This window comes from Shimia litoralis (assembly GCF_005518135.1).
In the GTDB taxonomy this organism is placed as follows: domain Bacteria; phylum Pseudomonadota; class Alphaproteobacteria; order Rhodobacterales; family Rhodobacteraceae; genus Shimia_E; species Shimia_E litoralis.
This window is the reverse complement of sequence record NZ_SULI01000003.1, coordinates 114271-171542: the sequence shown is the minus strand read 5'-3', so window position 1 is coordinate 171542 and position 57272 is coordinate 114271. Positions and strand designations below refer to the sequence as shown.

General features: G+C 55.9%; 53 protein-coding genes (2 of these 53 only partly in view). 36 read left to right on the top strand and 17 right to left on the bottom strand.

The genetic code is table 11. The annotated features are described in order from the left end of the window. From FAP39_RS04275 to tldD, 5 genes are all read right to left on the bottom strand, one after another. A protein-coding gene (locus FAP39_RS04275; protein WP_138015148.1) for a 3-oxoacid CoA-transferase subunit B crosses the window boundary here: on the bottom strand, positions 1–310 show its 5' portion. 320 nt of this gene lie to the left of the window's left edge; the window shows 310 of its 630 coding nt (coding positions 1–310); it begins with the start codon at positions 308–310; its stop codon lies off the left edge, out of view. A 12-nt stretch (positions 311–322) separates the two neighbouring features. Continuing rightward, on the bottom strand, positions 323–1039 hold the full coding sequence (locus FAP39_RS04270) for a CoA transferase subunit A (RefSeq protein ID WP_138015147.1): 717 nt from the start codon (positions 1037–1039) through the stop codon (positions 323–325). Between the two features lie 221 nt (positions 1040–1260). After that, on the bottom strand, positions 1261–3852 hold the full coding sequence (topA, locus tag FAP39_RS04265) for a type I DNA topoisomerase (protein WP_138015146.1): 2592 nt from the start codon (positions 3850–3852) through the stop codon (positions 1261–1263). A 147-nt stretch (positions 3853–3999) separates the two neighbouring features. Then, entirely contained in the window at positions 4000–5142 is a 1143-nt protein-coding gene (gene dprA, locus FAP39_RS04260) for a DNA-processing protein DprA (RefSeq protein WP_138015145.1), read from the bottom strand. A 121-nt stretch (positions 5143–5263) separates the two neighbouring features. After that, positions 5264–6685, bottom strand: a complete 1422-nt coding sequence (gene tldD, locus FAP39_RS04255) for a metalloprotease TldD (RefSeq protein WP_138015144.1) — start codon at positions 6683–6685, stop codon at positions 5264–5266. A gap of 183 nt (positions 6686–6868) precedes the next feature. Here tldD and coxB point away from each other — a divergent pair, with 183 nt between their 5' ends. The 10 genes from coxB (at position 6869) to FAP39_RS04210 (ending at position 15887) form a co-directional block, all read left to right on the top strand. Then, a complete protein-coding gene (gene coxB / locus FAP39_RS04250) occupies positions 6869–7708 on the top strand; it encodes a cytochrome c oxidase subunit II (protein WP_138015143.1) in 840 nt (279 codons plus the stop codon). A gap of 80 nt (positions 7709–7788) precedes the next feature. Next, the gene (gene cyoE, locus FAP39_RS04245) at positions 7789–8727 is read left to right on the top strand and encodes a heme o synthase (protein ID WP_138015142.1); all 939 of its coding nucleotides are present in this window, start codon (positions 7789–7791) and stop codon (positions 8725–8727) included. 2 nt (positions 8728–8729) lie between these two features. After that, positions 8730–8891 (top strand): hypothetical protein, encoded by a 162-nt coding sequence (locus FAP39_RS17465; RefSeq protein ID WP_171006773.1) that lies wholly within the window; start codon positions 8730–8732, stop codon positions 8889–8891. Continuing rightward, entirely contained in the window at positions 8891–9466 is a 576-nt protein-coding gene (locus tag FAP39_RS04240; protein WP_138015141.1) for a cytochrome c oxidase assembly protein, read from the top strand. Before FAP39_RS17465 ends, FAP39_RS04240 begins: the two co-directional genes overlap by 1 nt. 35 nt (positions 9467–9501) lie before the next feature. Then, on the top strand, positions 9502–10305 hold the full coding sequence (locus FAP39_RS04235; RefSeq protein WP_138015140.1) for a cytochrome c oxidase subunit 3: 804 nt from the start codon (positions 9502–9504) through the stop codon (positions 10303–10305). Between the two features lie 107 nt (positions 10306–10412). Then, positions 10413–11090: an SURF1 family protein gene (locus tag FAP39_RS04230; protein WP_138015139.1), complete on the top strand. Its 678-nt coding sequence runs from the start codon at positions 10413–10415 to the stop codon at positions 11088–11090. Positions 11091–11095: 5 nt separating this feature from the next. Beyond that, entirely contained in the window at positions 11096–12484 is a 1389-nt protein-coding gene (thrC, locus tag FAP39_RS04225) for a threonine synthase (RefSeq protein WP_138015138.1), read from the top strand. Next, positions 12481–13743 carry a M16 family metallopeptidase gene (locus FAP39_RS04220; RefSeq protein WP_138015137.1) on the top strand — a complete coding sequence of 421 codons (1263 nt, stop codon included), beginning with the start codon at positions 12481–12483 and terminating at the stop codon, positions 13741–13743. Before thrC ends, FAP39_RS04220 begins: the two co-directional genes overlap by 4 nt. Continuing rightward, positions 13743–14333, top strand: a complete 591-nt coding sequence (locus FAP39_RS04215) for a GNAT family N-acetyltransferase (RefSeq protein ID WP_138015136.1) — start codon at positions 13743–13745, stop codon at positions 14331–14333. Before FAP39_RS04220 ends, FAP39_RS04215 begins: the two co-directional genes overlap by 1 nt. Positions 14334–14474: 141 nt before the next feature. Then, positions 14475–15887 carry an FAD-binding oxidoreductase gene (locus tag FAP39_RS04210; protein WP_138015135.1) on the top strand — a complete coding sequence of 471 codons (1413 nt, stop codon included), beginning with the start codon at positions 14475–14477 and terminating at the stop codon, positions 15885–15887. A 107-nt stretch (positions 15888–15994) separates the two neighbouring features. On the opposite strand, the gene FAP39_RS04205 is transcribed toward FAP39_RS04210, so the two are convergent. After that, positions 15995–16534: an adenine phosphoribosyltransferase gene (locus tag FAP39_RS04205; protein WP_138015134.1), complete on the bottom strand. Its 540-nt coding sequence runs from the start codon at positions 16532–16534 to the stop codon at positions 15995–15997. 310 nt (positions 16535–16844) lie between these two features. Between FAP39_RS04205 and FAP39_RS04200 the strand changes: the two genes are divergently transcribed. Then, positions 16845–17027 carry a hypothetical protein gene (locus FAP39_RS04200; RefSeq protein WP_138015133.1) on the top strand — a complete coding sequence of 61 codons (183 nt, stop codon included), beginning with the start codon at positions 16845–16847 and terminating at the stop codon, positions 17025–17027. Between the two features lie 22 nt (positions 17028–17049). On the opposite strand, the gene FAP39_RS04195 is transcribed toward FAP39_RS04200, so the two are convergent. Next, positions 17050–17934 (bottom strand): S-methyl-5'-thioadenosine phosphorylase, encoded by an 885-nt coding sequence (locus FAP39_RS04195; RefSeq protein ID WP_138015132.1) that lies wholly within the window; start codon positions 17932–17934, stop codon positions 17050–17052. 215 nt (positions 17935–18149) lie between these two features. On the opposite strand from FAP39_RS04195, the gene FAP39_RS04190 reads away from it, so the two are divergent. After that, positions 18150–19817, top strand: a complete 1668-nt coding sequence (locus tag FAP39_RS04190; protein WP_138015131.1) for a SulP family inorganic anion transporter — start codon at positions 18150–18152, stop codon at positions 19815–19817. Positions 19818–19932: 115 nt separating this feature from the next. On the opposite strand, the gene FAP39_RS04185 is transcribed toward FAP39_RS04190, so the two are convergent. After that, positions 19933–20541 carry a flavin reductase family protein gene (locus FAP39_RS04185; protein WP_138015130.1) on the bottom strand — a complete coding sequence of 203 codons (609 nt, stop codon included), beginning with the start codon at positions 20539–20541 and terminating at the stop codon, positions 19933–19935. Between the two features lie 40 nt (positions 20542–20581). On the opposite strand from FAP39_RS04185, the gene FAP39_RS04180 reads away from it, so the two are divergent. After that, positions 20582–21118, top strand: a complete 537-nt coding sequence (locus FAP39_RS04180; protein ID WP_138015129.1) for a GNAT family N-acetyltransferase — start codon at positions 20582–20584, stop codon at positions 21116–21118. A gap of 31 nt (positions 21119–21149) precedes the next feature. Then, complete coding sequence (locus FAP39_RS04175; RefSeq protein WP_138015281.1) at positions 21150–21926, top strand: EcsC family protein; 777 nt, start codon at positions 21150–21152, stop codon at positions 21924–21926. Between the two features lie 4 nt (positions 21927–21930). Here FAP39_RS04175 and ptsP read toward each other — a convergent pair whose 3' ends face one another. The 5 genes from ptsP to FAP39_RS04150 form a co-directional block, all read right to left on the bottom strand. Further along, positions 21931–24174 carry a phosphoenolpyruvate--protein phosphotransferase gene (gene ptsP, locus FAP39_RS04170; RefSeq protein ID WP_138015128.1) on the bottom strand — a complete coding sequence of 748 codons (2244 nt, stop codon included), beginning with the start codon at positions 24172–24174 and terminating at the stop codon, positions 21931–21933. A 61-nt stretch (positions 24175–24235) separates the two neighbouring features. Next, positions 24236–25474, bottom strand: a complete 1239-nt coding sequence (locus FAP39_RS04165; RefSeq protein ID WP_138015127.1) for an aspartate kinase — start codon at positions 25472–25474, stop codon at positions 24236–24238. A 133-nt stretch (positions 25475–25607) separates the two neighbouring features. After that, positions 25608–26252 (bottom strand): SDR family NAD(P)-dependent oxidoreductase, encoded by a 645-nt coding sequence (locus tag FAP39_RS04160; RefSeq protein WP_138015126.1) that lies wholly within the window; start codon positions 26250–26252, stop codon positions 25608–25610. A gap of 11 nt (positions 26253–26263) precedes the next feature. Beyond that, the gene (locus FAP39_RS04155; protein WP_138015125.1) at positions 26264–26719 is read right to left on the bottom strand and encodes a DUF1178 family protein; all 456 of its coding nucleotides are present in this window, start codon (positions 26717–26719) and stop codon (positions 26264–26266) included. Positions 26720–26801: 82 nt separating this feature from the next. After that, positions 26802–27302 (bottom strand): NUDIX hydrolase, encoded by a 501-nt coding sequence (locus FAP39_RS04150; protein WP_246058925.1) that lies wholly within the window; start codon positions 27300–27302, stop codon positions 26802–26804. A gap of 783 nt (positions 27303–28085) precedes the next feature. Between FAP39_RS04150 and mraZ the strand changes: the two genes are divergently transcribed. The 8 genes from mraZ to murD all read left to right on the top strand — a co-directional run bounded on the left by mraZ (position 28086) and on the right by murD (position 37311). Next, complete coding sequence (gene mraZ, locus FAP39_RS04145) at positions 28086–28589, top strand: division/cell wall cluster transcriptional repressor MraZ (protein ID WP_138015124.1); 504 nt, start codon at positions 28086–28088, stop codon at positions 28587–28589. 3 nt (positions 28590–28592) lie between these two features. Continuing rightward, positions 28593–29585, top strand: a complete 993-nt coding sequence (gene rsmH, locus FAP39_RS04140; protein ID WP_138015123.1) for a 16S rRNA (cytosine(1402)-N(4))-methyltransferase RsmH — start codon at positions 28593–28595, stop codon at positions 29583–29585. After that, positions 29585–29929 carry a cell division protein FtsL gene (gene ftsL / locus FAP39_RS04135; RefSeq protein ID WP_138015122.1) on the top strand — a complete coding sequence of 115 codons (345 nt, stop codon included), beginning with the start codon at positions 29585–29587 and terminating at the stop codon, positions 29927–29929. Before rsmH ends, ftsL begins: the two co-directional genes overlap by 1 nt. After that, positions 29926–31710 (top strand): peptidoglycan D,D-transpeptidase FtsI family protein, encoded by a 1785-nt coding sequence (locus tag FAP39_RS04130; RefSeq protein WP_138015121.1) that lies wholly within the window; start codon positions 29926–29928, stop codon positions 31708–31710. Before ftsL ends, FAP39_RS04130 begins: the two co-directional genes overlap by 4 nt. Positions 31711–31730: 20 nt before the next feature. Further along, positions 31731–33224: a UDP-N-acetylmuramoyl-L-alanyl-D-glutamate--2,6-diaminopimelate ligase gene (locus FAP39_RS04125; RefSeq protein ID WP_138015120.1), complete on the top strand. Its 1494-nt coding sequence runs from the start codon at positions 31731–31733 to the stop codon at positions 33222–33224. Beyond that, on the top strand, positions 33221–34663 hold the full coding sequence (locus FAP39_RS04120; protein WP_138015119.1) for a UDP-N-acetylmuramoyl-tripeptide--D-alanyl-D-alanine ligase: 1443 nt from the start codon (positions 33221–33223) through the stop codon (positions 34661–34663). The genes FAP39_RS04125 and FAP39_RS04120 overlap by 4 nt, the downstream gene beginning before the upstream one ends. Next, positions 34664–35746 (top strand): phospho-N-acetylmuramoyl-pentapeptide-transferase, encoded by a 1083-nt coding sequence (gene mraY / locus FAP39_RS04115; RefSeq protein ID WP_138015118.1) that lies wholly within the window; start codon positions 34664–34666, stop codon positions 35744–35746. It begins immediately after the preceding gene. 158 nt (positions 35747–35904) lie between these two features. After that, a complete protein-coding gene (murD, locus tag FAP39_RS04110; RefSeq protein ID WP_138015117.1) occupies positions 35905–37311 on the top strand; it encodes a UDP-N-acetylmuramoyl-L-alanine--D-glutamate ligase in 1407 nt (468 codons plus the stop codon). Here murD and FAP39_RS04105 read toward each other — a convergent pair. Then, the gene (locus FAP39_RS04105; RefSeq protein WP_138015116.1) at positions 37303–38487 is read right to left on the bottom strand and encodes a BaiN/RdsA family NAD(P)/FAD-dependent oxidoreductase; all 1185 of its coding nucleotides are present in this window, start codon (positions 38485–38487) and stop codon (positions 37303–37305) included. The two genes, murD and FAP39_RS04105, sit on opposite strands and share 9 nt — an antisense overlap. Positions 38488–38683: 196 nt before the next feature. On the opposite strand from FAP39_RS04105, the gene FAP39_RS04100 reads away from it, so the two are divergent. The 14 genes from FAP39_RS04100 to FAP39_RS04035 all read left to right on the top strand — a co-directional run bounded on the left by FAP39_RS04100 (position 38684) and on the right by FAP39_RS04035 (position 54645). Beyond that, complete coding sequence (locus FAP39_RS04100) at positions 38684–39850, top strand: peptidoglycan glycosyltransferase FtsW (RefSeq protein ID WP_138015115.1); 1167 nt, start codon at positions 38684–38686, stop codon at positions 39848–39850. Beyond that, entirely contained in the window at positions 39847–40944 is a 1098-nt protein-coding gene (gene murG / locus FAP39_RS04095) for an undecaprenyldiphospho-muramoylpentapeptide beta-N-acetylglucosaminyltransferase (RefSeq protein WP_138015114.1), read from the top strand. The genes FAP39_RS04100 and murG overlap by 4 nt, the downstream gene beginning before the upstream one ends. 1 nt (position 40945) lies before the next feature. Further along, complete coding sequence (gene murC / locus FAP39_RS04090; RefSeq protein WP_138015113.1) at positions 40946–42340, top strand: UDP-N-acetylmuramate--L-alanine ligase; 1395 nt, start codon at positions 40946–40948, stop codon at positions 42338–42340. Between the two features lie 78 nt (positions 42341–42418). After that, entirely contained in the window at positions 42419–42673 is a 255-nt protein-coding gene (locus FAP39_RS04085) for a DUF2484 family protein (RefSeq protein ID WP_138015112.1), read from the top strand. Beyond that, entirely contained in the window at positions 42670–42927 is a 258-nt protein-coding gene (locus FAP39_RS04080; RefSeq protein ID WP_138015111.1) for a DUF2484 family protein, read from the top strand. Before FAP39_RS04085 ends, FAP39_RS04080 begins: the two co-directional genes overlap by 4 nt. A 70-nt stretch (positions 42928–42997) precedes the next feature. Then, positions 42998–43924: a UDP-N-acetylmuramate dehydrogenase gene (gene murB / locus FAP39_RS04075; RefSeq protein ID WP_138015110.1), complete on the top strand. Its 927-nt coding sequence runs from the start codon at positions 42998–43000 to the stop codon at positions 43922–43924. An 84-nt stretch (positions 43925–44008) separates the two neighbouring features. Beyond that, a complete protein-coding gene (locus FAP39_RS04070) occupies positions 44009–44923 on the top strand; it encodes a D-alanine--D-alanine ligase (RefSeq protein WP_138015109.1) in 915 nt (304 codons plus the stop codon). Next, positions 44911–45786, top strand: a complete 876-nt coding sequence (locus FAP39_RS04065; RefSeq protein WP_138015108.1) for a cell division protein FtsQ/DivIB — start codon at positions 44911–44913, stop codon at positions 45784–45786. The genes FAP39_RS04070 and FAP39_RS04065 overlap by 13 nt, the downstream gene beginning before the upstream one ends. Further along, positions 45783–47117, top strand: a complete 1335-nt coding sequence (ftsA, locus tag FAP39_RS04060) for a cell division protein FtsA (protein ID WP_138015107.1) — start codon at positions 45783–45785, stop codon at positions 47115–47117. Before FAP39_RS04065 ends, ftsA begins: the two co-directional genes overlap by 4 nt. 345 nt (positions 47118–47462) lie before the next feature. After that, positions 47463–49085 carry a cell division protein FtsZ gene (gene ftsZ, locus FAP39_RS04055; RefSeq protein WP_138015106.1) on the top strand — a complete coding sequence of 541 codons (1623 nt, stop codon included), beginning with the start codon at positions 47463–47465 and terminating at the stop codon, positions 49083–49085. Between the two features lie 208 nt (positions 49086–49293). Then, positions 49294–50214: a UDP-3-O-acyl-N-acetylglucosamine deacetylase gene (gene lpxC / locus FAP39_RS04050; RefSeq protein ID WP_138015105.1), complete on the top strand. Its 921-nt coding sequence runs from the start codon at positions 49294–49296 to the stop codon at positions 50212–50214. A gap of 110 nt (positions 50215–50324) precedes the next feature. Then, a complete protein-coding gene (locus tag FAP39_RS04045) occupies positions 50325–51179 on the top strand; it encodes an outer membrane protein assembly factor BamD (RefSeq protein ID WP_138015104.1) in 855 nt (284 codons plus the stop codon). Between the two features lie 34 nt (positions 51180–51213). After that, the gene (gene recN, locus FAP39_RS04040) at positions 51214–52860 is read left to right on the top strand and encodes a DNA repair protein RecN (RefSeq protein WP_138015103.1); all 1647 of its coding nucleotides are present in this window, start codon (positions 51214–51216) and stop codon (positions 52858–52860) included. Between the two features lie 96 nt (positions 52861–52956). Further along, positions 52957–54645 carry a chloride channel protein gene (locus FAP39_RS04035; RefSeq protein ID WP_138015102.1) on the top strand — a complete coding sequence of 563 codons (1689 nt, stop codon included), beginning with the start codon at positions 52957–52959 and terminating at the stop codon, positions 54643–54645. A gap of 57 nt (positions 54646–54702) precedes the next feature. On the opposite strand, the gene FAP39_RS04030 is transcribed toward FAP39_RS04035, so the two are convergent. The 3 genes from FAP39_RS04030 to cobT all read right to left on the bottom strand — a co-directional run. Continuing rightward, the gene (locus FAP39_RS04030; protein ID WP_138015101.1) at positions 54703–55047 is read right to left on the bottom strand and encodes a DUF427 domain-containing protein; all 345 of its coding nucleotides are present in this window, start codon (positions 55045–55047) and stop codon (positions 54703–54705) included. Between the two features lie 78 nt (positions 55048–55125). Continuing rightward, complete coding sequence (locus FAP39_RS04025; protein WP_138015100.1) at positions 55126–56925, bottom strand: aminopeptidase P family protein; 1800 nt, start codon at positions 56923–56925, stop codon at positions 55126–55128. Between the two features lie 117 nt (positions 56926–57042). Then, positions 57043–57272: the 3' end of a cobaltochelatase subunit CobT gene (gene cobT, locus FAP39_RS04020; protein WP_138015099.1), read on the bottom strand. Its footprint extends 1645 nt past the window's final position; 230 of the gene's 1875 nt are visible here — the last part of the coding sequence; the start codon falls outside the window, past its right edge; the stop codon is at positions 57043–57045.

Genomic DNA, 57272 nt, shown 5'->3' with positions numbered 1-57272 from the left:
CGCCCAAAATCGCCATCGCGATCTTGCCGCCACGGATCATGGCAAACGATTGTGCACTATCGAAATAGGCAGTTTGCGGCAGCTCGGTGATGGTTTGCTTGCCTGCATTGATCAGGTCAGCGTCTTCGTCGCCCTCGATCGGAAACGGGCCCATGCCAAGCATGCCGTTTTCAGATTGAAGAGTCACTTCGACACCTTCAGGAATATAGTTGGACACCAGTGTCGGAATACCGATGCCAAGATTCACGTACCAACCGTCCTGCAGTTCCTGCGCGGCGCGTGCGGCCATTTGATTGCGGTCCCATGCCATGATGTGAACTCCTTATGCTGCAGGGCGCGTGGTGCGCTGTTCGATGCGTTTCTCGTGATCACCTTGGATGATGCGATGCACATAGATGCCGGGAAGATGGATTGAATCCGGATCCAGCGACCCTGTTGGAACAATTTCTTCGACTTCGACAACACAGATTTTGCCACATGTTGCAGCGGGCGCATTAAAGTTGCGGGCCGTTTTGCGGAATACGAGGTTTCCGGTTTCGTCCGCTTTCCACGCCTTTACAATGGCTAGGTCGGCAAAGATGCCTTCTTCCATGATATAGTCTTCCATCGCGCCATCTTGGCCTGTGGGAAACTGCTTTTCAAATTTGTTATCGGCAATCACGGTGCCCACGCCAGTTTTCGTAAAGAAACCGGGGATGCCCGCGCCGCCAGCACGCATGCGCTCGGCCAAGGTGCCTTGCGGATTGAATTCCAGTTCCAATTCACCAGACAAATATTGGCGCATGAATTCTGCGTTTTCGCCCACATAGGAAGAAATCATCTTCTTGACCTGTTTGGTCTGAAGCAAGATGCCAATACCAAAATCATCCACGCCCGCATTGTTGGACGCAAACGTCAAATCTTTGGTGCCTGCTTCTTTGATGGCTTGCAGCAACAACTCTGGGATGCCGCAAAGGCCAAAACCGCCTGCCGCGATAAACATGCCATCATGCAGCAGCCCGTCGAGCGCGTCTGCGGCATTCGAATACACTTTTTTCATGGAAGTCTCCCTATGATCCGGAATTGCCTTGGTTTTTGACGTGAGGTCAGCGCGGAGTCAACAAATTGAGAGGTGCTAGGTATTACTACTGCCCGCGACATGGGCGTTATGCGCTGCGCAATGTACTGGGAACACGTCAACGATGCCACTGGCGCGCAGTCTCGCAAAAACGCCCCGCCCAAGTTGAGTTGGACGGGGCGGCGATACAGAAAATTCAATTGTTACTTAGCTGCGGGCTTCTTTGCTGGAGCCTTTTTCGCCGCTGTTTTTTTCGCAGGTGCTTTCTTCGTGGCTGCCTTTTTTGGCGCGGCCTTTTTGCGTGTGGGTTTTTTGGCTGCTTTTTCGGCAATCCATTCGACCGCTTGTTCCATCGTCACGTTCGCTGCATCAATGTCCTTTGGGATCGTCGCATTGACCTTTTCCCATTTGACATAGGGGCCATATCGACCATCCAGAACATTTACCGGCCCGCCGCCATCCGGGTGTTCGCCAAGTTCTTTAAGGGGTTTGGCGGCTGCGCTTCGTCCACGACCTGGATTTGCGCGCTTTTCAGCCAGCAATTCCACGGCGCGGTTCATGCCCACTTCAAAGACATCATTGGGATCCTTGAGATTGGCATATGTCGGTTTTTCTGCGTCGGGCAGTTTATGCATGATGTATGGGCCAAAACGCCCAAAGTTGGTTGTGATCATGCCGCCTTCTGGATGCTCGCCCAACTCGCGCGGCAAACTGAGCAACGTCAGAGCCTTGTCCAGATCCATGTCTTCTTTGTTCCAGCCACGTGGCAACGACGCGCGCGGGGGCTTTTTGTTTTCAGGCGTCGGTTCGCCGCGTTGCACATAAGGGCCGAAACGGCCAGCCTTAAGCCAGATTTCATCGCCTGCGTCTTCGCCCAAGACACGCTCATCGCCGTCGGCACCTTCGCCTGCGATGGGGCGGGTATACGTGCACTCAGGATAGTTTCCGCAGCCGACAAAACCGCCGGTACGAGAGGTTTTCAGGTGCAACTGACCTGCGCCGCATTTTGGACACACGCGCGGGTCAGAGCCATCTTCGCGTGGTGGATACAATTGAGGAGCCAGGGCATCATCCAAAATATCAAGAACTGCCGCAATGCGCAGCTCTGAAGTGTCTGAAATTGCGGCAGAAAAGTCTTTCCAGAACCGCGACAGGACAGTTTTGTAATCTCGGTTTCCCGCGCTGACGTCATCCAGCTCTTCTTCGAGGTTCGCGGTGAACTCATATCCGACGTATTGTCTGAAGAAATTCAGCAAAAAGATCGTAACGATGCGCCCTTTGTCTTCTGGGAACAGGCGATTTTTGTCTTTGCGAACGTATTCGCGATCCTGGATCGTGGTGATGACACTGGCATAGGTCGATGGGCGGCCAATGCCCAGTTCTTCCATGCGTTTGACAAGTGTGGCCTCGGTATAGCGCGGCGGCGGTTGGGTGAAATGCTGTTCCGGGGCGACCGTGCGTTTGTCCGCAGGTTCGCCCTGCATGATTTGGGGCAAGCGCTTGTCATCGTCATCGACCACGGCGTCATCGCGCCCTTCTTCATAGACGCGCATGAATCCGTCAAACAACATGACCTGACCTGTTGCGCGCAACCCGATCTGACCGTCATCGCTGGCGATGTCGACCGTTGTGCGTTCCAGACGCGCGCCTTCCATCTGGCAGGCCAGCGTGCGTTTCCAGATCAAATCATACAGCTTGCGTTGATCGGCATCCGTGACCTTAAGTTCGTCAACAGAGCGGGTCATTTCGGTTGGACGAATACACTCGTGCGCTTCTTGCGCGTTCTTGGCCTTGTTTTTATAGATGCGCGGGCTGGCGGGCACGTATTCCGCGCCATAGCGGTCTGTAATTGCGTCACGGGCTGCAGTGACGGCCTCGGGGGCCATGTCGATCCCGTCGGTACGCATATATGTAATGTAACCGGCTTCGTACAAGCGCTGCGCAGTGCTCATGGTTTGGCGTGCGCCCATGCCAAATTTGCGGCTTGCTTCTTGCTGGAGCGTTGACGTCATAAAGGGGGCAGACGGGTTCCGGCTGGCGGGTTTTGCTTCCACCTTCGCCACCGAAAGGTCGCGCGATTGGATGGCCTGAACGGCCAGCTCCGCCGCAGTAGAGGTCTCAATACCAAACTTATCCAGTTTGTCACCGCCCAGAATCGTCAGACGGGCCTCAAACTCTTGCCCGCGTGGCGTGCCCAGCAGCGCTTTGACCGTCCAGTATTCGCGTGGATTAAAGGCCTCGATCTCCATCTCGCGTTCGACGATCAGACGCAGGCACACAGATTGCACCCGGCCGGCAGATTTTGCGCCTGGCAGTTTGCGCCAAAGCACCGGCGACAAGTTGAACCCCACCAAATAGTCCAGCGCACGCCGTGCCAAATAGGCATCGACCAGAGGCTGGTCGACTTGGCGCGGGTTTTTCATAGCTTCGGTGACGGCCGATTTGGTAATCGCGTTAAATACGACGCGGCTGACGGGGGTGTCTTTCTTGATCACGCGCCGCTTGCGCAGTGCCTCTTCAAGATGCCAGCTGATTGCCTCTCCTTCGCGGTCGGGGTCGGTCGCGAGAATAAGGTTGTTATCTTCTTTCAAAGCATCGGCAATGGCTTTGACATGCTTGCGAGAATCATAGCCGACCTCCCATTTCATGTCGAAATCGTTCTCGGTGTCGACGCTTCCGTCTTTGGGTGGAAGGTCACGCACGTGGCCGTAAGATGCCAGAACAGTATAGTCTGACCCCAAGTATTTGTTGATAGTTTTCGCTTTTGCTGGGGATTCGACAACGACTACAGGCATTTCATTTCCTCTCGACTCTCAAGGCCGCTTATGGCGGCGAAAAATGTGGTGTGAAAGGGGGGAATGTCAATGGAAGGAAAATTTATCTGGCGCGTCCGGCTGTTTTCACCGTTGATTTGGTCGGAGCATGAAGGTGCACGCCATCCGCTAAGTGCGCGAAACAAGGCCACCAGATTGTCGTTGAATGCGTCCGTCGATCTCGAGATCGACCAAGACATTTGAAACTGATTGTGCGGATGTGCCCAGGTCGCGAATAAGCTGATTTTCGGCGACAGGGGACGGGCCTAGGCGATTAAGAATTTCCATGTGCAGGCTCGCGGTGTCGCTTAGGCTACGTTTTGGCGTTGCCGCTTGTGGCATAGGTAGGTCAAGCTGAGCGGTCTTTGCGAATTTGGGGGAAATATTGATGGCTTCCAGAATGTCGTCTGCCGAGCGCACGAGCGTGGCGCCGTCTCTGATCAACATATTGCATCCGGATGCGCGTGCATCAAAAGGATGTCCTGGCACGGCCAAGACGTCTCGGCCCTGATCCAAGGCATTGCGGGCCGTGATCAGGCTGCCCGACTTTGCGGCGGCCTCGACCACAACCACCGCAGTTGCGATGCCTGAAATGATGCGGTTGCGTGCCGGAAAATGACGCGCCTGCGGAACTGTGCCCATGGGCTGTTCCGACAGGCGCAAGCCGTGAGTGGCCATCTGCTTGGACAGATCTGCGTTCTCTGCGGGATAGGTGACGTCAACGCCACCTGCAAAGATCGCGATCGTGCCTGTTTCGAGCGCGGCGTGATGCGCCGCGGTGTCAATGCCGCGTGCCAACCCCGACACGATGGTAAATCCTGCGTCGCCAAGGTTTTTGGCCAGTGATCTGGCCATGCGCGTCCCCAAGGACGATGCATTGCGCGCCCCGACCAAGGCAACAAGGGGACGATTCAGCAGGCCAAGGTCCCCCAAAGCCCATAAGATTGGCGGGGCATCAGGAATGGTTTTCAGATTTGCCGGATACTGACGATCTGCCACGGTCACCATTCGGGCGCCAGCCGCCGCCGCCGCTTTCATTTCCGCAGCAACCACCCCAACCGGACAAAGTGAATAATTCGTTTCTCCGGCATCACGCGCAATGTCCGGAAGTGCCTCCAGCGCAGCCTCTGCACTGCCATATTGCGCCATCAATCGGTAAAATGTGGCAATGCCAACGCGTCGGGATCGCAAGAGACGGAGCCACGCACAACGGTGTTCTTCCGTGGTGGGTGGGAGTTGGGGGTGAGTGGAAGAAATGTGGTCTTCGGTCATCCGTGGTTCCGCCTACTTGCAGAATCATGAATAGCCCGAAGACAGTTAACGACACGTAAACCATGCCTTGAGCATCTCACTTATTGCGAGATGCTCTCGTGTTTATACGGGCCACCGCGCGCTAGGCTGCTGACCCGCCAACGGTCAGCCCGTCCATCAAAACGGTGGGTTGACCGACGCCCACGGGGACCCATTGGCCAGCTTTGCCACAATTCCCCATACCGGGATCCAACATCATGTCATTCCCAAGCCCTTGGATTTGTTTCATTGCTGATGCGCCGTCGCCGATCAGTGTAGCGCCGTTTACAGGGGCACCGATCTTGCCATTTTCCACGCGATAGGCCTCGGTGCAGCTAAAGACAAACTTGCCGTTTGTAATGTCGACCTGTCCACCTCCAAAGCCGACCGCATATATCCCATCCTTGAGCGAGGCGACCAAATCTGCCGGATCGGATTCGCCGCCCTGCATGTATGTATTGGTCATGCGCGGCATGGGCGGATGGGCATAACTCTCGCGGCGTCCGTTGCCAGTGGGCGAGACGCCCATTAGCCGCGCGTTTTGACGATCTTGCATGTAACCGACGAGGATACCGTCTTCGATCAGGACATTTCTCGCAGACGGCGTGCCTTCGTCATCCACGGTAATGGAGCCGCGCCGATCAGGAATTGTGCCGTCATCCACAACAGTCACCCCGCGAGACGCAACCTGCGTGCCGATTTGGCCCGAGAACTTTGAACTCCCTTTGCGGTTGAAGTCTCCTTCAAGCCCGTGCCCGACGGCTTCGTGAAGTAAAATGCCCGGCCAACCGGGCCCAAGGACAACCTGCATCGGACCAGCCGGGGCAGGGACCGCCTCGAGGTTGATCAGAGCCACGCGCAAGGCCTCGCGCACTTTGGCTTGCCAATCTGAGGCCGCCAACAATCCGTCCAGCCCCAAGCGACCGCCTCCACCAGCTGTGCCGGTTTCGCGGCGTCCGTCCTGTTCGACAATCACGGACACATTTACACGTGTCATTGGGCGCGTATCTGTCACCTGTTGACCGTCTGGGCGCAAAATCACCACCTCTTGGTGAGATGCAGCCAGAGTGGCCGAGACCTGAACGACCCGGGGGTCTTGGTCACGCGCAAAGGCGTCTATCTCGCGCAGCGTGTCAATCTTGACCGGAAAGGGTGCGCCCGCGATGGGGTCTTCGTCTGTATATAGTCGATGATTTGTGGGCGTCGGTCCCGCAGCAAGAACGCCTCCGCCATCGCCAACGGCCAAGCGTGTTGTTTCGAGGGCGCGCACGAGGGCAGATTCTGAAATTTCCGAGGAATGTGCATATCCGGACACGTCGCCACGCACGGCACGCAGCCCGAACCCCTCCGAGGCATCGTATGACGCCGTTTTCAAGCGCCCGTCATCAAATACCAAGGCTTCGGCGCGGCGGCGTTCCAGAAACAATTCACCGTCATCGGCCCCTTCAGTCGCGGCCCGTAGATGCAATAATGCCCTGTCTGGGTCTAAAGACGTCTCAAAAGGTGAGAATTTGATCTGGGTCATATGGATTTTCCCCTCGGAATTTGATCTAAATCAAAAAAAGCGTCCGTTTGACGCGGACTGCCTCCTTTATTTGGCTGTGAGAATATGGTTTCTAGCAGCGATACAAAAGCGGCATTCCGTCAAGTTGATGGTTTTTCCGCAAGGAACATAAACGAATAACACTGAAACCGATCAGGGTGAACTATGCGAATTCTAACGACAATCCTGGGCCTTATGGCTTCTTTTACTGCCGTTCCCGCGTTTGCGCAGGCAGTTGAAACCGTGGGCAAGCCCGTGGATGGCAAAACGGGTTTCCAACCCGCGGCGACCGAACTTGCGCGTGATCTGCAATCTTTGGATCACATGATTCTTGTGATTATCACCGCAATTGTGATTCTTGTCTCAGCGTTGCTGCTGTTTGTGATTGTACGGTTTAACCGCCGCGCAAACCCGACTCCTTCGACTCTGACACACCATACACCGATCGAGATTGCTTGGACGCTTGGTCCAATCATCATCTTGGTGTTCATCGGGGCGTTCAGCTTGCCTGTTCTGTTCAAGCAACAGGAAATCCCAGAAGGCGACATCACGATTAAGGTGACTGGATACCAATGGTATTGGGGTTACGAGTATATTGATCACGGCTTCGAGTTCGAAAGCTTCCTGCTTCCACGTGAAGAGCTTGCCGAAAATGGTTATAACGAAGACGAGTATCTTCTGGCGACCGACACGCAAGTCGTGGTCCCCATCGGCAAGGTCGTCGTGATGCAAGTGACAGGCGCGGACGTGATCCACAGCTGGACCATTCCGGCCTTTGGCGTCAAGCAAGATGCCGTGCCGGGCCGCCTTGCAGAGCTTTGGTTCAAAGCTGAGCGTGAGGGCATTTACTTTGGCCAGTGTTCAGAGCTTTGCGGCAAAGATCACGCCTATATGCCAATCACCGTCAAGGTGGTGTCCGAAGAGGCATATGAAGAGTGGCTCAAGGGTGCGAAGGAAGAATACGCTTCGATCCCCTCAGCCGTTCAGGTTGCATCGATTAAGTAAACATCAAGGGTGCGTGACAAGCGCACCCTTATGCTTTTGACATCCGATGCGCTGCGGCGCATTTTTCAACGGAAGACAGAATGACTGACGCCAGCTTTGATACGCAAGCGACCCCACAAGAAGCCAGCTTTGGTGACTATTTCGCGTTGCTAAAGCCCCGCGTGATGTCGCTTGTGGTCTTTACAGCCATGGTTGGGCTGTTGGCAGCACCTGTATCCGTACATCCGATGGTGGCGTTTGCCTCGATCCTGTTTATCGCAGTTGGCGGCGGGGCCTCTGGCGCGTTGAATATGTGGTGGGACTCCGACATTGACGCAGTCATGAAACGGACCCAGTCGCGCCCCATTCCAGCAGGAAAGGTATCGCGCGACGAGGCCTTTGCGATCGGGATCACCCTGTCGGTGTTTTCTTGTATCATGCTTGCGCTGGCTTCGAACATCTTTGCTGGCTTGCTTCTGGCCTTCACGATCTTCTTCTATGTGGTGATTTACACCATGTGGCTCAAACGCTGGACACCGCAGAACATCGTGATTGGTGGCGCCGCGGGCGCGTTCCCTCCGATGATCGGCTGGGCCGTGGCCACCGGTGGTGTCTCAATCGAGAGCGTGTTGATGTTCACCCTGACCTTTATGTGGACGCCGCCGCACTTCTGGGCGCTGTGTCTGTTTATGAAGTCTGACTACAAAGATGCTGGCGTGCCGATGTTGCACGTGACCCACGGTCGCCGCGTCACACGCAACCATATCCTTGTGTACACCCTGTTGTTGGCGGTTGTTGCGATTGGCATGGCCTTTACTGGCGTGGGTGGTCCGATCTATCTGACCACAGCTTTGATTTTGAATGGTCTGTTCATTCTGGGCGCGATTTCGATTTGGCGCCGGAACGAAGAGGTCTCCGAGGCCGACGGGTATAAGCGCGAGAAATCCTTTTTTGGATTGTCGCTATTGTATCTATTCTTGCATTTTGGGGCCATCCTAGCAGAAGCGACGCTGGCACCCTATGGACTGGGGGGCTGGTGAACATGAGCTTTCATGACGATCACGAATTGCACAAACGGAGGTTTGGCCGGAATGTCGGTCTTGCGCTGGTGCTCTTGGCCTTTATCGGCATCGTATTTGGCCTGACTGTTGTCAAGGTCACGCAAGGCGGCCTTGAGCCGTCTGCCTTCAAAGGGCAAGGCTGATGGCGATGGATCCTAAAACGAAAACTGTTGCACAAACAGTGGGCCTGGTGATTACCATGGGTGCGCTGGCGTGGGCGTCAGTACCGTTTTACGATTGGTTCTGCCGTGTCACCGGCTTTGGCGGTGTGACCAATGTAGCCGACGCCGGATCCGACGTGATCTTGGACAAAACCATCAAGATCAAATTCGACGCCAGCAAACAGCGCGGCATGCCGTGGGAGTTCAAACCCCTGCAACGCGAAATGACGCTACGCATTGGTGAAACAGGTCTTGCTTTTTACGAGGCCTATAACCCTACAGATCGCCCCGTAGCAGGTCAGGCAAGTTATAACGTGACACCGTATGATGCAGGGTATTTCTTCTCCAAGATCGACTGTTTCTGTTTCACAGAACAGACGCTGCAACCCGGCGAGCGGGTCACCATGCCCGTGACGTTTTATGTTGATCCTGAAATCGTCAACGACCGTGAGGGACAGTATGTGAAACATATCACACTGTCTTATACGTTCCATGAAATCGACCTGCCCGAGGAAACTGTTTCCTTGACGCAGGAGACCGAAACCGAAGTAAACTAGAGCTAACAAGCCTTCCAACGAGGGAAAAGAAAAATATGGCGCACGCTAAAAACCACGACTATCACATTCTGCCGCCGTCCCTTTGGCCCCTGCTTGGGTCAATTGGTGCGTTCATCATGTTGTTCGGAGCCGTGCTCTGGATGCGTGAAGTGACCCCTTACATGTTCTTCATCGGCTTGGTTCTGGTGTTGTACGTGATGTACGGTTGGTGGGCCGAAGTCGCCGCCGAGGGCAATGGCGGTGTGGATCACACGCCCGTTGTGCAGATCGGCCTGCGATATGGCTTTATCCTGTTCATCATGTCCGAGGTCATGTTCTTTGCCGCTTGGTTCTGGACCTTCTTTAAACACGCGATGTACCCAATGGGTCCGGATAGCCCCGCGATTGACGGTGTCTGGCCCCCCGCAGGGATCGAGACCTTTGATCCATGGCATTTGCCGCTGATCAACACCTTGATCCTGTTGTGCTCCGGAATGGCCGCGACTTGGGCGCACCATGCTCTGGCGCATGAAAACAACCGCAAAGACATGAAATGGGGCTTGATCCTTTCGGTGGCTTTGGGTGTCTTGTTCACCATTTTCCAAGCCTACGAGTATTCCCACGCGGCCTTTGGCTTCTCGGGCAACATCTATGGTGCGACATTCTTCATGGCGACCGGTTTCCACGGCTTCCACGTTGTTGTCGGAACCATCTTCTTGCTGGTGTGTCTGATCCGTCTGGAACGTGGCGCGTTCACCCAACAGAACCACGTCGGTTTTGAAGCCGCGGCTTGGTACTGGCACTTTGTGGATGTTGTATGGCTGTTCCTGTTTGCCGCAGTGTACATCTGGGGCGGCTAAGCCCGCGTCTGCTTAAGGTTTGCGGTTGAAATATCGCAACAATAACGCATAAAGAACGTCGCGGTTGGCAATGCCATCCGCGACGTTACTTTTTGAAAGGTCCTTCTTTGCGCCGTCTGTTTTTACCTTTGTTCTTTGGCATCCTTGGGACCATCGTATTGGTGTCGCTTGGCAACTGGCAGGTCCAGCGTATGCATTGGAAGGCTGATGTGCTGGCCGAGATCGAAAGCCGGATAGCGGATGCGCCCGTGGCACTGCCCCAAAACCCTGATCCGGTGACTGACCGCTTCTTGCCGGTCGAGGTCAGTGGCGTGATGTCCGAGGACGCACTGCATGTTTTGGTGTCCGTCAAACAGGTCGGGGCAGGGTATCGAATTATTTCACCGTTCCAAACCGACAGTGGTCGTCAAATTATGGTGGATCGTGGTTTTGTCAAAGTCGCCCAAAAAGACGCACCGCATGCAGGGGGCGCGATGACGATTGTCGGCAATCTTCACTGGCCCGACGAGATCGACAGTTATACACCAGAAAATGATGTGGCCGGAAATATCTGGTTTTCCCGTGACGTGCCGACAATGGCGGCGGCGTTGAAAACCGAACCGGTTTTGGTGATTGCGCGCGATACCTCTGAAAATGCGCCCTCAATCACGCCTTTGCCGGTGGACAGTGCTGGCATTCCCAATGATCACTTGCAATATGTTGTGACATGGTACGGTCTGGCGATTGTCTGGGCGGCCATGACGCTTTATTACCTGCGCCGGATGCGCAAAACCAAAAAGGCCTGAGTCCCTTGAAATACATTTCGACCCGCGGCGACGCCCCTGTTCTGAGCTTTGAAGAAGCCATGCTGACTGGCTTGGCCCGTGATGGGGGGCTATATGTGCCCGAAACCATCCCGACGATGTCGACAGACGACATCGCAGCGCTGGCTGGTCTGTCATATGAAGACATTGCCTTTCGGGTGATGCGGCCTTTTGTGGGCGATGCGTTTACCGACGATGAATTCAAGGGCATCATCGCGCGCGCCTACGAGGGGTTTCGCCATGATGCACGCGCCCCTCTGGTGCAACTGGGCCCGAACCATTTCCTGATGGAGCTGTTCCACGGGCCAACCTTGGCCTTTAAAGATTTTGCGATGCAGTTGATTGGTCAACTGTTCCAGTTTTCGCTGGCGCGCCGCAATGAACGGGTCACCATTGTGGGTGCTACGTCCGGCGACACAGGGTCGGCAGCCATCGAAGCATTTCGCGGTTTGGACAACGTCGATGTCTTTATCTTGTTCCCGCACGGACGGGTGTCAGACATTCAGCGCAAACAGATGACAACACCCGATGATGCCAATGTGCATGCTTTGGCGATGGATGGCGATTTTGATGATTGCCAAGCGGCACTTAAGGATATGTTCAATGACTTTGACTTCCGCGATGGCGTGCGCTTGGCGGGGGTCAATTCGATCAACTGGGCGCGTGTCTTGGCCCAAGTGGTATATTATTTCTCAACCGCAGTGAGCCTTGGCGCGCCTCATCGCAAGGTGTCCTTTACCGTGCCAACGGGGAACTTTGGCGATATTTTTGCCGGCTATATCGCCAAGAAAATGGGTCTCCCGATCGAGCGTCTGGTGATTGCGACAAACCAGAACGACATCTTGCACCGGACCATGGACACTGCCCGCTATACTAAAGAAGGCGTTGTGCCGTCGATCAGCCCGTCCATGGATATCCAAGTCAGTTCGAATTTCGAGCGGGCGTTGTTTGACGCCTATGGGCGAGACGGCAATGCCGTGGCGCAATTGATGGATGAACTTAAAGGCGGCGCGTTTGCGATCAGTCAGGGCGCCATGGAAACGCTGCGCGATCATTTTGACTCGGGCCGTGCCTCAGAAGACGAAACGATGGCAACGATTGCGTCGGCCTATGTCGGTACTGGTGAAATCCTGTGCCCGCATTCCGCTGTTGGCGTCAAAGTTGGCAATGAAAACCTGTCGTCGACCCCGATGGTCACCTTGGCCACCGCGCATCCTGCCAAATTCCCGGATGCGGTCGAAAAGGCCATGGGTCAACGCCCTGCGTTGCCACCGCATATGGCGGATATGATGGACAAACCCGAGCGCGTGACGCGCGTTCCAAATGACCTTGGGCATCTTCAAGCTCTTATCAAAGATCGGATTGCAGCGCGTTGACTGTAAAACTTCATACTTTGCCGAACGGGTTTCGTGTCATCACAGAACACATGCCCGGGCTGGAATCAGCATCAATCGGAATTTGGGTGAATGCAGGTGGCCGCCACGAGCGGTTTGCCCAAAACGGCATTGCGCATTTTTTGGAACACATGGCCTTCAAAGGCACCAAGAAGCGCACAGCACTTGAGATCGCAGAGTCGATTGAAGATGTCGGCGGATATATCAATGCCTATACCAGCCGTGAAGTGACAGCGTATTATGCGCGTGTTCTGAAGGGGGACGTGCCACTTGCGATGGACGTGATTGGCGATATCGTCATGAACCCCATTTTCGACCCTGATGAAATTGAAACCGAACGCGGCGTGATTTTGCAAGAAATCGGTCAGGCTTTGGATACGCCAGACGACGTCATCTTTGACTGGCTTCAGGAGCGTGCCTATCCGGATCAGCCGCTGGGTCGGACGATTTTGGGTCTCGAAGAACGGGTGCGTGGATTTGACCGCCAAGACCTGTCAGGTTTTGTCGCAGAACATTATCGCCCGGATCGGATGATTTTGTCCGCGGCGGGCGCAGTGGATCATGACCAGATTATCCGCGCCGCCGAAGACATGTTTGGCCATCTTGAGGGTGGCCCGTCGATATTGATTGAACCCGCGCGGTTTCAGGGTGGGGAATACCGCACAGAGAAAACGCTGGAGCAGGCCCATTTTGCGTTCGGTTTGGAAAGCCCGGATTACAGCCATCCGGATATCTATACCGCCCAAGTCTATAGCACGGCGCTTGGCGGCGGCATGTCGAGTCGCCTGTTCCAAGAGATCCGCGAAAAACGCGGGCTGTGCTATACAATCTATGCCCAAACTGGTGCGTATGCCGACACGGGTATGACCACGATCTATGCGGGCACGTCTGGGGATCAAGTTGCAGAACTTGCAGAGATCACAATTGATGAACTCAAGCGTGCGGCGGATGATATGGGGGGGCAAGAAATTGCTCGTGCCAAAATCCAGATGAAGGCCGGCATGCTAATGGGGTTGGAAAGCCCTTCAAGCCGCGCCGAGCGTTTGGCCCGTATGCTGGCGATTTGGGACCGCGTACCAGATCTGAGCGAAACGGTGGCACGCATTGATGCGGTCAGCGAAGCAGATGTGCGCCGGTTTGCCGAACTCATGGCTGTCAAGGCACGGCCCGCGATGGCGCTTTATGGACCTGTGTCACAGGCACCAAGCCTTGAAACCTTGCAAAGACGGCGCGCGGCGTAATGTTGTTGGGCAGGCGTAAGGTCAAGATCGAGACCGACCGGCTGACCCTGCGCCCGCCTGTGCATTCGGATTATCGCACATGGGCGGCGTTGCGCCACGAGAGCAGTGATTTTTTAATTCCCTGGGAACCCGCATGGGCCAAGGATCACCTGACGCGCAAGAGCTTTACCAATCGCGTGTACTGGGCACAGCGATCTATCAACAACGGCCATGCGGTTCCCTTGTTTCTGGTGCGCCGCCAAGATGACGCTCTGTTGGGGGCTATCACGTTGGACAATATCCGGCGCGGCCCATCCTTAGCGGGCACATTGGGGTATTGGATCGGTCAAAACTATACGCGCCAAGGCTATATGCGCGAGGCGATTGAAGCTGTGGTGCATCATGCCTTTGTGCAAATGGGGCTCAGCCGGATTGAAGCGGCGTGCCTGCCGGAAAATCTTGCGTCGCGCGGGGTGCTCGAGAAATCGGGCTTCAAGTATGAAGGTGTTGCACAAAGCTATTTGCAGATTGATGGGCGCTGGCGCACGCATGTGCTGTATGCGGCACTGAGAAACGACCGCCGTGGTCGCACGTTGGCGGGGCAGAGCTAGGCAAAGTTTCGTGAGATAGGTGCTCGCGATCTGGTCATATCTGGAACAGTCATGCGACCTGCGGTATCTGGGCTCCATGCGCTTTGTGACGATATCACTTGGGGCTTTGGACAGATCAATACAGTATGCGAGGATAGTTCCATGAAACTTAACGCAATTTCCAAGTCCTTTTTGACCACCCTTCGCAACGCGCTCTCTGACGACATTATTCGCCCTGCGGACCCACGTTATCTTGAAGAACCTCGTGGCCGATACGTTGGTCAGGACGGTGGCATGGTGGCTTTGCCGCGCACAGTGCAAGACGTGGCGCGTATCGTAAAACTCTGTGCTCAGGCGCCGGTCGGCATTGTGCCATACGGCGGGGGGACTGGTCTTGTTGGTGGCCAAGTGATGCCCGAAGGCCCGATGCCTCTGATCTTGTCTCTCGAAAGGCTGAATGCGGTGCGCGACGTTGATCCGCTCGAGAATGTGCTTGTGGCTGAAGCCGGCACCATATTGGCAGATATCCAAGCCGCGGCGGAAGCAAAAGATCGCATGTTTGCGTTGTCGCTTGCGGCAGAAGGTTCCTGCCAGATCGGCGGAAATTTGGCCACGAACGCGGGGGGGGTGAATGTCTTGCGATACGGCAATACGCGTGATCTCTGCCTTGGTCTCGAGGCCGTTCTGCCAAATGGCGAGATTTGGAATGGTCTGACGCGGTTGCGCAAAGATAACACTGGATATGATCTTCGAAACCTGTTGATCGGCGCTGAAGGGACGTTGGGCATCATCACTGCGGCGGCGCTGAAGCTCGCACCGCGCCCGGCATCTCTTGGCACGGCTCTGATGGTCGTGCCATCGCCGCAAGCCGCGCTGGACCTCTTGTCTTTGGCGCGCACACGTGTCGGGGATGCCATTAGCGCATTTGAACTGATGCATCGGCAAGGCCCTGAATTTGTAGCAGAGACATTGCCAGATATCCGCCAACCTTTCCCAGAAATACCGGAATGGATGGTGCTTATCGAGTTGGGGCTTAATCAAGATGCTGATGCGGCTCTGAGTGACCTGTTCGAATTGGGGATGGAGCAGGGTCTGGTCGAGGATGGTCTTGTAGCGCAAAATACCGGACAGCGGACCGAGTTCTGGTCCCTTCGGGAACATATTCCGGTTGCGAACAAACGCATTGGCTCAGTGTGTAGTCATGATATTTCTGTCCCACTTGGGGCCGTGCCAGACTTTATTGCCCGTGGCGGCGAAAAAATTGCCGAACTGGGCGATTTGCGCGTCAATTGCTTTGGACATCTCGGGGATGGGAATTTGCACTATAACGTCTTTCCCGCGCGGGGGCGGGATCGGTCGGACTATGACCCTCTGCGTGACGACGTGAAGCGAGTTGTTCATGATCTGGTGCAGGAATATAATGGATCGTTCAGTGCCGAGCACGGGGTGGGGCGTATGAAGGTGCCTGATCTTGAAAAATACGGCGATCCCGTCAAATTGGCGGCGATGCGGGCCATCAAGAGCGCGCTCGACCCGGTTGGCATCATGAATCCCGGTGCCGTTTTACGCGCATAAACGCCGCGCAACTGCGCGGCGAGCCTCGGAAAAGTTTGGGCGCGGCGAGCATGTGTTTTGGCACGTCATTTGTTGCCGCGCCCGCCGCCCGCATGAGGCGCTGTGGATTAGAGACCGTCGAACTCGCACAACACAGACACATTCATGCCCATGTCTTCCAATTTTTTGCGCCCGCCCAGTTCCGGCAGGTCGATAATAAAGGAGCAGGCAATGATTTCACCGCCAAGGCGCTCGATCAGTTTGATGCCAGCCTTTGCGGTGCCACCCGTCGCCAATAGATCGTCAACCACAAGGATTTTTTCACCCGGTTGAATGGCGTCGTCATGAATTTCAACGATCGCTTCACCGTATTCCAGCGTATATTCTTCCGAAATGGTTGTTCCGGGGAGCTTGCCTTTTTTGCGCACCGGCACGAAGCCGACGGACAGCTGATGGGCAATTGCGCCGCCCATGATGAACCCGCGTGCCTCAAGGCCAACAACTTTGTCGATACGCTCGCCTGCAAAGGGGTGCAGCATTTGGTCGATTGCCATGCGAAATCCACGTGGGTCAGCAAACAACGTGGTTACATCGCGAAACATGATCCCTTCGTGGGGGAAATCAACAATCGTGCGGATATAATCTTTGACATCTTTGTTCTTGCGCATGACTGGCCCCTTTAGGATTTTGCGGGACCCGTTTGGCCGAACTGTCGCGTCGACGCAAGAGGCGGATTAACGCAGGACCTAAGGTTACTGGCTGCGTTTGTGAAAGAAGCGATACATCTTGGATGACATCCAGTTCAAATGTGGTTTGTGCCAATCCATACGATCTTTGACGAGCATGGTCTTTGCAGCAATCAAGTTCATTTTCCAATTCCTTTCTCGAATGACCTCAGCTATGTTAGTCTAGCATTTGTATATTTATTGTATATACAAATGATTTACAAAAGGCAACACTCATTCCACTCGGGGCAAAATGGCAAAAAAAGATACCAAAAAGGTCGGCAAAAAGGACAGCCAGTTGGTCTTGCGTCTGGACAAAGCCGAACGCGATGCATTTGTGGATTTGTGCAAGGATATGGATACAAGCGCGGCGCGCGAAATTCGCCGCTTTATCCGGGTTTTCATGAAAGAAAACGTATCATCGGACGAGACCTGACGTCCCGTCCGATGGGTTTTGCCTAGAGGATACGTCCGGCGACAGCGTCCAATTTTGCCATCAGGGCCGGGTCACGTGCCTCGGGTGCGGTCAAAACTGCGAATTCCAAGGCACGGTCACATCCGTGGACACAGGGATCACGCTGTCCCCCCAAGAGTGCCGGGAGTGCTGCAACCAATGTGCGCCCCTTTTCGGCGTTGCCCGTCAGGGTTTTGATAATTGCGGTCACATCGACCTCACCATGGTCGGGGTGCCAGCTGTCATAATCGGTGACCATGGCAACAGACGCATAGCAAAGCTCTGCTTCGCGTGCGAGTTTTGCTTCTGGCATGTTCGTCATGCCAATCACATCACATCCCCAGCTTTCGCGATACATTTTGGATTCGGCCAGTGTCGAGAACTGTGGGCCCTCCATGGCAAGATAGGTGCCGCCGCGGTGGACCGTGATGCCAGCCCCGCGCGCTGCGGTTTCACAGGCATCAGACAGGCGTTCGCACGTGGGATGGGCGACACTGACGTGTGCCACACACCCAGTTCCGAAAAATGACTTTTCGCGTGCAATTGTACGATCAATGAACTGATCAACGATCACAAAATCCCCCGGGGCCATGTGCTCGCGAAACGAGCCGACGGCGGACACAGATATGACATCGGTGACGCCAAGGCGCTTGAGTGCGTCAATATTGGCACGATACGGCACTGTGGCCGGCGCGTGGACATGGTCGCGCCCGTGACGTGGTAAAAAGGCCATTTTGACCCCGTCCAATGTCCCCGTCAGGATCTGGTCGGAAGGTGCCCCCCAAGGGGACGCCACATGTTGCCATTGTGCGTCTTCCAGACCTTCGATGTCGTAAATACCTGATCCACCGATGACGGCAATTATGGTGTCGCGTGCGGGTTCGCTCATGAATAGGCTCCTGATAGGTTCGCTTGTGATATTCATGGCGTGGTGTGCGAGGATTGGCAATGCGTGAGGCATGATACTGGAATGGGGTAACGCGATGTGATGGCCACATAGGGGTATGGCAGTAAGGGCACAGGTGACATGACCTATTGTGCGAACGGCACGGTTTCTATAGGCACGCGGGAAGCACACAATCCTTCTATTGCAGGTTATCACTCATGAGACGCGCCGCTCTGGCCCTGTTGGCCAATCGTATTTCCCCGCCCAATCTTTCCATAATGCAGGACGAGGGCTGGTCTGTGGCACGTGTCCGGACTGAAATCCTATCGGGGTTGACTGTGGCGCTCGCGCTGGTTCCCGAGGCAGTGGCATTTGCCTTTGTCGCGGGGGTGCATCCGCTTGTGGGCTTGTATGCGGCCTTTATGGTCGGGTTGATCACGGCGTTGATTGGTGGGCGTCCGGGTATGATTTCCGGCGCAACTGGTGCGTTGGCTGTTGTGATGGTCGCGCTGGTGGCCGAACACGGGGTTGAATATCTGTTTGCAACGGTCGTTCTGATGGGGATTCTTCAGGTTTTTGCTGGGATCATGCACTGGGGCAAGTTCATCAGACTGGTGCCGCATCCCGTGATGCTTGGGTTTGTGAACGGTCTGGCGATTGTGATTTTTCTGGCGCAAATGAGCCAATTCAAGGTCCCGGGATCTGTCGTGAATACGGGCCATGGCATGAGCGGTGGCGAGTGGCTGTCTGGGATGCCTCTGTATTTGATGCTGGGTTTGGTGATTTGCACAATGGCGATCATCTGGGCGACACCTAAGATCACCAAGATCATTCCTGCGCCTTTGGCGGGTATCGGTATTGTCGCCGCCATTGTGATTGGCTTTGGGCTTGATGTGCCGCGGGTTGGCGATCTGGCCTCTATCGAAGGGGGGCTACCGCAATTCCACAACCCGTTTGGGGAAGGTCTGGGCATCTATGGCACGGCTCTTGCGCCGTTCAATTTTGAGACGTTCAAAATCATCTTGCCATATGCCGTGATCCTTGCGGCGATTGGGTTGATCGAAAGCCTGCTCACCTTGAACCTTGTCGGAGAGATGACAGGCAAGCGTGGCGGTGCCTCTCAAGAATGTATCGCACAGGGATCAGCCAACGTGCTCACCGGGTTCTTCGGCGGCATGGGCGGGTGTGCCATGATTGGTCAGTCGATGATCAATGTGAAATCTGGCGGGCGTACGCGTATCGCAGGAATTGTGGCGGCATTGTTCCTGTTATTGTTCATTGTGGCCGCGTCACCTTTGATTGAACAAATTCCTCTGGCGGCCCTTGTGGGCGTGATGTTCATGGTCGTCATTGGCACCTTTGCGTGGAATTCACTTAAGATCATGACCAAAGTTCCGTTGACGGATGCCTTTGTGATTGTCTTGGTGACAGTGGTCACTGTGATGGAAGACCTCGCGGTTGCTGTTGTCGTTGGGGTGATCGTTTCGGCGCTTGCTTATGCGTGGACCAACGCGCGACGCATTCATGCCATTACCCGCGAGTCTACAAGCGAGGAGGGCGCCAAGGTCTATGAAATTCAAGGCCCGCTGTTCTTTGGGTCTTCTGAAGGATTTGTCGAGCTGTTTGATATTGCGCATGACCCAGACCGTGTCATCGTGGATTTCAAGGAAAGCCGTGTCGCTGACCAGTCTGCATTGCAGGCGATCGAGGCAGTGGCCGCAAAATACGAAGCGGCTGGCAAGGCTATCCAATTGCGCCACCTTAGCCGTGACTGTCACGAGTTGTTGAGCCGCGCAGGGCACTTGATTGTGGATAGTGATGATGATCCAGAATACGAGATCGCTGTCGATTACTCGGTGAAAACCGGAATTCTAGGCGGACATTAGGTATAAGGTGCGCCTGCGGCGCGCTGGATATCTCGGGGATGGCGGTCCGCCACCCCTCAGGGCACAGACCCTCTTGTGAAACACATGATCTGAGGCCCCTGTGATAGGGGCCTTTTTATGTGTCGTCAGGGCGTTCAAGCGTGAAGGTGTTGTCCACCACCGAATAGTCCCGATACCCTAAGCGTGCGAGGGGGCGGAACGTTGATACGTCAAACTTTCCATCGACCACGCAATCGTCGCGCAAATGGATGCCGATGACCTCGGCATGAATGACATAATTTGCCTCGCCCTTTAGGGGGATGATTTGCGTCATCTGGCATTCGAGGCTTGCCGGAGCGCTGGCAACGCGCGGACAGTCGATCGTCTTGCATGGTGCCACGTCAAGGCCGGCACGCGCGAATTCGTCGACATCTTTGGGGAATGTTTCGGTGGTCACGTTCATGGCCTCGGTCATAGCCTGTTCTACAACGTTGATACAAAATACACCTGTGGCGCGGATATTGGCGAGCGTATCTTTGGTGTTGTCCTGATCCGCCTTAACACCGGTTGAGGCAAACATCACCTGAGGGGGCACATAAGCGGTGCCGTTAAAGAAACTGTACGGTGCCAAATTCGCATGTCCATCGCTGTCTTGCGTCGACACCCATGCAATAGGGCGCGGCGTGATCAGCGCATTGAAGGGGTTATGCGGCAAGCCATGGCCGTCTTTGGGCAGATAGAACATTCAGAACGCTTTCCTATGGGTTTGCTCATAACGATACGCCATGCTAGGGCGGTTTCCACGTAAAAAGATAACGAAGGCGAGGCTTGTCGTGCAGCTGGCACAGGAAACCAAAGACGATTGGTGGGAGGTCGAGGGCCTGTACGATTTGTGCTTTGCGCCCGGGCGTGAAGCCCTGTCGTCGTACCGCTTGCGTGATGGTGTTCCACCGGTCGAAGGCCTGTCTTTGGTGGCACGTGACCCCGATGGCATTTTGGGGGGCGCGATCCGCTATTGGCCCGTGCGCGTCGGGGGGCAAGATGTGCTGCTCTTGGGGCCTGTCGCCGTTCACCCGACCCGTCAAGGTGAAGGGTTAGGGGGCTTTTTGATCCGCGAAAGTCTTGCGATTGCCGCTGAACTGGGCTGGCAGCGTGTGTTGCTGGTGGGGGATGCGCCATATTATCGCCGGTTCGGGTTTCACCCGCTCAAGGATGTGGTGATGCCGCCGCCGACCAACCCTGATCGTGTCCTGGGCTACGAATTGGTTTCCGGTGCATGGAGATCCGTTCAGGGACAGGTGGTATCGGTCGCTGGGGGTTGATCCCACGGGCCGCGGGCTTACCTTGTCTGGTATGAAGTCACATGTCGTATTGCCCGAAACTGCCGATCTTACCACGGATGCGGATGCTGAATTGTCCCGTTTGGTGGCGCGTTATCAAAATGCTGGGGGTGTTGGGTTCGAAATCTTAAACGCCCTCGGAACGCGCGCCGAGAGTGTATTTGACCAATTGCCGCCTTCTGTACGTGACGGCCTTGATGCGGCGACAGAGGCCGCCTTGCACCAAGCCATGCGTGCTGCACACGGCTCTCGGAAGCTTGTGGGAGACCGCACCCCTTGGATCAATCGTGCGATGGCGAGTGCGCTGGGTGCCGCGGGTGGTGCGGGTGGAGTGCCGTCTGCACTTGTCGAACTTCCTGTGACGACGATGGTCTTACTGCGTGCCATTCAGGCCGAGGCGGTCAGCCTTGGCTTTGACCCGGAGTCTGAGAACGTTCAGTTTGATTGTGTTCAGGTTTTTGGTGCCGCCGGGCCTTTGTCACGCGATGACGGGGCTGACCTTGCCTTTATGGGGACCCGTCTTGCCCTAAGCAGCGGTGCGATGCAGACCTTGATTGCCAAGGTGGTTCCCAAGCTTGCGGTGGTCTTTGGTCAAAAAATTGCCATGCAAGCGGTGCCGGTCATTGGCGCAATGACAGGAGCCGCCACCAACTATGCCTTTATTTCCTATTACCAAAATGTCGCGCATGTGCACTTTGGATTGCGTCGCTTGTCCATCGAAAGCGGCCGCAACCACGAAGACTTGGTCGCGGAGCTTAATCAGCGCATGATGGGACCCTCTACGACGTAGCGCGTTAGGACTGTGTCCTTAGATACTCCATCACCGCAGGTCTTACTGACTGATCGCCGCGTTCACGGGCCTGAACAATAACGGCGCGCACCTCCGATAAATTGGTCCGGCGCAACAGGCTTTTGACCGGGCCAATAGATGCGGGGCGCATGGACAGAGATCGCAATCCCATGGCCGCAAGGCACAGCGCTTCGATCGGACGGCCTGCGTCTTCACCACAAAAGCTTAGCGGAGTTTTTGTGGAATGGCATCGGTTTACGATACCTTCGAGGAACGACAGGAAGCTGATGTTGAGCGTGTCATAGCGTTTACGCACACGCTCATTTTCGCGATCGGCGGCAAAGAAAAATTGCTTGAGGTCGTTGCCCCCAATCGACAGAAACCCAACGTCTTCGAAAAAGGTCTGCGGCGCAAACCCCAAGGATGGGGTTTCAAGCATCGCCCCCAACTCGATGGTTTCCGGCAACGGATGTCCCAAAACGGCTTCGCGCTCTTTGGCTTTTTCCATTTCAGCCACTGCGGCACGATATTCGTCATGCTGTGCCACAAAAGGAAACATGACCGTCAAAGGACGCCCGTTGGCCCCGCGCAACAGCGCCTGAAGCTGCATGCGCATCACGCCGGGTTTGTCCAAGCCTACCCGAATGGCGCGCCAGCCCATGGCGGGGTTCGGTTCGTCTTGCGGAGTCATATACGGCAGCACCTTGTCCGACCCGATATCAAGGGTTCGAAACACCACCCGCTTGCCCTGAGCCGCATCCATCACCCGCGCATACAGCGCCGAAAGTTCGGACCGCTTGGGCATTTTGTTGCGCACAAGAAACTGAAGTTCGGTTCGGAAAAGCCCAACGCCATCAGCGCCTGAATTTTCCAGTGACGGCAGATCCGCCATCAGGCCAGCATTCATGGTCAGGTTGATTGTAATACCGTCCACTGTGGTCGCTGACTTGTCGCGAATAGAGGCATAACGTTCTTGCGCCTGCGCCTGCATGGCAATTTTGTCGCGAAAGGCCGCCACAACGGTTTCGTCCGGCCGCAGGTGCGCGATACCTTGGTCGCCATCCACCATGATGTGGTCCCCGTTCAGGGCCTCGGTGGTGATCTTGTCGGCGTGAATGACCAAGGGGATCGCCAGCGCACGGGCGACAATTGCGGCGTGGCTGCCAACAGAGCCTTCTTCAAGGACGATGCCCTTTAGGCCGCGCCCATACTCCAGTAGCTCAGCAGGGCCGATATTGCGTGCAATCAAGATGGGGTCTGTCGGAAGCTCTGCACCCGTTTCGCTGCCTTGTCCGGTCAGAATGCGCAGCAGGCGATTGGACAGATCATCCAGATCATGCAGGCGTTCGCGCAAATATGAATCGGCGACCTGTTCCATACGGGTGCGTGCGGTGCTTTGCTCTTTTTCGACGGCGGCTTCTGCTGACAGCCCTTGAGCGATGTCTTGTTGCATGCGGCGCATCCAACCCTTGGAGTTCGCAAACATGCGATATGCCTCTAGGACCTGAAGCTGTTCTTTGTCCCCGCCCGCAGCGCCATCCAGCATCTTGTCGACACCAACGCGCAATTGGCTGACGGCTTCGTCCAGTCGTGCCAGCTCGACGTCAGGATCATCCGCAATCGGGTTGGTCACAACGACGCGTGGTTCATGCAGCCAAACATGCCCTTCGGCAGCCCCTTCTTGGGCGCTTGCACCACGCAGCAAAACAGACTGTTGATGGCGCGCGTGCATGGCATCATTGTCACCCACAAAGGCGCCCAACTCTGTCATCTCGGCCAATACCATCGCCACAACTTCCAAGGCGTAGGTCTCGTCTGCTGAAAACTCTCGGACGTCTTTGGATTGCACCACAAGAACGCCAAGGTTGTCGCCCAGTCGTTGAATGGGCACACCACAGAACGAAGAGTAAATCTCTTCGCCGGTTTCTGGCATATACCGGAAACCTTTGGCTGATGGCGCATCATCGGTGTTGATAATCTTGGAGGTCTTTGCAACGCGGCCAACCAGACCTTCGCCCATCCGCAAGCGTGTTTGGTGGACAGATTCAGGATTGAGGCCCTCGGTTGCGCAGAGTTCCAGAGTTTCGGCGTCGAGGAATAGATAAATCGAGCACACCTCTGTGCCCATGGACGATGCAATCAACTGGGTGATGTTGTCCAGCCGCGTTTGGCCTGCGCTGTCTTCCGCCAGCGCTTCGCGCAGGCGGCCTAAAAGCTTGCGGCTTTCTGTTTGGGTTCGTTCAGACATATACGCCTACCAGTTGTGCGCCCGATCAGAAAAAGGGCACACACATGTTAGGTGTCCCTGATCAGGCAGCTTTCTCGAGTTCGAAAGCATCATGCAGGGCTTGGACAGCAAGTTCCATGTATTTTCGGTCTATCAGGACAGAAATTTTGATTTCCGATGTCGTAATGACCTTAATGTTCACACCTTCATCAGAAAGCACTTTGAACATTTTCGCGGCAACGCCAGATTGCGACCGCATGCCGATGCCCACAACCGAAACCTTTGCGACATCCATGTCGACATCCAGTTCACCAAAATTCAAGCCGCCTTCGGCCTTGAGTTCTTCCATGGCAATCTCGGCGCGTTTTACCTGATCTGTTGGCAAGCTAAAGGTCATATCTGTGCGACCTTCTTCCGAAATGTTTTGCACGATCATGTCAACATTGACGCCCGCGTCCGAGAGCTTGCCGAAGATAATGCTGGCGATCCCCGGACGGTCTGCGACCGAGATGAGCGTCATTTTGGCTTCGTCACGGCTAAAGGCAACACCGGCCACTACGTTGGATTCCATGATTTCCTCCTCATCGCACACCAAGGTGCCTGCTTCGTCGGATTGTTCTTCAAACGAGCTCAATACTCGCAATTTCACTTTGTACCGCATCGCCAGCTCGACCGAGCGGGTTTGCAGAACTTTGGCGCCAAGGGATGCCAGTTCGAGCATTTCCTCAAAGGCGATTTTGTCCAACTTCCGCGCTTTTGGCGATACGCGTGGGTCGGTGGTGTAAACGCCATCGACGTCGGTATAGATATCACAGCGCACAGCGTCAAAGGCAGCGGCAAAGGCCACCGCAGTTGTGTCAGATCCGCCGCGTCCAAGGGTCGTAATGCGGCCTTCTGGGCTGATGCCCTGGAAACCGGCCACCACGGCAACCCGCATGCCTTCACCGAACTTGGCCATGATGTTTTCCGGGGGGATGTCTTCGATGCGCGCAGACGCATGGGCACTTGTTGTCAGAACGGGGACTTGCCAGCCTTGCCAGCTTCGGGCCGGAATATCCATTTCTTGCAAGGTCAGGGCCATCAGGCCCGCCGTGACATTTTCGCCCGAAGAGACCACCGCGTCATATTCGCGGGCATCATACAGTGGCGAGGTCTCGTTGACCCATCCCACAAGTTCGTTGGTTTTGCCGGACATGGCCGAGACAATGACGATGACGTCATAGCCTTTTGCGACCTCAACGCCGACGCGCTTGGCGACGCGTTTGATGCGGTCCAATGTCGCGACAGATGTGCCGCCGAATTTCATCACAAGAACAGGCATTGATCTTCCTTGGAGCTTGGTTGCGAGGCGGTTTACGCTGTCATTGCGATGCTGGCAAGCGGGGCTGCATGTCGCAGGACCAAATATGCGACAAAAATCATTGAATTCTTTAGGGTATCAGGTGGCCTGCGCTCTAGTACGGGTGTGTTTGTCCATCCCACGTACGGAAGCATCCGGTTGAGGCCAGATCAAGTTCCTCAAACCGCTGGATCAACCCCGGAACACTATCATCCAGGGTGATGTCGGCGGTATCGCCCCCCATATCGGTTTGAACCCAACCGGGATGGTAAATTCCCACGGCAATACCAATGTGCTTGAGGTCAGTTGCGAGGTTGCGACCAAGGTTCAGTGCGGCGGCCTTCGATGCGCGATAGATATATGACCCGCCGGGTGCACGTTCTTGTGACGCCATCTGAGACGAGATGATCGCGATTTTTGGGGCATCCGAGAGCTGCAAATTGGGTAAGAGGTTCTGGATTGTTTGAAAGACTCCGGTGACATTTGTCGCCATTGTGTCCGCCCAAAGCTGGGGTGCATACCCGTCTGCGAGGCTTTCGGATTTATCCAGATACACACCCGCGTTGCAGATCAAAAGATCAACGGCTGTGCTGTCCAGAGACCGCGCCATTTGCGCGTGATCTTCCGGTTGCGTGACATCCAGTTTTAGGAACTCACCGCCTGCGCGGGACGTACCAGTGACGCGATGGCCCGCTGCGCGATAGCTTTCGTCCAAGGCTTGGCCAATGCCACGGTTTGCGCCAGTGATGATCACATGCATCGGTGTGTCCTTTAGTTCGATTTGCGTCCGGGCCGGAAAGGCAGTGGGGTCACTGGTATTCCGTCTTCGATCAAGGCCTTGGCTTCTTCGAGCTTGGCTTCGCCATAGATTGCGCGCTCTGGCGCATCGCCGTCATGCATTGCACGGGCCTCTTTGGCGAAACTTTCTCCGACATAATCAGAGTTTTCCTCGACGTGTTTCTTGAGGTCGGCAACGGCTTGTTCCGCAGGGCTTGCCGGTGCGGATAGAGTGGGTGTTGGTGCTGTGGTCTCGGCCTGTGGTGGCGCCACAGACGCCGATCGGGCAGGGCGTACGCGCGGGGCCATGATGGCCTTTTCGATCGTGGTATCGCCACATATTGCACAGGACACCATGCCGGCACCCTTTAGCTTGTCAAAGGCGGCGGCTGATTGGAACCAGCTGTCGAACCGATGGTCCTTTGAGCACTTAAGCGTATACTGGATCATTGCGTTGCGGCCCTTGAATGACGTGTGTCAGGTCCATCACAAATAGATGCCTCGCCGAAAGGTATCAAGGTGAATGCCTAACCTAGCGCAAATGACGTGCGTCAAAGTTGCGGATGATTTGGGCGAGTTCGGGTTCGTTGATGCGTGCGGCTGCCTTTTTCGGGCTATACCATTTGCGGCGGCGTTGGCCGGCCTCGGGGAATTTGGCCGAGAGTTTGCGCGCCTGAACCGGATAAACCATCACCAAAATGGGAACGGGCAAATGTCCCCCCCGTGTTTTGATGGTTTTCGAGTAAGCATACACGCCAAGGCATTGGTCGAAAACTGTCCCGCGAACGCCCGCCTCTTCCCAAGCCTCTTGCGCTGCAGCTTGTGCGGGGGTCAGGCCATGCATTGGCCAGCCCTTTGGGATGGACCAGCGTTTGGTGCGACGTGTCGTAATCAGAAGAACCTGAGTTTTGTCGTTTTGAACGCGATACACAAGCGTCCCGAACTGGGTGCGCAAATCTGTCTTGCGTGCGCTTGGCATCACTAGAGGCCGTTGCGTTTGAATATGCAGGGTCATCGATTTTGCCCGCGCCATGTCTGGTTTCGCAATTTGATACATCCATAGGATACGCGAGCGAGATGCCTGCGCCAAGAGGGCATCGACCCAAATGGTGAATTCTTTTGGGTGTGACGAATGTGTCAGGGGTGCGTCTGTTTCTGGCGAGGTGGTGTGGATTGCTGTGCTTTCCGCGTGTCTGCTCGCAGGGGATTGCGACCACGGGAAATCATGGGACAGATATGGGTTGAGTTGATATTCTTGATGACCGATCCGCAAATAGCGGTGGAATTCTGAGTTAAACGCACTTAAATCAGGCGACTCTCAAGCATTGGGCTGGATTTTTTAAAGAGAATGGGAATTTGAGGGATACATGCTCAAATTTTCATGAAGTCCACATTTAGTGGTTATTTGATGATTTCTCGCATATATGTGGTGTGACTTTGGAATTTGTGAGAAAAATTAGGGCTTTACGCTGCTGCGCAGCAAAGGAAATTTCATCAAAATCCCAAAATAAACTATTGATTCCCATCAAATCCCATGTCAAACATCTCTTACACGATGAAGACGGGAATACAAAAAACGGGGCGCTAAAGACCCCTAAGAATTCCAAAGTCAGGTTTCATACAGGCCCCGCTTTCATCGAACCAAGAGATCCGGCGCGCGGGCGAGCAGACATCCCCCCAGGTGGCGCGCGCAGCTGGACACCCCGCTAAGACGGGACGAGGGCGGCGGTTTGATCAGTGGCAGCAGATCAAACCGCCGTTTCCCGTCTGGGGCAATGCAACATGACACGGGGACAGGAGAGGGACCGGCAAAGCAGTGGCACGCAGGTTCAGAGGTGAAAGCCACCATAAGGTGGATGCAAAGGGCAGGGTGTCTATCCCGGCCTCTTTTCGCCGTGTGCTCGAGTCTGGTGACCCAAATTGGCAGTCTGGCAGCAATCCTGAATTGGTGATCGTATATGGTGATCACCGTCGGTCGTATCTTGAATGTTATACCATGCAGGCCATCGACGAGGTTGATGACCAAATCGCCTCGCTGCCGCGCGGCTCTATGGAGCGTAAGATGCTGCAGCGTCTGTTCCATGGTCAGTCATTCCCCACCAATGTGGATGAAACCGGTCGTCTGGTTTTGCCTGCAAAGCTACGTCAAAAAATCGATCTGGATGGCGAGGCGTTTTTTATTGCCGCTGGCGACACGTTCCAGATCTGGAAGCCCGAAACATACGAACAGGACGAACTGGCCAAAACCGAAGAATGGCTGGACGATCTGCCGGATGATTTCGATCCGTTAATCTATCTGGATCAGCAGAAGGGGGAATAATCCATGGCTGACAAGGCCCATCCCTCTGACGATGCCCCTCATATTCCTGTTTTGCTTGGCCCGATTTTGCGCACATGTGCGCCGATCAAGGGCGTTTGGTTGGATGGAACCTTTGGGGCAGGTGGATATACGCGTGGTTTCCTAGAGGCAGGCGCTGACAAGGTTATCGGTGTCGATCGTGATCCGTTGGCGTTTGAAATGGCCGCCGAGTGGATCGATGGATACGGTGATCGGATCGAAACCGTGGCCGGTGTGTTCTCGCGGATGGACGAATACGCAAGCGACCTCGATGGGGTCGTTCTTGATCTCGGCGTGAGCTCGATGCAGTTGGACATGGCCGAACGCGGGTTTTCCTTTATGCGTGACGGGCCGCTGGATATGCGGATGTCACAAGATGGCCCCAGCGCCGCAGATATCGTGAACACGTCAGACGAAGCCGAGATTGCCAATATTTTATATAACTACGGTGAAGAGCGCGCCAGTCGACGCATTGCCCGCGCCATCGTGCGCGAACGCGCATCGGCACCGATCACGACGACCTTGCAGTTGACCGAGATTATCGAAGGCTGTTTGCCGCGTGCCAAACCCAAACAGTCCCACCCAGCCACCCGCAGTTTTCAGGCGCTGCGGATTGCAGTGAATGACGAATATGGCGAGCTTTTCAACGGTTTGATGGCGGCAGAACGCGCGCTCAAGCCTGGTGGCCTATTGGCTGTTGTGACCTTTCATTCTATCGAAGATCGCATGGTCAAGCGGTTCATGCAGGCGCGCGCAGGGCGTTCGGGCAGCGTCAGTCGGTATGCCCCCGAAATGGAAAAAGAAATCCCTGCTTTTGAATTGATCACCCGCAAAGCTGTCGGGCCGGACGATGATGAATTGGCGATCAACCCGCGTTCGCGGTCGGCCAAGCTCCGCGTGGCGCGGCGCACCGAGGCCCCAGCCGCGGGGATTGCCAGCAAATTGATCGGGATGCCAACGGTCGGAGGGCATCGATAATGCGTAGCTTGGTTTTTGTTGTGACGGCGTTGGCTGTGATCGGGTTGGCTGTATGGGCCTATCGCGAAAACTATCGCACGCAACATGTGATCAATGAAACTGAATCCCTTCAGGGGCAGATTGGCGCGGCACGCTCGCGTTTGGCGGTCCTGCGGGCCGAATGGGCCTATCAAAACCGTCCAAGCCGCCTCAGGGATTTGGCGGAAATCAACTATGACAGTCTACAGTTGCTGCCCTTGCGTCCGGATCAATTCGGCAAGGTGGATCAAGTCGCGTTTCCACCGACAAAAAAGGTGGATTTTGACGGTATTGTTGATGCCGCGGGCACGGAGGATTATCCATGATCCGTACGCCGTTGCGTCCTTTGGCGCGCATCTTACAAGCGCGCAACAGCGGTGAAAACCCTGACGCCATCGAACGCGAGAATATTCGGGTGCGCCATGAGCAAATGCGCGATACTGGCAGATCGCGTGCCGAAGGGCGTTTGTTTGTGATTGCCGTATTGTTTTTGGGGGCATTTGTCACCGAAGGCGTGCGCATGGGCGTGATTTCACATTCCGAAGCGGTGGAACCTCGGGCAAGTGCCGCCGGGACACGCATTGTGGCACAGCGTGCTGACATCGTGGACCGGAACGGCAAAATACTGGCGACAAATCTGGAAACGCATTCGCTGTATGCCCAACCGCATCACATGGTCGACAAGGAACGCTCTGCACAGGAATTGGTCCGGATTTTCCCTGATTTGGATCAGGAACGTCTGACCAAAGATTTTACCGGCAAACGCAAGTTCCTCTGGATCAAAAAGAAAATCAGCCCGGAGCAAAAGCAGGCGGTGCATGATATCGGCGATCCCGGTTTGATGTTTGGCCCCCGCGAGATGCGTTTGTATCCGAACGGGCAACTGGCGGCGCATATTTTGGGCGGTGCCGGGTTTGGCCGTGAAGATGTGCGTGCTGCTGAAGTCATCGGGGTGGCGGGTGTCGAAAAGCAATTTGACGAAGTGCTGCGGGATCCGGCCAATGGCGGCAAGGCGCTGACACTGTCGATTGATCTCACGGTCCAGGCCGCGACGGAACGCGTGTTGTATGGTGGCATGAAGTTGATGAATGCCAAAGGGGCCACGGCCATCTTGATGGATGTGTACACCGGCGAAGTGATTGCGATGGCGAGCCTGCCTGACTTTGATCCCAATGATCGCCCGCGTCCGGCCGTAGAGGGCAACGCCAGCGATAGCCCATTGTTCAACCGTGCAGTGCAAGGGCTGTACGAATTGGGATCGACCTTTAAGATTTTCGCCGCCGCGCAAGCTATGGATCTTGGCATTGCCAATGCCACAACCATGATCAACACCCAAGGGCCGCTGCGCTGGGGGAAATTCAAAATTCGGGATTTCCACAATTATGGCCCCAAGCTGACCTTGGCCAAAGTGATCGTAAAGTCATCCAATATCGGCACGGCGCGCATGGCCCAAGCCATTGGGGCAGAACGGCAAAAGAACTTTTTGCGCGATCTGGGATTCTTTGACCCAACGGGCATTGAATTGATCGAAGCCAGTGGCGCCAAGCCATTGTTGCCACCAAAATGGTCCGAGCTTTCTGCAATGACGATTTCTTATGGGCATGGCCTGTCAGCAAGCCCGCTGCATCTCGCGGCTGGGTATGCGGCTGTCGCTAATGGTGGCAAGCGTATCGTGCCCACCTTGCTCAAGCGTGATCTGCCCCAAGACGGCGCGCGCGTGATGTCCGAGGCGTCGGCACGCGAGGCCCGTACCATGTTGCGTCGGGTTGTGACCGAAGGGACCGCAAGTTTTGGCGAAGTCCCCGGCTATGCTGTGGGTGGCAAGACCGGAACTGCCGATAAACCCAAAGAGCGCGGGGGCGGGTATTACGATGACAAGGTGATTGCGACCTTTGCATCCATTTTCCCAGCGCATGACCCCAAATACGTGTTGATCGTCACGCTTGATGAGCCTGTCGAGACATCCGGCCCCAAACCGCGCCGGACAGCAGGCTGGACAGCGGTGCCCGTGGCCGCAGAAATGATTGAACGCATTGCGCCTCTGTTGGGGATGCGTCCACAAGTTGAACCCGGACAGCTGGCTGGTATAACGCTGACATCGAACTAACGCCGAAAAGGGCAGAGCAGATGGCAGCAGAACACGCGGCATTGGCAAGACCACTACATCAACTTGGGCTGACGGCCTCGCAAGGGCTTGATCCGACGATCACGGGGCTGGCCGTCGACAGTCGTCAGGTAAAAGACGGTTTCTTGTTCGCCGCGCTTCCCGGCACACAGGTACATGGGGCCACGTTTATCCAGTACGCATTGCGCATGGGGGCGTCTGCCATTTTGACGGATGCCATGGGCGCGCGTCTGGCTGCGTCCGAATTGGCAGAGTCTGATGCAGCCGTGGTGATTGCCGAGGATCCGCGTCAAACACTGGCGTATACCGCCGCACTTTGGTTTGCAGAGCAACCAGCGGTCGTAGCCGCAGTGACTGGCACCAATGGCAAGACATCAGTGGCAACGTTTTTGCGTATGATCTGGCAAGAACTGGGGCAACCTGCCGTGAACTTGGGCACCACTGGTGTCGAGGGCGATTTTCAGGCCCCGCTGCATCACACAACCCCGGAACCCATCACCTTGCATCGCGTGTTATCACAAGCCCGTGCGGCAGGTGTGGATTATGCCGCGATGGAGGCATCGTCACACGGGTTAGAACAGCGCCGTTTGGATGGTGTGCGGCTGCGGGCCGCGGGGTTCACGAATTTCACCCAAGATCATCTGGATTACCACGAAACTTTTGAGGATTACTTTGCCGCCAAGGCAGGGTTGTTCGTGCGGGTGCTCTCTGAAAGCGGCACGGCAGTGATCAACATCGATGATGCACGTGGGGTTGATATGGCCGCATTGGCACAGGCGCGTGGCCAAACGGTCATCACGGTTGGGCGTAGCGGTGCGGACCTAAATTTGGATGCCCAGAGATTTGACGCCACCGGACAGGACATTCGGTTCTCATATGATGGCAAGGCCTATATGGCACGCCTCAACCTGATTGGCGGGTTCCAAGCCGAAAATGTATTGCTTGCGGCGGGGCTGGCCATTGCATGTGGCGCACCTGCTGCGTCTGTGTTCGAAATTTTGGGTGAACTCACCACTGTACGCGGGCGTATGCAGTTGGCTGCCACGCGCAACAACGGGGCTGCGGTGTTTGTGGATTACGCCCACACACCCGATGCGGTTGAAACCGCGCTTAAGGCGATGCGTCCGCATGTGATGGGGCGGCTTGTGGCGATTGTGGGTGCTGGTGGTGATCGGGATACCGCAAAACGTCCGTTGATGGGGCAGGCCGCAGCGCAAAATGCCGATGTGGTGTTTGTGACCGATGATAATCCCCGCAGCGAAGACCCCGCCAGCATTCGCGCCATGGTGATGCAGGGCGCGCCCGAAGCCACCGAGGTTGGAGACCGCGCCGAGGCCATATTGCGGGCTGTTGATGCGCTCCAGCCGGGTGATGCGTTATTGATTGCTGGCAAAGGCCATGAAAGCGGGCAAATCGTCGGGGATGACGTGTTGCCCTTTGATGATTGCGAACAGGCGTCTGTGGCTGTTGCCGCATTGGATGGAGGTTTTGCATGACTTTATGGACGGCACAGGCGGCAGCCGAGGCCACTGGTGGGCGTGCAACCCGTGATTGGCAGGCCAATGGTGTGTCGATTGACACCCGCACGCTTGAACAGGGCGATTTGTTTGTCGCACTCAGTGCGGCACGTGACGGGCATGACTTTGTGTCCCAAGCCCTCGACAGCGGAGCAGCGGCAGCGCTTGTGACGCATATCCCCGATGGGGTCTCTGAGGATGCGCCGTTGTTGATTGTCGATGACGTTCTGACAGCCCTAGAGGCATTGGGCCAAGCGGCGCGTGCACGCACCCAAGCCCGCGTGGTGGCGGTGACCGGATCGGTCGGCAAAACATCGACCAAGGAAATGCTGCGGGCCATGTTGGCCCCCCAAGGCAACACCCACGCCTCTGTGGCGAGTTATAACAATCACTGGGGGGTTCCGTTGACGTTGGCGCGCATGCCCGCCGATACTGACTTTGCCGTGATCGAGATCGGCATGAACCACCCCGGTGAAATTGCACCCTTGGCGCGCATGGCACGTCCGCATGTGGGGCTTGTGACCACGGTTGCAGCAGTGCATCTGGAAGCTTTTGAGAATGTTGATGGCATCGCCCACGAAAAGGCGGCGCTGTTTGATGGGCTGGAACCCGGTGGCGTCGCGGTCCTGAATGCGGATATCGATACTGCGGACATCCTACGTGCAAAGGCCACCGAGGTCGGCGCGCGTATTGTCGGGTTTGGGCAAACCGCGCCTGCTTGCCATCTGGCATCCGTCACGATCACGGGGAACACCACTGTGTGTCAGGCCTCGCTTGATGGCGTGCCGTTGTTGTTTAAAATTCAGAGTGCGGGGCGTCATTTTGCGATGAACGCGCTGGGGGCTTTGGCGGCGGTGGATGCGCTTGGCGCAGATTTGGCGCTGGCTGTGGGCGACCTTGGCCGTTGGGTGCCGTTCACCGGACGTGGTGCCCGTGCGTTGATCTATCTTGATCCGAGCGACCCCGAGATGGTTCTGGATCTGATTGATGACGCGTATAACGCAAATCCCACCTCCTTGGGCGCGGCGCTCGAGGTTCTTGCGGCTGCGCAGCCGCGTGACGGTCTTGGCCGAATTGGCAAGGGACGCAGGATCGCCTTTGTCGGTGATATGAAAGAGCTGGGCCCGCAAGAAAATGCGATGCACGCCGAGATGGCGGACCACCCTGCGATTGCCGATATTGATGTTGTGCACTGTGTCGGGCCGTTGATGAAGCACATGTATGATGCGCTTGCGCCAGACAAGCGCGGCGAATGGGTCAACAGCAGTGATGCCCTTGCCACGCGAGTTCACAACTTGATTGATGCCGGCGATTGTGTGCTGGCCAAGGGGTCTTTGTCGATGGGATTGGGACGCGTTGTTGACGCGGTGCGCAAATTGGGTCATCCCGCCCCGCAATCACATAACGAGGACGCATAAATGCTCTATTGGTTGACCGAGCTTTCGGACGGCGGCGACTTTTTTAACTTGTTTCGCTATATCACCTTTCGCGCGGGTGGGGCGTTTCTGACGGCTTTGATCTTTGGGTTTCTGTTTGGTCGGCCGCTGATCAATGTGCTGCGCCGTAAACAAGGCAAGGGTCAGCCCATCCGTGACGATGGCCCTGAGGGTCATTTTGTCAAAGCAGGCACACCAACCATGGGCGGTTTGTTGATTGTTGGGGCTTTGCTTACGTCCACCCTGCTTTGGGCGCGACTGGACAATGGATTTGTCTGGTTGGTGCTGTTTGTCACAATGTCCTATGGCATGATCGGCTTTGCGGATGACTATGCTAAGGTATCCAAGCAAAACACTGACGGCGTTTCCGGCAAGATACGGTTGGCACTGGGGTTTGCAATTGCTGCCATCGCCGCGTGGTGGGGCACATATTTGCAACCGCAAGAGATGCAAATGCACTTGGCCTTGCCGTTCTTCAAAGATGTGTTGCTGAACATGGGGTTCTTTTATGTGCCCTTTGCGATGATCGTGATTGTCGGGGCCGCCAACGCGGTAAATTTGACCGACGGTCTTGATGGTCTTGCAATTATGCCTGTGATGATCGCGGCGGGGACGCTTGGCGTGATCGCCTATGCGGTTGGACGTGTCGATTTCACTGAATATCTTGACTTGCACTATGTACCCGGCACGGGCGAAATCTTGATCTTTACGGCAGGTATCGCCGGTGGGGGGCTTGGGTTCTTGTGGTATAATGCGCCGCCTGCTGCGGTGTTTATGGGCGATACGGGATCGCTGGCGCTTGGCGGAGCATTGGGGGCGATTGCGGTTGCTACCAAGCACGAGTTGGTTCTGGGCATCGTTGGCGGGCTTTTCGTGCTCGAGGCCTTGAGCGTGATTATTCAGGTGCTGTATTTCAAACGCACCGGCAAGCGGGTGTTTTTGATGGCGCCTATCCATCACCATTACGAGAAAAAAGGTTGGTCCGAGCCACAGATCGTGATCCGGTTTTGGATTATTTCCGTGATCCTCGCCATGATCGGCCTTGCGACGCTGAAAATCCGCTAATCTGAATTGGGGCCCCTTTGCAGGGCTCATGACGGCGCGCACAGACATCTCTGTGCGCGCCGTTTTGACGTTAACGGGCTGTGGATGGCTTGCACCCGCGTGTCGGGGCAGGCATTGTCCGACCTGATTGAATTGTGGCGCATCAGAGAGGGCCAGACATGATTCCAGTGGTTGGATTTGAAGGTGCGCGCGTGGCGGTGCTTGGGCTTGGGCGCTCTGGCCTTGCAACAGCGTGGGCTCTGCGGGCTGGTGGTGCCATGCCTGTGTGTTGGGATGACAATCCAGCGGCACGGGATGCGGCAGAAGCCGAAGGGTTTGACTGCTCTGATTTGCTCAAACAAGGGGCGTTTGACACCATCAAAACTTTGATCGTCAGCCCGGGCATTCCCCACCTGTATCCGACGCCCAATCCGGTGGTGCTGGCTGCGCTGAATGCCGGGGTGCCCGTTGATAATGATATCGGCTTGTTCTTTCGTTCGTTTGCCACCCGTCAGTGGGACAATTTCGAAACCCTGCCAAAGGTGATTGCTGTCACCGGCTCTAACGGCAAATCCACCACTTCGGCGTTGATCCACCACGTTTTGGATCAGGCAGGTCGGCGCACGCAACTTGCGGGCAATATCGGGCGCGGCGTGCTGGATATTGAGCCCGCCGAAGACGGCGACGTGGTGGTTCTGGAACTGTCGAGCTATCAAACCGAGCTTGCGCGCCATCTGACGCCTGACATTGCAGTCTTTACCAACCTGTCTCCGGATCATCTGGATCGACACGCGGGGGTCGGCGGATATTTCGCAGCCAAGAGACGCCTATTTGCAGAAGGCGGGCCTGACCGCGCCGTGATTGGTGTAGACGAGCCCGAGGGGCTGTTCCTTGCAGGGCAACTGTCCGAAGGTCCGGCGGATGATCGGGTGATCAAAGTCTCGGTGGCACAAAAATTGAGCGGGCCCGGTTGGCAGGTGTTTGCGAAAAAGGGGTTCTTGTCGGAATACCGCAAAGGACGACAGGCTGGGTCTATTGACTTGCGTGCGATCCCTGGCCTGCCTGGTGCACATAATCATCAGAATGCCTGTGCGGCCTATGCCGCCTGTCGGGCATTGGGGCTGGCCCCGCGCGTGATCGAAGCCGGGTTTGCAAGCTTTGAAGGCTTGCCGCATCGCTCGCAAATTATCGCGGTATCAAATGGCGTCACCTTTGTGAACGACAGCAAAGCCACCAATGTGGATGCCGCATGCAAGGCCCTTGCGGCATTCAAGAATATCCGCTGGATTTGTGGTGGTCTTGAAAAAGACGGCGGCCTTGGTGATTTGCCTGCTGCGGCGGGCAATGTCTGCAAGGCCTATGTGATCGGGCGCGAGGCAGCAGGATTTGCCATGCAGCTCACAGGTGTTGACGCCGAGGTCTGCGGCACAATGGAGATCGCGGTGAGGCGTGCCATAGAAGATGCGCAGGACGGCGATGTGGTGTTGTTGGCGCCAGCTGCGGCCAGCTTTGACCAATATGACAGCTTTGAAAAACGCGGCGATGATTTCATCGCGCAGGTCCAGGCGGGTTTGGGGTCAGTGTAATTTTGCCCGTATCGCGGTGCCAGCCGCCCAACCGGACGACCATGCCCATTGAAAGTTAAAGCCCCCTAACCATCCGGTCACATCCACGGCTTCGCCGATGGCATAGAGGCCGGGAACCGATTTGGCCTCCATGGTCTTTGATGACAAAGCGTCCGTGTCGATGCCGCCAAGCGTGACCTCGGCGGTGCGATAGCCTTCGGTGCCTGTCGGATGCAATGTCCAATTGGTCAGGTGGTCACAAATTGCCCGCAGGGCGATATCACTTTGATCTGCGAGATTCCCCGTCAGCTTAAGATCGGTCGCGATCAGGTCAGCCACCTTGGCCGGAAGCAAATACCCCAACACGGTTGATAGATAGCGCCGCCCGTCGGTCTGGCGACGGCTGCGCAGGGCGTCAAACGGATCACTGTCCGGAAACAGATTGATCGCGATGGGCTGACCTTGTTGCCAATAAGAACTGATCTGTAACATTGCCGGACCAGACAGGCCGCGATGCGTGAACAGCATGGCCTCGTCAAAGCTCTGGCCATTTGCGGTGGCACGCACGGGCAGGGCGGTGCCGGCCAGCGCCGTAAACTGCCCGTCTGAAAATGTGAACGGGACAAGACCGGCACGTGTGTCAATCACCGGCAATCCAAACTGGCGTGCGATGTCATAGGCCAAACCTGTGGCCCCCATTTTCGGGATAGATTTGCCGCCTGTGGCCAAGACAAGATTGGCTGCTGTCAGGGTTTTGTTTGCACCGTGCGCTTCGGTTTCGACCACAAACTCAGTGCCAGTGTGTGATATCGACTTGATGTGGGTATTCAAACGAAGTTGTGCGCCTACCTTGTCCATTTCTGACAGCAACATCGCAACCACGTCTTTGGCGCTTTTGTCGCAAAACAACTGGCCCAACGTTTTTTCATGATAGGCGATGCCATATCGCGCAATCAAATCAATGAAATCCCATTGCGTATAGCGTTTCAGAGCGGATTTGCAGAAATGCGGGTTCGTCGACACAAAGTTGTCAGGGCCCGCATACATGTTGGTAAAGTTACAGCGGCCGCCACCTGAGATACGAATTTTTTCGCCCGCCGCTTTGGCATGATCCAGCACAACGGTGCGGCCACCCGAATGGGCAGCGCACATCAGTCCGGCGGCTCCGGCACCAAGTATGATTGTATCAAATTGCATCGCTCTGACCTGCCTGAATGGCTTTGGCGGGTCAAGCCATCGCACGCAGGGATTGCGAATTCGCCTGGCCCGCATATGTCATGGCAGGATTACGCGTGTAATGTTCTGTTTGCTTCCCAAGATAGGGTTTGCGTGCTAGAATCACCCTCAGACCCGGATAACCGGGCGACTTGAGGCAGTATTCGGCGGTTTTTCGATGACAGAAATGGTGTATGGCGCGCTTCCCGTGCAGGATGGCGAACCGATTCTACCTAAATGGTGGCGGACTCTGGACAAATGGTCGATGACGTCGATCCTTTTGTTATTTGGTATTGGGATCTTGCTGGGGATGGCCGCGTCGCCGCCATTGGCGGCAAAGAACGGGTTTGAACCGTTCCATTACGTCCAACGCCAAGTGGTGTTCGGCGGGGTTGCCATGATCGCCATGATGTTAACCTCTATGATGAGCCCCACGCTGGTGCGCCGTTTGGCCGTGCTTGGCTTTGGTGTCACATTCATCGCCTTGATCGGGTTGCCGTTTTTTGGAACTGACTTTGGTAAGGGGGCGATGCGTTGGTACAGCCTTGGGTTTGCCAGCTTGCAACCCTCAGAGTTTCTGAAGCCCGGGTTTGTCGTCGTGGCGGCCTGGTTGATGGCGGCCAATGAAGAAATTAACGGCCCGCCGGGGCGTCTGTGGTCGTTTATGTTGATGATCACCATTGTTCTCATTCTGGCGATGCAGCCAGATTTTGGCCAAGCCAGCCTGATCTTGTTCGGCTGGTCTGTGATGTATTTTGTGTCTGGCGCACCGATGATGCTGATTGGGGGGATCATTGTGTCGATCTATCCGATTGCACGCTTTGCCTATGCCAATTCCGAACACTTTGCCCGCCGCATCGACGGGTTTCTGGATCGGTCTGTCGATCCGACCACACAGCTTGGCTATGCGACAAACGCCATTCGCGAGGGCGGATTGTATGGCGTTGGTGTGGGCGAAGGCCAAGTGAAATGGTCTCTGCCCGATGCGCATACGGATTTTATTATTGCGGTGGCGGCCGAGGAATACGGTCTGATTTTGGTGCTTGTTGTCATTGCCCTATACGCGGCGATTGTGTTGCGGTCCTTTTTCCGGCTGATGCGCGAGCGCGATCCGTTTATTCGACTGGCGGGCACCGGACTTGCCGCCATGTTCGGGGTTCAGGCGATGATCAATATGGGGGTTGCGGTGCGTCTGTTGCCAGCCAAAGGCATGACCTTGCCGTTCGTAAGTTATGGTGGGTCATCTTTGATCGCAGGCGGTATTGCAGTCGGGATGCTTTTGGCGTTTACCCGCAGCCGGCCGCAAGGCGAGATCGGTGATATTCTTCGGGGACACGTTAGATGAAAAGACAGCCATTGCTGGTAATTGCAGCAGGCGGCACGGGCGGACATATGTTTCCGGCCCAAGCACTGGCCGAGGTCATGTTGCGCAAGGGATGGCGTGTAAAGCTGTCTACGGACGCTCGTGGCGCGCGCTATACAGGCGGGTTCCCACATTCTGTGGAAATCGAACAGATCTCGAGCGCAACCTTTGCGCGTGGTGGAATTTTTGCCAAAGCGCTGGTGCCAGTACGTGTGCTCGGTGGTGTGGTTTCAGCGATCCTTAAGCTGCGCAAGGACCGTCCCGAGGTTGTGGTCGGCTTTGGGGGATATCCGACAATTCCGGCGATGACTGCCGCATGGGCGTTGCGTTTGCCACGGATGATCCACGAGCAAAATGGCATCTTGGGACGCGTCAACAAGCTGTTTAGCAAACATGTCGATGCCGTGGCCTGTGGGACATGGCCAACAGAGTTGCCCGAAGGCATCGAAGGCGTGCACGTCGGCAATCCCGTGCGGGCGGCCGTATTGGATCGCGCTGGGTCGGGATATATCAGCCCCGGCGATTATCCGATGTCGTTGCTTGTGATCGGCGGCTCGCAAGGGGCGCGCATCTTGTCCGATGTGGTTCCAGCGGCGATTGCCTCTTTGCCAGCCGAACTTTTGCAGAATATTCGCGTCAGCCATCAAGCCCGTGACGAAGACGGGGACCGGGTTCGACAGTTTTATGATGAACACGGGATTTATGCCGATGTTCAGCCGTTTTTTCAGGATGTTCCTGCGCGTATGAGTGAGGCCCAATTGGTCATTTCCCGATCCGGTGCCTCAAGCGTCGCAGACATCAGCGTCATCGGGCGCCCATCTGTGTTGATCCCATATGCCGCTGCAACGGGGGATCACCAGACTGCAAACGCACGTGGATTGGTGGATTCCGGCGCAGCGGTGCTGATCCCAGAAAGCCGTTTGACGTCCGAGACTTTGGCAGAACAAATCCATCTCATTCTCAGCAATGCCCAAGGCGCAACCCAGATGGCGCGCGCTGCTTTGTCCGTGGGTAAACCCGAAGCCACCGAGGCATTGGTTGGCATGGTCCAGATGCTTGCAAGTAAGGAAGAATAATATGAACGCAGCAACCAAGCTTCCCGGTGATGTCGGGGCAATTCACTTTGTCGGTATTGGCGGTATTGGCATGTCTGGCATTGCCGAAGTGTTGCTGAACCACGGCTATACTGTTCAGGGGTCTGATCTGAAATCGAGCAAAATCACAGATCGCTTGGTTGAAAACGGCGCAACGCTCTTTGTGGGGCAGCACGCGGATAACCTTGAAAATGCCGAGGTTGTTGTGATCTCGAGCGCGATCAAACCGGGTAATCCAGAACTTGACGAGGCCAGACGGCGGGGTTTGCCCGTGGTGCGACGTGCCGAGATGCTGGCCGAACTGATGCGGTTGAAATCCAATGTTGCGGTTGCGGGGACACATGGCAAGACGACCACCACCACGATGGTGGCCGCGCTCTTGGATCATGGTCAGTTTGATCCAACCGTGATCAATGGTGGTATCATTCATGCCTATGGGTCCAATGCCCGCGTGGGCGATGGCGAGTGGATGGTGGTCGAGGCAGATGAATCCGATGGCACATTCAATCGCTTGCCAGCGACCATTGCGATCGTGACCAATATTGACCCAGAACACATGGAACATTGGGGGACCGAAGAGGCCCTGCATCAGGGATTTTTGGATTTTGTGTCTAACATTCCGTTCTATGGTTTGGCTGTGTGCTGTACCGATGACCCGGATGTGCAAACGTTGGTTGGGAAAATCACGGATCGGCGTGTCGTGACGTTTGGCTTTAATACACAAGCAGACGTGCGTGCTGTGAACCTGACCTATAAGGCTGGCGTCGCGCATTTTGATATTCGCCTGCAGTCCGAAGACAAAGTGATCGAAGGATGTTCGCTTCCAATGCCTGGCGACCACAATGTGTCTAACGCGTTGTCGGCCGTGGCCGTGGCGCGGCATCTGGGCATGAAGCGTGACGAAATCCGCGAGGCGCTTGCCAAATTTGGGGGTGTAAACCGGCGCTTTACGCGTGTGGGCGAAGTCGATGGCGTGACGATTATTGACGACTATGGGCATCATCCGGTGGAAATTGCGGCTGTGCTCAAGGCCGCACGCCAAGCTTGCGACGGGCGCGTCATCGCGGTGCATCAACCTCATAGATTTACGCGCCTGCACAGCTTGTTCGAAGATTTTTGTGCTTGCTTTAACGAAGCCGACGTCGTGGGGATTGCTCAGGTGTTTGCCGCGGGCGAAGATCCCATCCCAGGGGCCAGCCGCGATGATCTGGTAGCAGGACTTGTGGCGCACGGTCATCGCCATGCTGTCGCTGTGGATACCGAAGAAGACCTTGAGGCGCTTGTCAGGGCTGAAACCAAACCCGGAGACATGGTCGTCTGTCTTGGGGCTGGTACAATCAGCGCTTGGGCGAACGGACTACCTAAACGTTTGGCATAGGTCGGTGATGCGTTTGCAAACTGTCTTGTCTTGGCCTGATCATCGGGCGGTTTTTGCCGGGCAACAGGGTTGGCGGCTATGACGGCATCGTTGATTGCGGCCTGTGTGTGGGTGTTGCTTGCAAGTGTGGTTGCCATGTTTCCGATGCAGCGACAATATCTGCCCGGTGTGGTGCTATTGCTCGCGGCCCCGGTTCTGATCGGGTGGCTGGCGTGGGACCATGGTGTGCTCGTAGGCTGTGCCGCCTTGTTTGGATTTGTGTCGATGTTTCGACATCCGCTGCGGTATTTGTACCGTCGGTTTCAGGGGCAAAGCGTGGAGAGACCAAAATGAACACATCGCTTGTCTTGGCATTGATCTGGATGGTGTTGGCAAATCTGCGTGCCATGTTTCCCAGCAAAGATAACCTGTGGCGCTTTGCCTATGGGATGATCGCCGTTGGCCTGCCCATTTTGGCCTATGTGTGGTGGGAAAATGGGGTCTGGATTGCCTTGGTGTTCTTGCTGGCTGCTATGTGGGTGATGCGCTGGCCCGTGATCTATTTGGGGCGTTGGGTGCGCAAACATCTGGCGAAACCCAAAGGGTAATGGTGTAACGCTTGTGTCTTTCACAAGGTAAGGGCAATAAGGTCAAAATCGCAGACAAAGGGGCGATCCCATGAGTGACATGCCAACTGTGCGCGGAAAATTGACCGCGGGTCGCAATCTTTCTGATTTGACGTGGTTGCGTGTGGGTGGCGCTGCGGATTGGGTATTCCAACCCGCAGACATCGACGATCTGGCTGCGTTTTTGCATGCTCTGCCAGACGACATTGATGTGTTTCCAATGGGGGTCGGCAGCAACCTGATTGTACGTGATGGCGGGATGCGTGCCGTTGTGATCCGGCTAGGGCGTGGGTTTAATGGTATTCAGGTCGATGGTTCTCGGGTGATTGCCGGTGCCGCTGCGCTGGATGCGCATGTCGCACGCAAAGCAGCCGAGGCAGGGATCGATCTGACATTTTTGCGCACTATTCCCGGTGCGGTCGGCGGCGGCGTGTGTATGAATGCGGGGTGCTATGGCACGTATGTGGCAGACGTCTTTGTTTCGGCCAAGGCGGTGACCCGTCAGGGCAAGATCGTGACCTTGACCGCCGCGGACCTGAAGTTCGGTTATCGTCAATCGGAGCTTCCTGCGGGGTGGGTTTTGGTTGAGGCCACCTTTGAAGGGGCGAGTGGGCAGCCAGACGACTTGGCCGCGCGGATGGACGATCAGTTGGCCAAGCGGAATGCCAGCCAACCCACCAAAGATCGCTCCGCCGGCAGCACCTTTCGAAATCCGGCTGGATTTTCGAGCACGGGCAAGGCTGATGACGTGCATGACCTTAAGGCATGGAAGCTGATTGATGATGCAGGGATGCGGGGGGCGCGCGTAGGCGGCGCACAAATGAGCGAGATGCATTCCAATTTTTTGATAAATGCGGGTGGCGCGACGGCATCAGACCTCGAAAAACTCGGCGAAGAAGTCAGAAAAAGGGTTTTCCAAAACAGCGGAATAGAGCTAGTATGGGAAATCAAGCGCGTCGGCGAACCGGCGCCTGAATAATTTCTGACCTACAGGCATAATTTCGGGTCGGACATCGAATAATAACAAGACCAAAATGGTCTGGGACATTGAGGCACTAAGGGTATGTCGAGCAGGGCAAACCCCAAAGTTGCGGTATTGATGGGCGGCCCCTCAGCTGAGCGCGAGGTGTCGTTGGCGTCTGGACGCGAATGCGTGGCTGCACTGAGGGATGGCGGGTATGAAGTGGTCGAGGTCGATGCAGGCCCCGATCTGGCTTTGCGCCTCGCAGAGATTCAACCGGATGTTGTGTTTAACGCCTTGCATGGGCGTTGGGGCGAAGATGGCTGTGTGCAGGGTATTCTTGAATGGATGGGCTTGCCCTATACGCATTCCGGCGTGTTGGCATCTGCTTTGGCGATGGACAAGCAGCGCTCCAAAGATGTGTTTCGCGCGGCTGGCTTGCCCGTAATGGAAAGTGTGATCGCGCCGCGTGACGATGTGAAGGCGCGCCACGTGTTAAACCCGCCCTATGTGGTGAAGCCGAATAACGAAGGCTCTTCCGTTGGGGTGTACCTTGTCAACGAGGCCGCGAATTCTCCCCCGCAATTGTCGGATGACATGCCAGACATGGTGATGGTGGAAACCTATGCGCCCGGCCGCGAGCTTACGACCACGGTCATGGGTGATCGGGCGCTGGCTGTGACAGATATCCTCACAGATGGCTGGTATGATTATGATGCGAAATACAAAATGGGTGGATCGCGTCACGTTGTGCCTGCTGATATCCCCGCTGAGATTTACCAAGCCTGTCTAAAGTTCGCCGTTGTGGCGCATAACGCTTTGGGCTGTCGTGGGGTAAGTCGCACGGACTTTCGTTGGGACGAAGCGCGCGGGCTCGATGGCCTTGTGCTGCTAGAGACAAATACCCAACCCGGCATGACGCCGACGTCATTGTCGCCCGAGCAAGCTCAAGAGATCGGTATGACGTTTGCCGAATTTTGTGCATGGATGGTCGAGGATGCGTCATGCAACAGGTAGGCTCGAAATGCGATCCGGCCCCGTCGCGTTGGTCCTATCGGTATCAGCGCTTGATGTTGACGCCGTTTTTCCGACTAAGTTTGCGCGTGCTTCTTCCGTTTTTCCTTGTGTTTGGCGCGGCGGGGCTTTGGCTTGCCGATGAAGAGCGCCGCGAGCAATTGACGATCAAGGTCAACGAGGTGCGCACCAGCATCGAAACGCGACCGGAATTTATGGTCAATGTGATGGCCATTGACGGCGCAAGCACGGGCATATCAGAAGATATTCGTGAAATTGTCCCGATTGATTTCCCGCTCAGTTCTTTTGATCTTGATTTGGCTCAGGTGCAGCAACGCATCATGGAGCTGCCCGCCGTGGCCAGCGCAACCGTGCGCATTCGGCCCGGTGGTATTATGCAGGTGACCGTCAGTGAACGCGATCCGGTTATTCTGTGGCGGACACGCTATGGTTTGGAATTGGTCGATGAAGAAGGTTTTGTGGTGGCGCGTGCACGGGCACGTGCACTGCATCCTGATCTGCCGTTGATGGCCGGCGAAGGTGCCGAGCTTCGGGTTCAGGAGGCCTTGGCTCTGGTGGCTGCAGCAGGGCCGTTGACATCGCGCGTGCGCGGCTTTGTCCGCGTCGGCGAGCGCCGGTGGGATGTGGTTTTGGATCGCGGCCAGCGCATTCGTTTGCCCGAAGATGGCGCTGTTCAGGCTTTTGAACGGGTGATCGCCCTAAATCAGGCACAAGACATCCTGTCACGGGATTTGGAAATAGTGGACATGCGGCTTGCTGCACGTCCAACGATCCGTATCGCAGAGCGATCGGTTCAAGAATGGTGGCGTATCCGGCAGATACAAGTTGGAAAGACAGAGCAATGATCGAGCTATATGAAACACAGCGCGCCATGCGGAATATGCGCAAAGTCGCCATGCAGCGTGGCGTGGTGGCCATTTTGGATGTCGGTAGTTCCAAAATCGCCTGTTTGGTGCTGCGCTTTGATGGCAGTGACAAGATGCTAGAGGTCGAAGGGATTGGTCGTATGGCCGGTCAATCCGGCTTTCGGGTGATTGGCGTTGCGACAACGCGCTCGCGCGGTGTGCGTTTTGGTGAAATCAACGCCATGCAAGAAACTGAAAGCGCCATCCGGACCGCCGTGCAAGCTGCACAAAAAATGGCCAAGGTCCGTGTGGATCACGTGATTGCATGTTTTTCTGGTGCAGACCCCAGATCCTATGGGCTGGCTGGCGCCATCGACCTTGAAGGTCATGTGGTTACCGAACAGGATGTGGCGCGGGTTCTGGCGGCCTGTGATGTGCCGGAATACGGTGAAAACCGCGAAGTGTTGCATGCGCAACCGGTGAATTTTGCCTTGGATCATCGGTCGGGTCTGGGGGATCCGCGTGGTCAGATGGGGCAGCAACTCACAACTGATATGCATATGTTGACGGTTGATGCTGCCGCAGTCCAAAATCTTGCACATTGCGTCAAGCGGTGTGATCTGGAACTCGCAGGGATCGCGTCATCGTCGTATGTGTCAGGGATGTCAGCGCTTGTGGAAGATGAACAAGAGCTGGGGGCAGCGTGTATTGATCTGGGTGGCGGATCCACGGGCATTTCGATCTTTATGAAAAAGCACATGATCTATGCGGATACGGTCCGTATGGGGGGTGATCACGTGACCGGTGACATCTCAATGGGGTTGCAAGTGCCTGCTGCGACAGCAGAGCGGATCAAGACGTTTTATGGTGGGGTGCATGCCACGGGGATGGACGATCGTGACATGATCGAACTTGATGGCGATACCGGAGATTGGGAACACGATCGCCGTGCGGTCAGTCGTGCCGAGCTGATCGGCATCATGCGTCCACGTGTCGAAGAAATTCTGGAAGAAGTGCGCGCCCGTTTGGATGCCGCTGGGTTTGAACACCTTCCGAGTCAGCAAATCGTTCTGACCGGCGGCGGCAGCATGATCCCAGGGCTTGATGGCTTGGCCAGCAAAATTCTGGGCCAGCAGGTGCGCCTAGGGCGGCCTATGCGGGTTCACGGCTTGCCACAGGCGGCCACAGGACCTGGATTTGCCAGCGCTGTTGGCATGTGTTTGTTTGCGACACACCCGCAAGACGAATGGTGGGACTTTGATCTACCGGTTGAACGCTATCCCGTCCGGTCGTTGCGACGTGCGGTCAAGTGGTTTCGGGACAACTGGTGACCCTGAAAAAGGGGATGACGCCTGTGGAAAACTTCTTTAGGATTGTTTCCAATCGCCGGGAAAAGGCGAAGCATATGGCCGGGCAGAGGCCTTTGAACATGATATTTCTCTAAGCGCGACCACATGGCTTGTGGCCGTGCCTTTGGCTGTGTATGTGTCGCGCCGTCAAAATCCGCAATATCTGTCTTTTTGGGCGAAATCTCGCGGAATACGGCAAAAATGTGTCTATATTTCGGGGTGGAATGCGCTTTTTTTGGTGACGATTCCTGTGGCTTTGGCTAATAATGGACGCGAGTAGGCAAAAAAACACCCGTGAATACGGGCATAATGACAGGCGGATAGCTTATGACTCTGAATCTGATGATGCCCGAACAGGCTGATCTGAAACCCCGTATCGCAGTGTTCGGCGTTGGCGGCGCTGGTGGCAATGCGGTCAACAATATGATCGAAAAAGAGCTCGACGGTGTGGACTTTGTTGTCGCAAACACTGACGCTCAGGCATTGCAGCAAAGCATGTCCAAAAGCCGTATCCAGCTTGGTGTCAAAGTCACCGAAGGTTTGGGTGCAGGCGCGCGTGCGACCGTTGGGGCGGCCGCTGCAGAAGAAAGCATTGAACAAATCGTTGACCATCTGGCCGGATCGCACATGTGCTTTATCACGGCAGGAATGGGCGGCGGCACCGGAACGGGCGCTGCACCAATCATTGCACAAGCCGCACGTGAACTTGGTGTTCTGACGGTTGGTGTTGTGACAAAGCCGTTCCAGTTCGAAGGCAACAAACGTATGCGTCAGGCCGAAGACGGGGTGGAAGCCCTGCAAAAGGTCGTCGATACGCTCATCATTATTCCGAACCAGAACCTGTTTCGTCTGGCGACTGAAAAGACTACCTTTACCGAAGCGTTTTCGATGGCAGACGATGTTCTGTATCAAGGCGTAAAGGGTGTCACCGACCTGATGGTGCGTCCCGGCCTGATCAACCTCGACTTTGCTGACGTGCGTGCCGTGATGGACGAAATGGGCAAGGCGATGATGGGAACCGGTGAATCCGAAGGCGAAGATCGTGCGATCCAAGCAGCGGAAAAAGCCATTGCCAACCCACTGCTGGACGAAATCAGCCTGCGCGGTGCACGTGGTGTTCTTATCAACATCACTGGCGGCCACGATTTGACGCTGTTCGAACTCGACGAAGCGGCGAACCGTATCCGCGAAGAAGTCGATCCAGATGCAAACATCATTGTGGGATCGACCCTCGACGAAAGCCTTGGTGGTGCCATGCGCGTGTCAGTTGTTGCGACAGGTATCGACGCCGTTGACGTCAACAGTGACCTTCCACGTCCACACCGGTCTTTGGCCAAGCCGCTGACCGCGCCGGTTGCAGAAACCATTGAAGAGCCGGTTTACGAAGAAGCAGATGTTGCAGCGCAGGTTGTGGCAGAGGCTCCGCAAGAGCCGTCGTTGTTTGGCGATTTCGACGCGACACGCGAGGCAGCATCCGAGCAGATGGAAGACATCTTCGAAGATGAGGCTCCTGCCTATCAGCCCGCAACACAAATGGACGATGACTTGCCACCTCCGGCATATCAGCCACAGGTTGCTGCATTTGAACCGCATACTGATCAATACGAGGACGAAACCGAGGCGTTTGTTGCGCCAAAAGCACCGGCCCCCGGCACGCCTTCTCCAGAGGCAATGTTGCGCCTGCGCGCTGCCGCGGCCAAAGCTCCCGGCGCTGCAAGACAGCAACCTCAAGTCCAAGAGCCGCGCGCTCAAGAAGAAGAGCGCCCACGGTTCGGTATCAACTCGCTGATCAACCGTATGACCGGTAGCGCATCTGAGCCAGCAGAACGCTCTGCTGCGCCTGCAATGCGTCAACAACCCAGCATGCATGCTGTTCAGCCAGAACCGGAAATGGACGAAGACCAAGAGCGTATTGAAATTCCTGCGTTCTTGCGTCGCCAAGCGAATTAATTTTCGATACAGTATGTCAACGAAGAGACCGCCTGATGGGCGGTCTTTTTGTTTTTTATCAATGACTTACGAAGGGCTAAGCGGGTTTTTGCCATTCTGTTACAAAGATGTTTCAGACCGTTACAATCTTTGAATTGTGTTGTGAGAGGGGGTCCACTACCTCAGAGTTGCGGCACCATGGGGGGTGTCGAGCCATTCGGGGTCACTCGTGCAAAATACCGTTAGATCATCCATCCGTTTTTCCGGCACCGGTCTTCACTCTGGTAAGACGGTGCATATGACAATTCATCCCGCTTCGGCAGACTATGGGGTCTGGTTCCGGCGCACGGATATTTTGTTGGGTGATGCGATGCTTCCGGCGCGCTGGGATGTGGTCGAGCAAACTGCATTGTGCACACGTATCAAAAACACAGCAGGCGTCACAGTCTCGACAATCGAGCATGTGATGGCGGCGCTGGCTGGGACGGGTGTTCATAATGCCTTGATCGAGCTGGATGGCCCCGAAGTTCCAATTCTTGACGGAAGCGCGGCCGAGTTCGTGCGCGTGATCCTCAAAGCGGGTGTCGTGCAGCAGAATGAAACCGTTCGTGCCATCGAGATTTTGCGCCCGGTTTCAGTAACGCGCGGTGATGCAACCGCGACATTGTCCCCCGCAGACGAGTTGAACATAGAATTCCACATCGATTTTGAAGACGCTGCAATCGGTGTTCAGGATAAGTCCTTGGGGATGGCTAATGGCAGCTTTGTGCGTGAGCTTTGCGATAGCCGCACGTTCTGCCGTAAAATTGATGTCGATCAGATGCATGCCAACGGCCTTGCGCTGGGGGGCACATTGGAAAATGCGGTGGTTGTGGATGGTGCTGATATTCTCAGCCCCGGAGGTTTGCGCCATCAAGACGAAGCTGTGCGACACAAGATGCTGGATGCTTTGGGTGATTTGTATTTGGCTGGCGCACCGATTTTGGGGAAATATACGGGAATCCGCGCGGGTCATTCGTTGACCAATGCGTTGTTGCGTGAACTTTTCGCCAATCCTGATGCCTATCGTTTCGTCGACTGTGATCGTACGATTGCGGCACGCTTGCCTGGCGCGGGCGTACATTTTGGCGAAATTCCCGCTGTTGCTTGATCCCAAACCGTTAAAATCTTCCAAAGGCGTTTTGCCTCGGAATTTTCTGTGCTAACAGCATTGGAAAGGGTAGATAAAGTCTACCAAATTCGAATAAGAGGTTGCGCAGCATGACAGGCGGCAGATCGCGGTTTCAGGTGGTCGGAACGATCTTAGTGGTCGCCGTTCTCGCCGGGTGCAGTAGCAGCACAGCTGATCGGGCACGCCGTGGCGATATCGCCATGGAGTCCTTTACAGCCGAACAGCTTTATGGCCGCGCAGAATACGATCTGAGCCGCAACAAGGCCGAAGATGCAGCCTTTTATTTCTCGGAAGTCGAGCGGCTGTACCCCTATTCGGATTGGGCCAAGCGCGCCTTGATCATGCAAGCGTTTTCCTATCACAAAGCAGAGTTGTATCCAGAAAGCCGTGCTGCCGCACAGCGCTTTATTGATTTTTACCCTGCAGATGATGATGCTGCCTACGCCCAGTTCCTGTTGGCACTCAGCTATTATGACCAAATCGACGAAGTCGGCCGGGATCAGGGACTGACCTTTCAGGCCCTGCAAGAACTGCGCAAGGTTATTGAAACCTATCCAGACAGCGAATACGCCAACTCGGCGAGACTCAAGTTCGATCTCGCTTTTGACCACCTCGCGGGCAAAGAAATGGAAATCGGGCGATACTATTTGCGGCGCGAACATTACTCATCCGCCATTAGCCGGTTCCGCGTCGTTGTCGAAGACTTCCAGACAACCACGCATACGCCCGAGGCCCTGCATCGCTTGGTCGAAGCATATTTGTCACTCGGATTGACGGATGAGGCCCAGACGGCGGGCGCGATTCTTGGCTATAACTATCGATCCACGGATTGGTACGAAGATAGTTACAAGTTGCTCAAGGGCCGAGGTCTCGAACTCGAGGCCGCCGGCGATGGTTGGTTGCGCCAAATTTATCGTCAGACCGTGCAAGGCAAGTGGCTTTAACTGTCTTGGGACAATTGCCTGAAGAGGCTCGGTGATGCTGCGTACGCTTGATATTCGCGACATGTTGATTATTGACCGGCTGGAGCTTGCGTTCCAGCCCGGCCTGAATGTGCTCACTGGCGAAACTGGGGCTGGTAAATCGATTTTGCTGGATTCTCTGGGGTTTGTTTTGGGGTGGCGCGGGCGTGCCGAACTGGTGCGAAGCGGTGCGGAGCAAGGCGAAGTCATCGCTGTTTTTGACCTGTCCGAAACACATCCGGCCCAAGCCGTATTGGACGACGCCGGATTCGAGCGCTGTGATGAATTGATACTGCGGCGGATCAACACCAAAGACGGACGCAAGACTGCGTGGGTGAATGACCGGCGCTGTTCCGGCGAGGTGCTGCGCAGGCTCTCGGAAACCTTGATCGAGCTGCATGGGCAGCACGATGATCGTGGGCTGCTGGATGCCAAGGGGCATCGGGATTTGCTGGATACCTTTGGTGGTTTCGACGCCCTGCGGCAGAAAACCCGCAAGGCGTGGCAGACGTTGGGCAAAGCGCGCAAGATCCTCAAGGCGGCGGTTCTGGCAGTCGAGGCCATACGGGCCGAAGAAGAGTTCCTGCGCCATGCTGTGAGCGAACTTGACGAGCTGAACCCCCTTGCGGGAGAGGAAGCCGAGCTTGATGTGCGGCGTCGTCAGATGCAGGGGGCCGAACGTGTGCGCGAAAGCGTGATCCGTGCGCATGGCATGTTGGGCGGCGACGGGGCCGAAGGGGCCATGGGGGACGCATTGCGTTGGCTTGACAGTGCGCTCGAGGGGGCAGGCGATATGCTCGAGGCTCCGATGGCGGCGCTCGAGAGGGCATTGGTCGAACTGTCTGATGCCTCGGACGGTATCGAACGAAGCCTTGAAGCATTGGATTTTGACCCGCACGAGCTGGAACGCACCGAAGAGCGGCTTTTCGCCATTCGGGGAATGGCGCGCAAACATGATGTGATGCCGGATGAGCTGAATGCGTTTGCAGAGACCCTGCGGGCCAAGCTTGGGGCGTTGGATGCGGGTACGGCAGACATTGCTGATCTTGAAGCGGCCGTTCAGGAGGCGGAAACCGCCTATGGTGCAGCAGCCGAAAGTTTGAGTGCTGCGCGCCATAAATCGGCTGGAAAACTGGACAAGGCGGTGACAGCTGAACTCGCCCCTCTCAAGATGGAGCGCGCAGTTTTTCAAACTTGTATCACACCAGAAGACGCAGGGCCGGACGGGTACGACACGGTGGCCTTTACGGTTGCGACAAACCCAGGTGCGCCAGCAGGGCCCCTAGGGAAAATCGCCTCGGGCGGTGAACTGAGCCGGTTTTTGCTCGCACTCAAGGTCTGTCTGACGGCGGATGCGAGTGGGCTTACCATGATCTTTGATGAAATCGACCGTGGGGTAGGCGGGGCGACTGCGGACGCTGTGGGGCGGCGGCTTGCTGCGCTGGCAGATGGGGGGCAGGTGCTTGTGGTCACCCATTCGCCTCAAGTCGCAGCGCTGGGAACGCATCACTGGCGGGTCGAGAAACAGGTCAAGAAGGGGCAAACGTTTTCGCGTGTCGTGGCGCTGGATGTGGCCGACCGGATTGACGAAATTGCACGTATGCTGGCAGGCGATACCATTACCGATGAAGCGCGCGCCGCTGCACAGGCCTTGCTTGCGTGACAAATGGTGCCGCAAGGTGGAGCGCCGTCAGTAAGCCTTTGCGTTTGGCCTAAATACCTCTAAAGCTAACGATATTACTGAGAAGCCGGAGCCATTATGGCGACCTCTATTCGAACCTTTTTGGCGGAAAGCGCACGCCAGGCCGTGAACACGTTTCGGGGCGGATGGAAGGTGCTTGTCGATAAAGGGCCAAGCCAATTTCAATTCTGGCTGATTGCACTGGTGATTGGCGTTGCTGCTGGTTTTGCCGCGCTGATTTTTCGTAAGAGCATTCAGTGGCTCCAGTCTACCTTGTATGGCACCAGCGATCTGGCGCACCTGCATAGCTATGCGCACACACTGCCGTGGTATTGGTTGTTGGTTATTCCGATCGTCGGCGGGTTGATTGTAGGGCTGATCCTGCATCGATTTACCGATGATGCACGGGTGCGCTCGGTTGCGGATGTGATCGAAGGCGCCGCCATGCGCGAGGGGCGAGTCGAATTGCGCGAGGGCTTTGCCTCGGCGGCAGCGTCGCTTATTACGCTCAGTTCTGGCGGCTCGACGGGCCGAGAAGGCCCCGTGGTGCATATTGCGGGCACAATCTCCAGTTGGATCAGCGACCGGATCAAGGCCGACGGGATCACCGGGCGCGACCTTTTGGGCTGTGCTGTGGCGGCGGCGGTCTCTGCGTCATTTAACGCGCCGATCGCGGGTGCGTTGTTTGCGCTCGAGGTTGTGCTGCGCCACTTCGCGGTGCATGCCTTTGCGCCCATCGTGATTGCAAGTGTGGCGGGAACAGTCATTTCGCGTCTGGCTTTTGGCGATGTCGCGGAATTCGCACTTCCGACCTCTGGTGCGCTTCAGTTCTACCAAGAGCTTCCTGCCTTCTTAATGCTGGGGGGCGTCTGTGGGTTTATCGCTGTGGCGTTGATGTGGACTATTTTTTGGTCCGAAGACATGGCCAACCAAATTCAGAACCGGACGGGGCTTCCGCGCTGGTTGCGTCCCGCTGTGTCGGGCGCGATGCTTGGCGGTTTGGCGATCTGGTTTCCGCATATCATTGGCGTTGGATATGAAACGACATCGGCCGCGCTGACGGGGCAACTTGTGATGCACGAGGCCATTGTGTTTGCCATTCTCAAGGTGATTGCTGTGTCGATCACAATGGCGGGCCGCATGGGCGGGGGCGTGTTCTCGCCCGCGCTCATGGTGGGGGCCTTGACGGGCTTGGCCTTTGGCCAGATTGCCACAAGCGTCTTTCCAGAGGTTTCGGGTACGCTAACACTCTATGCGCTTGCAGGAATGGGGGCTGTGGCCGCCGCGGTGTTAGGCGCACCGATTTCCACAACGTTGATCGTGTTTGAATTGACCGGTGACTGGCAAACCGGATTGGCGGTGATGGTCAGTGTGTCCATTTCTACCGCCTTGGGGTCACGGCTTGTCGACCGCTCGTTTTTCCTGACACAGCTGGAAAGGCGCAACGTGCATGTGTCGGCAGGACCTCAGGCCTATTTGCTGTCGATGTTTCGGGTGGCCCGCGTGATGCGCCCGAAAGAGGATCCATTGGCCGCGCCGGATGACGTGTGCTGGGACATGATTGCAGACGGGATTTATGTCGATGGCAATGCCACGCTAGAGGCCGCTATGCCAATTTTTGAGAAGTCTTCAGTTACGTTTATCCCTGTGATCACGCTGGTTGGTGAAAATGAACCGCCTGAACTGTGGGGGGCATTGTTTCATGTTGATGCGCTTAAGGTCTACAACCGCGCACTGGCAGCAACAGCAGCCGAAGAACATAGTTAATCAAAAAAGGACCCCAAATTGGGATCCTCAGTCACATCACTATGTTGGTTTGCGGTCTTAGACGCGCTCGACGGCAACTTTGTCGTTGGTGTAAAACGCCAAATACCCTTTGATCCGTGACACGGCCTCGATCGGGTCCTCATAGGACCAAGCGGCGTTTTCCAACGTATGGCTCTTGGTGACGATCGAAAAATACGTCGCATCACCTTTGGCCGGGCAATGGCTCTTGTGATCAGAGTCATCCAAAAATGCCATCGCGATGTCGTCTTTTGGGAAATAGATGACCGGCTCTAGCGTGCCTTCGCTCAACTCAAGCGCGTTATGGCTTTCGCCCAGAACAGCCCCACCAGCGCGCACAGTCCAGTTTCCCTCAGCCTTTCGGATGGTGATCTTCGCAGTCATGTCTCATTCCCCAGTATTGTGCGCAACAGTCGCTCATTAATGTAACCACAGTGTGTCAGCTAGCGACCTCCTGCTTTGTCAAAGCGGCGCAGTCGCGTGATCTAGCCAAGTGTACGTGTCCTCGGACACATGGGGTCCTAATACAGTTCGACAGGTTTGATGGTAGTGGTTCAGCCAGTGGATTTCTTGACCTGAAAGCAAAGTAAAGTCAATGAGGCGTCGATCAATCGGACATAAGGTGAGCGTCAGAAAGCTTAACATGTGTCGATGATCATCTTGGGTTGAGATAGACGCAGCCTCTTGCACAACAACCAGGTTTTCGATGCGAATACCAAAGGCCCCCGCGCGGTAATATCCTGGTTCGTTGGACAAAATCATGCCCGGCTCAAGGGGCACATCGCTGAGGCGGCTGAGGCGTTGCGGGCCTTCGTGGACGCAAAGATATGAGCCAACGCCGTGACCTAATCCGTGGTCAAAATCCTGTCCGGCCTGCCACAGCGGCAAACGCCCAATGGCCTCGAGGTGCTGCCCTGCCAGCCCCTTGGGCCAGCGCAGGTTTGAGACGGCAATCATGCCCTGAAGCACCCGTGTAAAGGCGGCTTTTTCCTCGGGACCAACGGAGCCAACTGGCAGGGTGCGTGTGATATCTGTGGTGCCGTCCTGATATTGCCCGCCACTGTCGAGGACGACAAGATCGCCGTCTTGCAGCATGCGGTTGGTGTCATGGGTCACACGATAATGGATGACCGCGCCGTTTTGGCCGGTGCCCGAGATGGTTTCAAAACTGATGTCGCGCAGGGCACCTGTGTCGCGCCGACACTGTTCCAATTGGGTGACAAGATCAATTTCGCTAAGTGCAGTATGCGCATTGGCATCATACCAGCACAGAAATTCACACATTACAGCGCCATCGCGTACATGCGCGGCAATTGCCCCGTCAATCTCGGTGGTGTTTTTGCGCGCCTTGGGCAACACACAAGGATCGGTTCCCAGAACAACCTGCACGCCAGCGGTTTCTAGTGTCTGCACGACGGCCATAGGCACGCTGGATTTGTCGACGACAACAGGGCCATCCAGATTGCACAACATCGGCAGAAACCGTTCGGGGACATGCACGCGGATGTTGGCACCAAGATGGTCAGCCATATCCTCAAGCTTGACCGGATCGAGAAAGAGATCAACCTGACCATCTGCATGCAAAATCGCAAATGCGTGCACAACCGGATTTCGCGGAATATCTGTACCGCGAATATTAAGCAGCCAAGCGATGCTATCGGGCAGGGTCAAAATGGCGGCGTTGTGGCCTGCTTGGCGCATGTCGGATGCCAGACGGGCGCGTTTGCTGCCATGGCTTTCGCCTGCAAGGGCGAGCGGATGCGGGAAGGCACGCGCGCGCGGCGGGTCTGGTTGATCTTCCCAGATGGCATCAACGGGGTTGTTGACAGGGACCAAAGAGATGTCGGTCGCGTCAAGGCTATGTTGCAGGGTTTCGATGTCCTGCGGGGCATGCAGCCAAGGGTCAAACCCGATGCGTGCCGGCCCTTTGATCTGGTCTTTGAGCCATGTCCCAAGCGATGTCTCGGGCCAGTTCACGGGGGTGAACACTTCGGCCACTTGGTCTTTTACTTGCTCTCGGTAGCGTCCGTCGATGAACACGCCAGCGATATTGGGCAGCACGGCACAGAACCCTGCGGATCCGGTAAAACCCGTAAGCCATGCCAAGCGATCATCCCGAGGGGCAACATATTCCCCCTGATGGGCATCAGCGCGCGGCACGACAAAGCCATCCAGATCATGCTGGGCCAGATATTGGCGCAGTTTTGTCAAACGTGGCGGTCCTTGGTCAGGCTGGGCTGTGGCGTGAAACTGCTGGTACATTTGGTCCTTCCCAAACGTCCCAAGCGGGGCAGTGCCGCACTTGGGGTCGTTCTTGCATCTCTGTACGCACTGTTCGGGGCGCGTGATATATATCCAAATCGGCCGCGGCCGCAGTGGCTAGCCGGTTTTGCGCATCCCAAGAACCCGTGCGCGTTTGCGCGGGTCGCTGTCAAACAGACTTGCTAGCTGTTCGGTCATGGCTCCGGCAAGCTGTTCGACATCGGTGATGGTGACGGCACGGTCATAATACCGCGTCACGTCGTGGCCGATCCCGATGGCCAACAGTTCAACCTGTTTGCGGCGTTCCACCATGGCGATCACATCGCGCAGGTGCTTTTCCAGATAAT

What these genes read in the sequence shown, in the direction of transcription:
- FAP39_RS04270 (WP_138015147.1), bottom strand. Translation starts at nt 1,039, where the DNA reads ATGAAAAAAGTGTATTCGAATGCCGCAGACGCGCTCGACGGGCTGCTG.
- topA (WP_138015146.1), bottom strand. Translation starts at nt 3,852, where the DNA reads ATGCCTGTAGTCGTTGTCGAATCCCCAGCAAAAGCGAAAACTATCAAC.
- dprA (WP_138015145.1), bottom strand. Translation starts at nt 5,142, where the DNA reads ATGACCGAAGACCACATTTCTTCCACTCACCCCCAACTCCCACCCACC.
- tldD (WP_138015144.1), bottom strand. Translation starts at nt 6,685, where the DNA reads ATGACCCAGATCAAATTCTCACCTTTTGAGACGTCTTTAGACCCAGAC.
- coxB (WP_138015143.1), top strand. Translation starts at nt 6,869, where the DNA reads ATGCGAATTCTAACGACAATCCTGGGCCTTATGGCTTCTTTTACTGCC.
- cyoE (WP_138015142.1), top strand. Translation starts at nt 7,789, where the DNA reads ATGACTGACGCCAGCTTTGATACGCAAGCGACCCCACAAGAAGCCAGC.
- FAP39_RS17465 (WP_171006773.1), top strand. Translation starts at nt 8,730, where the DNA reads ATGAGCTTTCATGACGATCACGAATTGCACAAACGGAGGTTTGGCCGG.
- FAP39_RS04240 (WP_138015141.1), top strand. Translation starts at nt 8,891, where the DNA reads ATGGCGATGGATCCTAAAACGAAAACTGTTGCACAAACAGTGGGCCTG.
- FAP39_RS04235 (WP_138015140.1), top strand. Translation starts at nt 9,502, where the DNA reads ATGGCGCACGCTAAAAACCACGACTATCACATTCTGCCGCCGTCCCTT.
- FAP39_RS04215 (WP_138015136.1), top strand. Translation starts at nt 13,743, where the DNA reads ATGTTGTTGGGCAGGCGTAAGGTCAAGATCGAGACCGACCGGCTGACC.
- FAP39_RS04210 (WP_138015135.1), top strand. Translation starts at nt 14,475, where the DNA reads ATGAAACTTAACGCAATTTCCAAGTCCTTTTTGACCACCCTTCGCAAC.
- FAP39_RS04205 (WP_138015134.1), bottom strand. Translation starts at nt 16,534, where the DNA reads ATGCGCAAGAACAAAGATGTCAAAGATTATATCCGCACGATTGTTGAT.
- FAP39_RS04200 (WP_138015133.1), top strand. Translation starts at nt 16,845, where the DNA reads ATGGCAAAAAAAGATACCAAAAAGGTCGGCAAAAAGGACAGCCAGTTG.
- FAP39_RS04195 (WP_138015132.1), bottom strand. Translation starts at nt 17,934, where the DNA reads ATGAGCGAACCCGCACGCGACACCATAATTGCCGTCATCGGTGGATCA.
- FAP39_RS04190 (WP_138015131.1), top strand. Translation starts at nt 18,150, where the DNA reads ATGAGACGCGCCGCTCTGGCCCTGTTGGCCAATCGTATTTCCCCGCCC.
- FAP39_RS04185 (WP_138015130.1), bottom strand. Translation starts at nt 20,541, where the DNA reads ATGTTCTATCTGCCCAAAGACGGCCATGGCTTGCCGCATAACCCCTTC.
- FAP39_RS04180 (WP_138015129.1), top strand. Translation starts at nt 20,582, where the DNA reads ATGCTAGGGCGGTTTCCACGTAAAAAGATAACGAAGGCGAGGCTTGTC.
- FAP39_RS04175 (WP_138015281.1), top strand. Translation starts at nt 21,150, where the DNA reads ATGAAGTCACATGTCGTATTGCCCGAAACTGCCGATCTTACCACGGAT.
- ptsP (WP_138015128.1), bottom strand. Translation starts at nt 24,174, where the DNA reads ATGTCTGAACGAACCCAAACAGAAAGCCGCAAGCTTTTAGGCCGCCTG.
- FAP39_RS04165 (WP_138015127.1), bottom strand. Translation starts at nt 25,474, where the DNA reads ATGCCTGTTCTTGTGATGAAATTCGGCGGCACATCTGTCGCGACATTG.
- FAP39_RS04160 (WP_138015126.1), bottom strand. Translation starts at nt 26,252, where the DNA reads ATGCATGTGATCATCACTGGCGCAAACCGTGGCATTGGCCAAGCCTTG.
- FAP39_RS04155 (WP_138015125.1), bottom strand. Translation starts at nt 26,719, where the DNA reads ATGATCCAGTATACGCTTAAGTGCTCAAAGGACCATCGGTTCGACAGC.
- FAP39_RS04150 (WP_246058925.1), bottom strand. Translation starts at nt 27,302, where the DNA reads ATGGCGCGGGCAAAATCGATGACCCTGCATATTCAAACGCAACGGCCT.
- rsmH (WP_138015123.1), top strand. Translation starts at nt 28,593, where the DNA reads ATGGCTGACAAGGCCCATCCCTCTGACGATGCCCCTCATATTCCTGTT.
- ftsL (WP_138015122.1), top strand. Translation starts at nt 29,585, where the DNA reads ATGCGTAGCTTGGTTTTTGTTGTGACGGCGTTGGCTGTGATCGGGTTG.
- FAP39_RS04130 (WP_138015121.1), top strand. Translation starts at nt 29,926, where the DNA reads ATGATCCGTACGCCGTTGCGTCCTTTGGCGCGCATCTTACAAGCGCGC.
- FAP39_RS04125 (WP_138015120.1), top strand. Translation starts at nt 31,731, where the DNA reads ATGGCAGCAGAACACGCGGCATTGGCAAGACCACTACATCAACTTGGG.
- FAP39_RS04120 (WP_138015119.1), top strand. Translation starts at nt 33,221, where the DNA reads ATGACTTTATGGACGGCACAGGCGGCAGCCGAGGCCACTGGTGGGCGT.
- mraY (WP_138015118.1), top strand. Translation starts at nt 34,664, where the DNA reads ATGCTCTATTGGTTGACCGAGCTTTCGGACGGCGGCGACTTTTTTAAC.
- murD (WP_138015117.1), top strand. Translation starts at nt 35,905, where the DNA reads ATGATTCCAGTGGTTGGATTTGAAGGTGCGCGCGTGGCGGTGCTTGGG.
- FAP39_RS04105 (WP_138015116.1), bottom strand. Translation starts at nt 38,487, where the DNA reads ATGCAATTTGATACAATCATACTTGGTGCCGGAGCCGCCGGACTGATG.
- FAP39_RS04100 (WP_138015115.1), top strand. Translation starts at nt 38,684, where the DNA reads ATGACAGAAATGGTGTATGGCGCGCTTCCCGTGCAGGATGGCGAACCG.
- murG (WP_138015114.1), top strand. Translation starts at nt 39,847, where the DNA reads ATGAAAAGACAGCCATTGCTGGTAATTGCAGCAGGCGGCACGGGCGGA.
- murC (WP_138015113.1), top strand. Translation starts at nt 40,946, where the DNA reads ATGAACGCAGCAACCAAGCTTCCCGGTGATGTCGGGGCAATTCACTTT.
- FAP39_RS04085 (WP_138015112.1), top strand. Translation starts at nt 42,419, where the DNA reads ATGACGGCATCGTTGATTGCGGCCTGTGTGTGGGTGTTGCTTGCAAGT.
- FAP39_RS04080 (WP_138015111.1), top strand. Translation starts at nt 42,670, where the DNA reads ATGAACACATCGCTTGTCTTGGCATTGATCTGGATGGTGTTGGCAAAT.
- murB (WP_138015110.1), top strand. Translation starts at nt 42,998, where the DNA reads ATGAGTGACATGCCAACTGTGCGCGGAAAATTGACCGCGGGTCGCAAT.
- FAP39_RS04070 (WP_138015109.1), top strand. Translation starts at nt 44,009, where the DNA reads ATGTCGAGCAGGGCAAACCCCAAAGTTGCGGTATTGATGGGCGGCCCC.
- FAP39_RS04065 (WP_138015108.1), top strand. Translation starts at nt 44,911, where the DNA reads ATGCAACAGGTAGGCTCGAAATGCGATCCGGCCCCGTCGCGTTGGTCC.
- ftsA (WP_138015107.1), top strand. Translation starts at nt 45,783, where the DNA reads ATGATCGAGCTATATGAAACACAGCGCGCCATGCGGAATATGCGCAAA.
- ftsZ (WP_138015106.1), top strand. Translation starts at nt 47,463, where the DNA reads ATGACTCTGAATCTGATGATGCCCGAACAGGCTGATCTGAAACCCCGT.
- FAP39_RS04045 (WP_138015104.1), top strand. Translation starts at nt 50,325, where the DNA reads ATGACAGGCGGCAGATCGCGGTTTCAGGTGGTCGGAACGATCTTAGTG.
- recN (WP_138015103.1), top strand. Translation starts at nt 51,214, where the DNA reads ATGCTGCGTACGCTTGATATTCGCGACATGTTGATTATTGACCGGCTG.
- FAP39_RS04035 (WP_138015102.1), top strand. Translation starts at nt 52,957, where the DNA reads ATGGCGACCTCTATTCGAACCTTTTTGGCGGAAAGCGCACGCCAGGCC.
- FAP39_RS04030 (WP_138015101.1), bottom strand. Translation starts at nt 55,047, where the DNA reads ATGACTGCGAAGATCACCATCCGAAAGGCTGAGGGAAACTGGACTGTG.
- FAP39_RS04025 (WP_138015100.1), bottom strand. Translation starts at nt 56,925, where the DNA reads ATGTACCAGCAGTTTCACGCCACAGCCCAGCCTGACCAAGGACCGCCA.